Origin of the sequence: Martelella mediterranea (assembly GCF_021021415.1) — a bacterium.
GTDB lineage: Bacteria > Pseudomonadota > Alphaproteobacteria > Rhizobiales > Rhizobiaceae > Martelella > Martelella mediterranea_C.
Window position 1 is genome coordinate 1 of record NZ_JAINWJ010000001.1, and the last position, 57,307, is coordinate 57,307.

50 protein-coding genes, 4 tRNA genes and 1 pseudogene (1 of these 55 cut by a window edge) are annotated in these 57,307 nt (G+C 62.5%); 14 read left to right on the plus strand and 41 right to left on the minus strand.

The annotated features are described in order from the left end of the window. Positions 1 to 132: 132 nt before the first annotated feature. The 5 genes from K7H91_RS00005 to K7H91_RS00025 all read right to left on the minus strand — a co-directional run bounded on the left by K7H91_RS00005 (position 133) and on the right by K7H91_RS00025 (position 6,294). Positions 133 to 3,045: a valine--tRNA ligase gene (locus tag K7H91_RS00005; RefSeq protein WP_230718000.1), complete on the minus strand. Its 2,913-nt coding sequence runs from the start codon at positions 3,043 to 3,045 to the stop codon at positions 133 to 135. A gap of 199 nt (positions 3,046 to 3,244) precedes the next feature. Next, positions 3,245 to 4,003: a PopZ family protein gene (locus tag K7H91_RS00010; RefSeq protein ID WP_230718002.1), complete on the minus strand. Its 759-nt coding sequence runs from the start codon at positions 4,001 to 4,003 to the stop codon at positions 3,245 to 3,247. Positions 4,004 to 4,148: 145 nt separating this feature from the next. Then, positions 4,149 to 4,817, minus strand: a complete 669-nt coding sequence (locus tag K7H91_RS00015; protein ID WP_026173686.1) for a protein-L-isoaspartate O-methyltransferase family protein — start codon at positions 4,815 to 4,817, stop codon at positions 4,149 to 4,151. Positions 4,818 to 5,024: 207 nt separating this feature from the next. Continuing rightward, positions 5,025 to 5,828, minus strand: a complete 804-nt coding sequence (locus K7H91_RS00020) for a hypothetical protein (RefSeq protein WP_230718004.1) — start codon at positions 5,826 to 5,828, stop codon at positions 5,025 to 5,027. A gap of 392 nt (positions 5,829 to 6,220) precedes the next feature. Further along, a tRNA-Cys gene (locus tag K7H91_RS00025) sits at positions 6,221 to 6,294 on the minus strand. A 274-nt stretch (positions 6,295 to 6,568) separates the two neighbouring features. Here K7H91_RS00025 and K7H91_RS00030 point away from each other — a divergent pair. The 3 genes from K7H91_RS00030 to K7H91_RS00040 all read left to right on the plus strand — a co-directional run bounded on the left by K7H91_RS00030 (position 6,569) and on the right by K7H91_RS00040 (position 9,435). Next, positions 6,569 to 8,488: a mechanosensitive ion channel family protein gene (locus K7H91_RS00030; RefSeq protein ID WP_230718005.1), complete on the plus strand. Its 1,920-nt coding sequence runs from the start codon at positions 6,569 to 6,571 to the stop codon at positions 8,486 to 8,488. A gap of 42 nt (positions 8,489 to 8,530) precedes the next feature. Further along, positions 8,531 to 9,199, plus strand: coding sequence for a hypothetical protein (locus K7H91_RS00035; RefSeq protein WP_230718007.1), 669 nt, complete (start codon positions 8,531 to 8,533; stop codon positions 9,197 to 9,199). Between the two features lie 161 nt (positions 9,200 to 9,360). Beyond that, positions 9,361 to 9,435, plus strand: a tRNA-Asn gene (locus K7H91_RS00040). Positions 9,436 to 9,721: 286 nt separating this feature from the next. On the opposite strand, the gene K7H91_RS00045 is transcribed toward K7H91_RS00040, so the two are convergent. The 8 genes from K7H91_RS00045 to pcsA all read right to left on the minus strand — a co-directional run bounded on the left by K7H91_RS00045 (position 9,722) and on the right by pcsA (position 17,620). Then, a tRNA-Lys gene (locus K7H91_RS00045) sits at positions 9,722 to 9,797 on the minus strand. Positions 9,798 to 9,943: 146 nt separating this feature from the next. After that, positions 9,944 to 10,852 carry a PhzF family phenazine biosynthesis protein gene (locus K7H91_RS00050; protein WP_230718009.1) on the minus strand — a complete coding sequence of 303 codons (909 nt, stop codon included), beginning with the start codon at positions 10,850 to 10,852 and terminating at the stop codon, positions 9,944 to 9,946. 7 nt (positions 10,853 to 10,859) lie between these two features. Further along, positions 10,860 to 11,606: an NUDIX hydrolase gene (locus tag K7H91_RS00055; protein ID WP_230718011.1), complete on the minus strand. Its 747-nt coding sequence runs from the start codon at positions 11,604 to 11,606 to the stop codon at positions 10,860 to 10,862. A gap of 407 nt (positions 11,607 to 12,013) precedes the next feature. Continuing rightward, entirely contained in the window at positions 12,014 to 13,090 is a 1,077-nt protein-coding gene (locus tag K7H91_RS00060) for a BMP family ABC transporter substrate-binding protein (protein ID WP_230718013.1), read from the minus strand. A 40-nt stretch (positions 13,091 to 13,130) separates the two neighbouring features. Continuing rightward, positions 13,131 to 14,048 (minus strand): ABC transporter permease, encoded by a 918-nt coding sequence (locus tag K7H91_RS00065; protein ID WP_230718015.1) that lies wholly within the window; start codon positions 14,046 to 14,048, stop codon positions 13,131 to 13,133. Continuing rightward, complete coding sequence (locus tag K7H91_RS00070) at positions 14,045 to 15,157, minus strand: ABC transporter permease (protein ID WP_230718017.1); 1,113 nt, start codon at positions 15,155 to 15,157, stop codon at positions 14,045 to 14,047. The genes K7H91_RS00065 and K7H91_RS00070 overlap by 4 nt, the downstream gene beginning before the upstream one ends. Continuing rightward, positions 15,147 to 16,709, minus strand: coding sequence for an ABC transporter ATP-binding protein (locus K7H91_RS00075; RefSeq protein WP_230718019.1), 1,563 nt, complete (start codon positions 16,707 to 16,709; stop codon positions 15,147 to 15,149). Before K7H91_RS00075 ends, K7H91_RS00070 begins: the two co-directional genes overlap by 11 nt. 161 nt (positions 16,710 to 16,870) lie before the next feature. After that, entirely contained in the window at positions 16,871 to 17,620 is a 750-nt protein-coding gene (gene pcsA, locus K7H91_RS00080; RefSeq protein ID WP_230718021.1) for a phosphatidylcholine synthase, read from the minus strand. A gap of 193 nt (positions 17,621 to 17,813) precedes the next feature. On the opposite strand from pcsA, the gene K7H91_RS00085 reads away from it, so the two are divergent. Then, positions 17,814 to 18,998 (plus strand): UbiH/UbiF family hydroxylase, encoded by a 1,185-nt coding sequence (locus tag K7H91_RS00085; protein ID WP_230718024.1) that lies wholly within the window; start codon positions 17,814 to 17,816, stop codon positions 18,996 to 18,998. Between the two features lie 51 nt (positions 18,999 to 19,049). Here K7H91_RS00085 and K7H91_RS00090 read toward each other — a convergent pair whose 3' ends face one another. Further along, positions 19,050 to 19,994 carry an AEC family transporter gene (locus tag K7H91_RS00090; RefSeq protein ID WP_230718026.1) on the minus strand — a complete coding sequence of 315 codons (945 nt, stop codon included), beginning with the start codon at positions 19,992 to 19,994 and terminating at the stop codon, positions 19,050 to 19,052. Between the two features lie 24 nt (positions 19,995 to 20,018). Beyond that, positions 20,019 to 20,762, minus strand: a complete 744-nt coding sequence (locus K7H91_RS00095) for a cytochrome c biogenesis CcdA family protein (protein WP_230718027.1) — start codon at positions 20,760 to 20,762, stop codon at positions 20,019 to 20,021. Between the two features lie 239 nt (positions 20,763 to 21,001). Here K7H91_RS00095 and K7H91_RS00100 point away from each other — a divergent pair. The 3 genes from K7H91_RS00100 to lexA all read left to right on the plus strand — a co-directional run bounded on the left by K7H91_RS00100 (position 21,002) and on the right by lexA (position 22,793). Then, positions 21,002 to 21,077: transfer RNA gene (locus K7H91_RS00100), tRNA-Lys, on the plus strand. Positions 21,078 to 21,164: 87 nt separating this feature from the next. Further along, positions 21,165 to 21,938 (plus strand): YrhK family protein, encoded by a 774-nt coding sequence (locus K7H91_RS00105; RefSeq protein ID WP_230718029.1) that lies wholly within the window; start codon positions 21,165 to 21,167, stop codon positions 21,936 to 21,938. Positions 21,939 to 22,085: 147 nt separating this feature from the next. Continuing rightward, entirely contained in the window at positions 22,086 to 22,793 is a 708-nt protein-coding gene (lexA, locus tag K7H91_RS00110) for a transcriptional repressor LexA (RefSeq protein WP_230718032.1), read from the plus strand. Here lexA and K7H91_RS00115 read toward each other — a convergent pair. After that, a complete protein-coding gene (locus tag K7H91_RS00115) occupies positions 22,747 to 25,347 on the minus strand; it encodes a ComEC/Rec2 family competence protein (RefSeq protein ID WP_230718034.1) in 2,601 nt (866 codons plus the stop codon). The two genes, lexA and K7H91_RS00115, sit on opposite strands and share 47 nt — an antisense overlap. A gap of 241 nt (positions 25,348 to 25,588) precedes the next feature. On the opposite strand from K7H91_RS00115, the gene gltA reads away from it, so the two are divergent. Beyond that, complete coding sequence (gltA, locus tag K7H91_RS00120; RefSeq protein WP_230718036.1) at positions 25,589 to 26,875, plus strand: citrate synthase; 1,287 nt, start codon at positions 25,589 to 25,591, stop codon at positions 26,873 to 26,875. A gap of 83 nt (positions 26,876 to 26,958) precedes the next feature. Here gltA and lpxB read toward each other — a convergent pair whose 3' ends face one another. The 14 genes and pseudogenes from lpxB to K7H91_RS00190 form a co-directional block, all read right to left on the minus strand. Continuing rightward, a complete protein-coding gene (gene lpxB, locus K7H91_RS00125) occupies positions 26,959 to 28,113 on the minus strand; it encodes a lipid-A-disaccharide synthase (RefSeq protein ID WP_230718445.1) in 1,155 nt (384 codons plus the stop codon). A gap of 17 nt (positions 28,114 to 28,130) precedes the next feature. Further along, complete coding sequence (locus K7H91_RS00130; RefSeq protein ID WP_230718038.1) at positions 28,131 to 29,000, minus strand: LpxI family protein; 870 nt, start codon at positions 28,998 to 29,000, stop codon at positions 28,131 to 28,133. Beyond that, positions 28,997 to 29,827 (minus strand): acyl-ACP--UDP-N-acetylglucosamine O-acyltransferase, encoded by an 831-nt coding sequence (gene lpxA, locus K7H91_RS00135; protein WP_230718041.1) that lies wholly within the window; start codon positions 29,825 to 29,827, stop codon positions 28,997 to 28,999. Before lpxA ends, K7H91_RS00130 begins: the two co-directional genes overlap by 4 nt. Further along, the gene (fabZ, locus tag K7H91_RS00140) at positions 29,824 to 30,258 is read right to left on the minus strand and encodes a 3-hydroxyacyl-ACP dehydratase FabZ (protein ID WP_230718446.1); all 435 of its coding nucleotides are present in this window, start codon (positions 30,256 to 30,258) and stop codon (positions 29,824 to 29,826) included. Before fabZ ends, lpxA begins: the two co-directional genes overlap by 4 nt. Before the next feature lie 25 nt (positions 30,259 to 30,283). Beyond that, the gene (lpxD, locus tag K7H91_RS00145; protein WP_230718043.1) at positions 30,284 to 31,336 is read right to left on the minus strand and encodes a UDP-3-O-(3-hydroxymyristoyl)glucosamine N-acyltransferase; all 1,053 of its coding nucleotides are present in this window, start codon (positions 31,334 to 31,336) and stop codon (positions 30,284 to 30,286) included. 45 nt (positions 31,337 to 31,381) lie between these two features. Beyond that, positions 31,382 to 33,721 (minus strand): outer membrane protein assembly factor BamA, encoded by a 2,340-nt coding sequence (gene bamA, locus K7H91_RS00150; protein ID WP_230718045.1) that lies wholly within the window; start codon positions 33,719 to 33,721, stop codon positions 31,382 to 31,384. A gap of 328 nt (positions 33,722 to 34,049) precedes the next feature. Beyond that, a complete protein-coding gene (gene rseP, locus K7H91_RS00155; RefSeq protein WP_230718447.1) occupies positions 34,050 to 35,144 on the minus strand; it encodes an RIP metalloprotease RseP in 1,095 nt (364 codons plus the stop codon). Between the two features lie 32 nt (positions 35,145 to 35,176). Beyond that, a complete protein-coding gene (locus K7H91_RS00160; RefSeq protein ID WP_230718047.1) occupies positions 35,177 to 36,058 on the minus strand; it encodes a phosphatidate cytidylyltransferase in 882 nt (293 codons plus the stop codon). Continuing rightward, positions 36,058 to 36,807: pseudogene (locus tag K7H91_RS00165) on the minus strand (isoprenyl transferase); the annotation flags it as partial. The pseudogene K7H91_RS00165 and the gene K7H91_RS00160, both read right to left, overlap by 1 nt. Before the next feature lie 36 nt (positions 36,808 to 36,843). Then, a complete protein-coding gene (gene frr / locus K7H91_RS00170) occupies positions 36,844 to 37,404 on the minus strand; it encodes a ribosome recycling factor (RefSeq protein WP_230718050.1) in 561 nt (186 codons plus the stop codon). A gap of 45 nt (positions 37,405 to 37,449) precedes the next feature. Further along, a complete protein-coding gene (pyrH, locus tag K7H91_RS00175; protein WP_269065817.1) occupies positions 37,450 to 38,169 on the minus strand; it encodes a UMP kinase in 720 nt (239 codons plus the stop codon). Positions 38,170 to 38,288: 119 nt separating this feature from the next. Then, on the minus strand, positions 38,289 to 39,215 hold the full coding sequence (gene tsf / locus K7H91_RS00180; protein ID WP_230718053.1) for a translation elongation factor Ts: 927 nt from the start codon (positions 39,213 to 39,215) through the stop codon (positions 38,289 to 38,291). Positions 39,216 to 39,469: 254 nt separating this feature from the next. Next, entirely contained in the window at positions 39,470 to 40,279 is an 810-nt protein-coding gene (gene rpsB, locus K7H91_RS00185; RefSeq protein ID WP_230718055.1) for a 30S ribosomal protein S2, read from the minus strand. A gap of 210 nt (positions 40,280 to 40,489) precedes the next feature. Then, a complete protein-coding gene (locus K7H91_RS00190) occupies positions 40,490 to 41,302 on the minus strand; it encodes an EipB family protein (RefSeq protein WP_230718057.1) in 813 nt (270 codons plus the stop codon). 85 nt (positions 41,303 to 41,387) lie between these two features. Between K7H91_RS00190 and K7H91_RS00195 the strand changes: the two genes are divergently transcribed. From K7H91_RS00195 to K7H91_RS00215, 5 genes are all read left to right on the plus strand, one after another. Further along, positions 41,388 to 41,855, plus strand: a complete 468-nt coding sequence (locus tag K7H91_RS00195; protein WP_230718059.1) for a RidA family protein — start codon at positions 41,388 to 41,390, stop codon at positions 41,853 to 41,855. Then, positions 41,855 to 42,574 carry a glycerophosphodiester phosphodiesterase family protein gene (locus tag K7H91_RS00200; RefSeq protein WP_230718061.1) on the plus strand — a complete coding sequence of 240 codons (720 nt, stop codon included), beginning with the start codon at positions 41,855 to 41,857 and terminating at the stop codon, positions 42,572 to 42,574. Before K7H91_RS00195 ends, K7H91_RS00200 begins: the two co-directional genes overlap by 1 nt. Before the next feature lie 61 nt (positions 42,575 to 42,635). Next, positions 42,636 to 43,835 carry a GNAT family N-acetyltransferase gene (locus K7H91_RS00205; protein ID WP_230718063.1) on the plus strand — a complete coding sequence of 400 codons (1,200 nt, stop codon included), beginning with the start codon at positions 42,636 to 42,638 and terminating at the stop codon, positions 43,833 to 43,835. Between the two features lie 3 nt (positions 43,836 to 43,838). Continuing rightward, positions 43,839 to 44,270 carry an HIT family protein gene (locus K7H91_RS00210; RefSeq protein ID WP_230718065.1) on the plus strand — a complete coding sequence of 144 codons (432 nt, stop codon included), beginning with the start codon at positions 43,839 to 43,841 and terminating at the stop codon, positions 44,268 to 44,270. After that, positions 44,267 to 44,779 (plus strand): MgtC/SapB family protein, encoded by a 513-nt coding sequence (locus K7H91_RS00215; RefSeq protein ID WP_230718066.1) that lies wholly within the window; start codon positions 44,267 to 44,269, stop codon positions 44,777 to 44,779. The genes K7H91_RS00210 and K7H91_RS00215 overlap by 4 nt, the downstream gene beginning before the upstream one ends. A gap of 2 nt (positions 44,780 to 44,781) precedes the next feature. Here the strand turns inward: K7H91_RS00215 and K7H91_RS00220 are convergent, their stop codons facing one another. Then, positions 44,782 to 48,210, minus strand: coding sequence for an ATP-binding protein (locus tag K7H91_RS00220; RefSeq protein ID WP_230718068.1), 3,429 nt, complete (start codon positions 48,208 to 48,210; stop codon positions 44,782 to 44,784). Between the two features lie 3 nt (positions 48,211 to 48,213). After that, on the minus strand, positions 48,214 to 49,446 hold the full coding sequence (locus K7H91_RS00225) for a metallophosphoesterase family protein (protein WP_230718070.1): 1,233 nt from the start codon (positions 49,444 to 49,446) through the stop codon (positions 48,214 to 48,216). Positions 49,447 to 49,574: 128 nt separating this feature from the next. Between K7H91_RS00225 and K7H91_RS00230 the strand changes: the two genes are divergently transcribed. Beyond that, positions 49,575 to 50,561 (plus strand): aldo/keto reductase, encoded by a 987-nt coding sequence (locus tag K7H91_RS00230; RefSeq protein WP_230718072.1) that lies wholly within the window; start codon positions 49,575 to 49,577, stop codon positions 50,559 to 50,561. Between the two features lie 145 nt (positions 50,562 to 50,706). Here K7H91_RS00230 and K7H91_RS00235 read toward each other — a convergent pair whose 3' ends face one another. The 9 genes from K7H91_RS00235 to K7H91_RS00275 form a co-directional block, all read right to left on the minus strand. After that, positions 50,707 to 51,456, minus strand: coding sequence for an ATP12 family chaperone protein (locus K7H91_RS00235; protein WP_230718075.1), 750 nt, complete (start codon positions 51,454 to 51,456; stop codon positions 50,707 to 50,709). Beyond that, positions 51,453 to 52,118 carry an HAD-IA family hydrolase gene (locus K7H91_RS00240; protein WP_230718077.1) on the minus strand — a complete coding sequence of 222 codons (666 nt, stop codon included), beginning with the start codon at positions 52,116 to 52,118 and terminating at the stop codon, positions 51,453 to 51,455. Before K7H91_RS00240 ends, K7H91_RS00235 begins: the two co-directional genes overlap by 4 nt. A gap of 1 nt (position 52,119) precedes the next feature. Then, entirely contained in the window at positions 52,120 to 53,109 is a 990-nt protein-coding gene (locus tag K7H91_RS00245; RefSeq protein ID WP_230718079.1) for an RluA family pseudouridine synthase, read from the minus strand. A 61-nt stretch (positions 53,110 to 53,170) separates the two neighbouring features. Beyond that, complete coding sequence (gene crcB, locus K7H91_RS00250) at positions 53,171 to 53,548, minus strand: fluoride efflux transporter CrcB (protein WP_230718449.1); 378 nt, start codon at positions 53,546 to 53,548, stop codon at positions 53,171 to 53,173. 55 nt (positions 53,549 to 53,603) lie between these two features. Then, positions 53,604 to 54,578, minus strand: a complete 975-nt coding sequence (gene lipA / locus K7H91_RS00255) for a lipoyl synthase (RefSeq protein ID WP_230718081.1) — start codon at positions 54,576 to 54,578, stop codon at positions 53,604 to 53,606. Between the two features lie 139 nt (positions 54,579 to 54,717). After that, positions 54,718 to 54,969: a GlsB/YeaQ/YmgE family stress response membrane protein gene (locus tag K7H91_RS00260; protein ID WP_018063078.1), complete on the minus strand. Its 252-nt coding sequence runs from the start codon at positions 54,967 to 54,969 to the stop codon at positions 54,718 to 54,720. 71 nt (positions 54,970 to 55,040) lie between these two features. Continuing rightward, positions 55,041 to 56,486: a dihydrolipoyl dehydrogenase gene (gene lpdA, locus K7H91_RS00265; protein ID WP_230718083.1), complete on the minus strand. Its 1,446-nt coding sequence runs from the start codon at positions 56,484 to 56,486 to the stop codon at positions 55,041 to 55,043. A 66-nt stretch (positions 56,487 to 56,552) separates the two neighbouring features. Further along, the gene (locus K7H91_RS00270; RefSeq protein ID WP_230718085.1) at positions 56,553 to 56,789 is read right to left on the minus strand and encodes a YdcH family protein; all 237 of its coding nucleotides are present in this window, start codon (positions 56,787 to 56,789) and stop codon (positions 56,553 to 56,555) included. A gap of 76 nt (positions 56,790 to 56,865) precedes the next feature. After that, positions 56,866 to 57,307 carry the 3' portion of an SGNH/GDSL hydrolase family protein gene (locus K7H91_RS00275; RefSeq protein ID WP_230718087.1) on the minus strand. The gene runs 197 nt beyond the window's last position, so only the last 442 of its 639 coding nucleotides appear in the window; its start codon lies off the right edge, out of view; its stop codon occupies positions 56,866 to 56,868.

The window sequence follows — 57,307 nt, forward strand, 5'->3', positions numbered from 1 at the left end:
CAAGGATCAGAGACCAAACCATCAAACAGAGTTGATGACACCGAGTTTGAGGACACGTTTGTCAACAAACCGGGGCGGCGTCTGACAACAGCCGCCTTCGAGTTTCCGAACCAGCGTCGACCGCGCCTTGATTTATCCGGCTTCCGCCACCCGCGAGAGCGCCACGGAAAGCTGCTCACGCTGCTGCTTCAGTTCCTCGAAGCGTTCGCGCTCTGTGGCCACCACTTCCGGATCGGCATTGGCGACGAATTTCTCGTTGCCGAGCTTCTTCTGGCTGCGCTCGATATCGGCGTCGACCTTGCCGATCGCCTTGGTCAGCCGCGCGGTTTCGGCCGCCACATCGATAAGGCTGCCGAGCGGAATGCAGGCGGTGGCCTCGCCGATGATGACCTGGGCCGAGCCCTTCGGCGCGTCCTTCTCGAAATCGAGCGAGTCGATGCGGGCGAGCCGCTCCAGCGCCGGATAATGGCGGGCGGTGCGCTCGCGGGTCGTGGCGTTGGCGCCGACGAGGATCAGCGGCGCCTTGGCCGAAGGCGGCACGTTCACTTCCGCGCGCGCCGAGCGGATGCCGGAGATCAGATCGACAAGCCAGTTGATTTCGTCGGCCGCCTCTTCATCGCGGAAGCCCGGCTCGTGCCAGTCGGCGTGGCAGCACAGGCCCTCACCGCCGATATGGTTCCACAGCTCCTCGGTCATGAACGGCATGAACGGGTGCATCAGCTTGTAGGTTTCGGCCAGCACGAAGGCGACGCAATGCTGCGCCTCGGCCTTCGCGGCCTCGTCCTCGCCCATGAATACAGGCTTCAGGAGTTCCAGATACCAGTCGCAGAGCTCGTGCCAGACGAAGCGGTAGAGGGAATCGGCCGCCTCATTGAAACGGTAGTTCTCGATCGCCGTGGTGACGTCCTCGGTGGTCTTCGAAAGCTCGGTCAGGATCCAGCGATTGATGGTCTGGGTGGCGCCGGACGGGCGGAACGAGCCGTCGAGCTTCATGCCGTTCATCTCGGCAAAGCGCGTGGCGTTCCAGAGCTTGGTGCCGAAATTGCGATAGCCGGCAATGCGGCTCTCGTCGAGCTTCACGTCCCTGCCCTGCGCGGCCATGATCGCCAGCGTGAACCGCAACGCGTCGGCGCCATATTCCTCGATCAGGTTCAGCGGATCGATGACGTTGCCCTTCGACTTCGACATCTTCTGACCGTTCTTGTCGCGCACCAGCGCATGGACATAGACGGTGTGGAATGGCTCGACCGGATTGCCGTCCTCATCCTTCATGAAGTGCAGCCCGGCCATCATCATGCGGGCGACCCAGAAGAAGATGATATCGAAGCCGGTAACGAGCACGCTGGTAGGGTAATAGCGGGCGAGTTCGTCCGTCTCTTCCGGCCAGCCGAGCGTCGAGAACGGCCACAGCGCGGAGGAGAACCAGGTGTCGAGCACGTCCTCGTCGCGGGTCAGGATATTGCCGGGCTCGTAGTTTTCGAGCTGCTCCTCGACCCAGGCCTTCCACGGCCCCTCATGGGCGATGTAGTGCTGGATCGCGGCGTCGAGCGCCTCTTCCTCGGTCTTTTCGACGAAGACCTGCCCATCTGGGCCGTACCAGGCCGGGATCTGGTGGCCCCACCAGAGCTGGCGCGAAATGCACCACGGCTCGATGTTCTCCATCCAGTCGAAATAGGTCTTTTCCCAGTTCTTCGGCACGAAATTGGTGCGGCCCTCGCGCACTGATTCAATCGCCGGCTTTGCAAGTTCCTTGGCGTCGGCAAACCACTGATCGGTCAACATCGGCTCGATGACGACGCCCGAACGGTCGCCAAAGGGCTGCATGATCTTCTTGTTCTCGACGAAGGGGATATCATTGCCCTCCTCGTCCTTCACGGTCACCGCAAGCCCCTCGGCATTGATCGCGTCAACGATGCGCTTGCGGGCGGCATAGCGGTCAAGGCCGCGATATTCGTCGGGCACGAGGTTGATGTCGTCGACCTCGTTTTCACCCGGCAACTCGCCGGATTTCGCGATCTTCATCGCCTGCTCGGCGCAGACGGCATAGGGCTCGCCGTCATCGCGCAGCGCGGCTTTTGTGTCCATCAGCCGGTAGAGCGGAATGTGGTTTCGGCGGGCGACCTGATAGTCGTTGAAATCGTGCGCACCGGTGATCTTGACCGCGCCGGAGCCGAAATCCTTGTCCGGATATTCGTCGGTGATGATCGGGATCAGACGTCGATGTTCTTTCGGCCCAACCGGAATTTCGCAGAATTTACCGATAATTGGCGCATAGCGCTCATCTGTTGGATGAACGGCGACGGCGCCATCGCCGAGCATGGTTTCCGGACGGGTGGTCGCGATCGAGATGTAATCGCGCTCCTCCTCGAGGATGACATTGCCGTCCGCGTCCTTCTCGACATAGGTATAGGTCTCGCCGCCGGCAAGCGGGTATTTGAAATGCCACATATGGCCATCGACTTCGCGGTTCTCGACCTCGAGGTCGGAAATCGCGGTTTCGAATTCCGGATCCCAGTTGACCAGCCGCTTGCCGCGATAGATCAGGCCGTGCTTGTAGAGCGAAACAAAGACCTCGCGAACGGCCTCGGAAAGCCCCTCATCCATGGTGAAGCGCTCGCGCGACCAGTCACAGGAGGCGCCGAGGCGCTTGAGCTGATTGATGATCTGGCCGCCGGACTCTTCCTTCCATTCCCAGACCTTGCCGATGAAGGCGTCGCGGCCCATCTCGCGGCGACCGGGAAGCTGACGTTCCATGAGCTGCCGTTCGACCACCATCTGGGTGGCGATACCGGCATGGTCCATGCCGGGCTGCCAGAGCGTGTCCTTGCCGCGCATCCGCTCGAAGCGGATCATGATGTCCTGCAGCGTGTTGTTGAGCGCGTGGCCCATATGGAGCGAGCCGGTCACGTTCGGCGGCGGGATCACGATCGAGAAGCTCTCCCTGCCCGGCTTTGCGTTGGCTCCGGCGCGGAAGGCATCGGCCTGTTCCCACCGGGTGGCAATCCTGGGTTCGACGCTTTTCGCGTCATACGTCTTCTCAAGCATGTCTTCGCCAATTCCTGCTGATACCAAAACCGGGCGAAACACATATAGCGCGCCTGCGTCCGGATTAAACGGCGGCGGGTTGCCGCGGCTTTCGCGGCGGCCCTTCGCGGCCTGTCGTTGTTATGCGCTTGACTTCAGGCCTGTCAACAACAAAGCCGCCCCGGAGGGGACGGCTTGGATAGGTCGAACCTGCGTATTCTCAGCGCTTTGCGTTGCGCATCCGCTCGATTTCCTTGCCGACCATCTCCTCGACGATCGACGGCATGTGCTCCTCGATCCAGTCGCGGAGCAGCGGACGCAGTTCCGAAATCACGATTTCCTCGATCTTGCGCGCGCCCTCGCGATCAAGGGCGTCGGAAAGCGCATGCAGCGCATTGCCGATCCGCTGTTCGGAGCCGGATGAGAGCAGGTGATCCTGGCCCTCCTCCATGCGTGGCGAACGGTCGGCATCGTCTGCGCGCGGAGCGCTTGCGGGCTCATGAGCCCCGCCGGTCGCCTCCCGCACCTGGCGCGCAACCTCGCCGATCGTGCCGGGATAAACCGCATCGCGCTCCAGCGGGTGCGGCCGGGCCGCCGCAGGTTGCTGCGCTTCATGCGCCTGCTGCGTCACCGGCTCCTGTTTTGCCTCGAATGGCTGTTCGACTTCCTCGCCAGGCGCGGCTTCCGCCTCGTTCGACGGCTGGGAATCATCATCAAAGGTGAAGGCGGGACGGCGGGAGACGAAGGAATTGTCGCCAAAGGGCTCGGGATCCTGTTCGACAGGAGACGCGTCGCCGGCATCATGATCGCGCTGGCGATAGGCCTCGGGCGCGCGGTAGCGCTCCTCCCTCGGCGCGGCAGCGTTGTCACGCGCAGCGCGCGGAGAACGCCCGACATCGTCGCCGCTGTCGATGATACGGCGAATCGAAGCGAGAATTTCTTCCATCGAGGGCTCTTGCTGCAATTTCGGCTGCGCCATTACAAACCTTCCCGCGCGTTAACGTCCCAAGCGTCGAATCATCGACAACGATACGCCAGCTCCGGCCGCATGAAGACCGAAACCGTCATATTTTCAGTGCTATACACAGAATTTTCGGGACACGTCCGATAGAACTTACAAATCTCTAGAATTCGAAGGCCTTCGCCCGCGCGAAGCCAGGAAGCGGCTTGACGGCGGCATTGAAGGAGGAGAGCGACGAAAACACATCGCCGTCGCGATGATAGATGGTTGCCCGGGCGGCATAGCCCGTGCCCTCGACGCAGACGAGCCGGCCGCCATCGCGCAACTGGTTCAGCAGCGCCTCCGGAACGACCTCGACGGCGCCATTGAGGAAGATCGCGTCATAGGGCGCCTCGGAAGGATACCCTTCCGGCAGGACGCCGCTGACCACGACCGCGTTGTCATAGCCGAGTTCGAGGAATTTCGCGCTCGCGCTCTCAACCAGTTCCTCATCGCTGTCGATGCCGACGACCGACTGGGCGAGCAGCGAAAGAATGGCCGCGGCATAGCCATCGCCCGCGCCGACCACCAGCACAACATCCTTCTTGGAGAGTTCGAGAAGCTGGACGAGCTTCGCAAGCGGCGACGGCTCCATCATGTAGCGGGCGGGGCCGGCTTCATTGGCGGGCTTTACCTGAATGTCCTCGTCGATATAGGCGAGCGACCTGGATTGCGGCGGCAGAAAAGCTTCCCGCGGAACGGCAAGAAAGGCCTCGAGCACGGGATAGGCTGTCACATCGGTCGGCCGGATCTGGTTTTCCACCATCTTCCGGCGCGCCGTCTCGAAATTCATCATGGCCAACAACCTCGCAAACAATCAGCGTTCAGCGCCGTCCCGACGCACGAGTTGTTTTCATAGATGCGCTGCCGCCTCCATGCAAGATGGTAGAGCCGTTCGCGCGAAATTGCCGCAAAAAAGAAGGCGCGCGAGGCTGCGCCTGCTCACCCGGGACATGACGAAGGGGCCGGCGCGAACGCCGGCCCCGATGGCATTTCAAGATCAGCGATAACGGTTGACCAGAATGCAGAGCCGCTGCAGGCCGGCTTCATAATTGTCCGGCGTGCGCATCACGGCCTGGCACTGTTTACGCACGGTCTGCTGCTCGCCGCTGCTCAGATCGTCGAAGGCGATGACGAGGCGCTGGTCGTTGCGATTGTCGGGCATCGATCCGCCGCCCGATCCATCACCGCCGGCCGTGCCGCCGCCGCCGCCATTGCCGCCGCCGTTTCCGCCGCCATTATTGCCACCGCCATTGTTGCCGCTTCCTCCGCCGAGGCCGATATCCACGTCCGCGCCGGTGCCATCATCACCGCCAATGCCGACATCGACATCAGCATTCGCGCCACTGTCGCCGCCGATCGTGGCGGAAGCCGAGGCCCCTATTCCGCTGCTGCCGCCAACATCGGCGGATGCGTCGGCATTCACGCCGCTGGAGCCGCCGACGCTTGCGCCCGCATCTACGCTTGCGGCCTGACCACCGCCAACATCGGCCGACGCTCCGGCATCAACGCCGCCGGAACCGCCGACGCTCGCGCCCGCATCTGCGCTTGCGGCCTGACCACCGCCAACACCGGCAGACGCACCGGCATTCACGCCGTCCGAGCCGCCGACGCTTGCGTCAACGCCCGCGCCGATGCCGCCGGAGGGATCGGTGTCGGTATTGATGCCGACACTTATCCCGTTCTCGCCGCCGATATTCAGAGACTGCGCATTGGCAGGGCTGGCACCATACAATGTAACGGCGAGCGACCCTGCGCAAAAAGCGCTCGCCAGAAGTGTAGATTTACTGCGACAGGCAAACATGTCGTCCTCCTTCTGGAGCCCTCTCTGTGGAAGGACTCCCCCTGTTCAAACAACCTTATGTTTGCGGCTCGTCTGTTCGATCCGCGTAACTTTTAAACGGGACCTTGATCAAAAAGGTTCCTCTTCCGTGAAGAATCTCCTCGGCGAACGGGTCAGGATATTTAGTTTTCGATCGAAAATAACAGAATATCCGCACCCCATACTTTGAAGAAAAAGAAGTTATTCGGGACATAAAAACGCGTAGACATGCCGCAGGCAAGTCATTCAAACAAAAGCATGGTAGCGATACCATGCGACCGCCAACGCGCATCGTCATGAAGATCATGAACATGACCGCGCAGGCTCTGGCGAGGCTGCCACCACGGCGTTGAAATTTTACAGAAAAGGGAGAGTGGAGGCCTCGGCCGGAATCGAACCGGCGTGCAAGGATTTGCAGTCCTCTGCGTAACCACTCCGCCACGAGGCCAAACATTGTCGATCGAAGGGTTGGCGCGGATTTAGAATGATTTATTTTGATTTGCAATAGCGCTGCCCGGTGCGACCTCATTTTATTTCACGAAGAGGCACCGGCCGCACGCTGGCGCATCGGGACAGATTATCGCCGGCCCCGACGGGCGCCCTGTCGACGCCAATGCCGGCAAAAAGCGGTTCCGCAGGCTTAAAAGGCTGCGCGAATCGGTTAGTGTCACGAAGTCCGGCGTCGTGATCGACTTGCCGCGTCGTCGCAATGGAGGGGACCAATGCCGACCATCTTGAATTCCGTCAGATTTTTTGCGGCGTGGTGCGTTTTCGCCCTTTTGACGGCTGCATGTCTTCAGCTCCCGCCCGCCGCCGCCCAAGTGCCCGACGACGAAAAAACCTCCACCGAGCTGGTGCAGGAAATTTTCCAGGATGCCCAGGGAAATGCCGGCCTGAAGGCGCGTTACGAGCGACTGGTAACCAACCCGATATCGCCGCCCGACACCCGCAGCCCTCGGGCGACACTCGAAAGTTTCCTTGTGATCATGCAGACGGCCAGCGAACTCTGGCTTGAGGTGCGCGACAGCTATTTTGACGGCGACACCTTCTTCATGACCAAAGCCCAGCGCGATCAGCTCGTTCTGGTGCAGTCGCTTCTGGAGAAGGCGGCGCGGACATTCGATCTCTCCGCGATACCGGCCGCTTCGCGACAGCGCGCAAGCATAGAGACGGTGCTGCAGCTTCAGGAGATATTCGACCGGATCTATCTGCCGCCGGTGGAAGAAATACCGGGCCTTGCCGCCGGCGCGTTCGCGTTGTCGGATTCGGACGCAGAAGCGCTGCCGGCAAAATGGATCATTCCCGGCACCAGCCTGACCATCGAACGACAACGGGAAGGCCCACGGGAGGGCGAATACCTTTTCACCCAGAGCACGATCAACCAGATCGACGACGACTACGACGAGGTCAAGGCCCTGCCGATGATCGCCGACCTCGGCGAAGACCTCTACCAGTATTACATCTATACGCCGGGCAGTCTGGTTGCGCCGCGCTGGTATGAGCTCATTCTCGATGGACCCTACTGGCTGCGCTATGAATTCGGCAACCAGGCCTACTGGCAATGGATCGGGTTGGCGCTCATCGCCGTCGTTTCGGTGGTCGCGCTGGTCTGGTTCAGCCGCTGGAATGCGCGACGCGCCGTGCCGCTGGATCCCGCCAGGCGGCAGCTGCGTCGCGTCGTCACGCCCTTGCTGATCATCGCGGCGGCAAACCTCATCCGCTTCCTGATCGAGGAGCAGATCAACATCACCGGCGACCTGCTCTATGTCACCACCACCGCCCTGAGCGCCCTGATATGGACGGCCACGGCCTGGTTCACCTATCAGCTTCTGCAGACGCTCTATATGTGGACCATCCGCAATCCCGCCGTCAGCAATGCCTCGCTTGATGCCAGCCTGCTGCGCACCGGCTTCCAGGTTATGTCGTTCATCGTGGCGATCATCGTGCTCGGCTATGGCGCGACCCAGATCGGCATTCCGATCTACGGCGTCGTCGCCGGTCTCGGCGTCGGCGGTCTGGCGATCGCGCTCGCGGCCCAGCCGACGCTTGAAAACTTCATCAGCGGCGTGCTGCTTTACGCCGACCGGATCGTGCGGGTCGGCGACTTTTTCCAGTTCGACGATACCGCCGGCACGGTGGAGGAAATCGGCATCCGTTCGACCCGCATCCGCGCGCTCGACCGCACCCTCATCATCGTCGCCAATGCCGATCTGGTGAAGCGCAAGATCACCAATTACAGCCGACGCGACGTCTTCCTGTTCCGCCACAAGATCGGCCTCAGATACGAAACCGGCGCCGACACGCTGCACAAGATCATGGAGGATATCCGGACGCTGCTCGCATCCCATGAAAGCGTGCTCGAATCACCCAGGCGGGTCCGGCTCGTGGAATATGGCGATTCGGCCGTGCTGATCGATATCTACGCCAATATTTCGGCTTCCGACATCAACGTCTTCCTGGAGGTGCAGGAGCAATTGCTGCTTTCGATTCGCGACATCGTCGAACGCCACGGTTCGGGTTTCGCCTATCCCACCTCCACCGTCTATCTTGCACAGGGCGATTACAAGGAACCCAAGCCAATCGCAGACGTTGCGACAAAAGAGAACGCCGGCGAGGCGCCGAAGGACGACGACGGGACCTAGCTTTAGAAAAGCGAATGGGCCCCGATAGCCGCGGAGGTTGAAATGTGGGGCTGGGTCAACGAAAACGCAGGCGCGATCAGCGCGGTCGCGAGCGTCGCCACGCTTTTTATCTGGGCGATCTATCTACAGTTGATTTTCAGCGGATTCCGCGAAGGCCGGCGCGCCAAGATCCTGATCAATCGCGGCGGCAGCCCGACGCTCGACGGCCATTGCCTTGTTGCCAATATGAGCGCGAAGGCCGTCTTCATCGACGCCGTCCTGCTCGATTTCGCCGTGAAGACCGAGACAGGCCGCGAGCATTTCAGCTATTCGCTCAGCAACCTCACCTTCGACGAGAACAATGCATCCGATCCGCGCGCCAAACTGTTCCAGGGCCCGCTGGCCGCGTCCGAGCATCTCGACCTTGGCACATTCCGCGCATTGATCGAAAAAATGTCGCCGCCGGATTTCGACCGCTTCGAGACCATTGAAAACATCAATATCACCATCGTGGCGACCTATACCTCGGAGGACCGACCGGTAGCAGCCGAACGGGTTTTCGATATTGTCGGCGAACGCGACGAGCTTGTCGTGTCCCCGCGCCGCTATGCCGCATCGCAGTTGCGCAGCCAGCGCCAGCGCCGCCGGATCGAAAGACTGATGCGCGACCTGCACCAATCCGAGCGTGGCGATGGTCGCAACAAAACAAGCGGCGTCGAGGCGCAGTCCTGACCTCTCTCGGCGGTCCGATCGGGTCCGCATCCCGACCGAGCGAAACGGAACGCGCGAGGGTCATAAACTTCTTTGCTTTTTTTGTCGAAAAGGGCTTGGCAAATCGCCTCACCATTTGTATTAACCCGCTCACACCGCAGCGCCTCATACGGCGCTAATGTTCCCTGGTAGCTCAGCGGTAGAGCACTCGACTGTTAATCGATAGGTCGTCGGTTCGAATCCGACCCGGGGAGCCACTTCTTCCAAAGTTGATCTGCAGCCTCAGGGCTTTCGCAAGTCCGGGGCTATTTGCTTCGTGTCTGCGCTCGGTTTCTCATCCAAGATAAGTTTGATGAAACGGCGGCGCATTGGCGTGACCTAACATGTCGCGCCTCTTTGCAGACGAAAACTACTCGTGCCAAAACGATAGGTCACCGCCACGCTGCCCGGGTATCCGCAGCAGGTAAGCTGGAAAGCGTTTCTGCGATTCACGAGGAAAAACCGTTCTCGAGAACCGAAAAATATCCATGTCGGAGAACGAAATGGTGGGTGATGTAGGTCTCGAACCTACGACCCGCTGATTAAGAGTCAGCTGCTCTACCAACTGAGCTAATCACCCACGAGAACGGCGCGTTTACGTCGTTGGAGGCGCATATAACGGGGATTCGGGGGCTTGTCCAGCACTGCAAGTGAAATTTTCGGCTTTTCGTGAGCGGCCAAGGACTTATCGGTGGGAAATGGTCGCTCGAGGCTGTCAGGGCGGCCCTACAGCAGCGTGCCGCGCGCGACACGGACCGCCTGCCCGCCGATACGCGCGGCGGTGATTTCACCGGCCGCTCCGGTCTCCAGATTGAGTCGGATATAGGACGGACGGCCCATTTCCACGCCCTGCTCGATGACGAAGGTGTGAGACCCCTCGCCCGGCGCATCGAAATGCTGGATCGCGCCCGAAAAGGCCGCGGCCGCGGAGCCGGTCGCCGGGTCCTCCTCGATCGTTTCGGCGGCGAACATGCGCACATGGAACTGCGCGTCATGGCGCACCCCGCCCCTGGTATAGGGGTAGGCCCACACCGGCAGGCCATCGACGAGCGGCGCGAAGGACAGCCACTGGCGCTGATCGAATTCGATCTTTTCCGCCACAGAAAGATTGCGCAGCGGGATCATGGCGAAGGGAACGCCGGCCGACCAGATCGTCGGCACGTGATTCTCGAAGCCGATTTCGGACGGCGAAATACCGAGCGCATCGGCAAGCTTCTCGCGCGCGATGACCTCGTCAGACCGGCGCGAGTGTTTCGGCAGGTCGAACTCGGCGAAGCTCGCGGCCCCCGGCTTGAGCTTCACGGCGCAACGCACCGGGCCGATCTTTTCAGCCAGAACCGTGACCATATCGACATCCGCATCCTCGCCATGCTGGCGCTCGGCAAGCGCGATCGACGCGCCCACAGTCGGGTGGCCGGCAAAAGGCAGTTCCCCGCCGGGCGTGAAAATGCGGGCCGCGGCCGAGTGCGAAACATGCTCCGGCGCGCTGAGGAAGATCGTCTCCGACAGGTTGAACTCGATGGCGATCGTCTGCATCTCGTCGTCGCTCAGCGCGTCGGCGCCGAACACCACGGCAAGCGGATTGCCCTTGTAGCGCTCCGCCGTGAACACATCATAGATCACATAATCCAGCATGGTGTCGTCACCTCCTCAGTCCGCCGTCGAAAAACAGTTCAAGCACTGGCAACATCGAATAGGCGTAGTCGAACGCGTCGCGGTTTTCACGCGTGATCGCCAGAACCGCGTCGATCTCCTGCTCGTCGTCGTGGCGCATATGCTCTCGCACATTGGCCATAAGATCATCGGCGTCAAGCGTCGCATGGAAAAACCGGTAGAACATGACAGCCTGGCGGAAATGCGCACAGTAGTAGCCCGGCCGGGCTTCAAGGCCATCAAGCCGGATACCGGTTTCCTCCGCCGCCTCGCGCGCCATGTTGGCATCGATATCGATGCGGCCGTTAACGATGTCGGCGGGTTCGAGCGAACCGGACGCGCAATAGACCTTGCCGGCATTGGCGGTGGTGGGGCTCATGCGGATCGCGATGATCGCGCCATCGGCCGAGATGATCACCGGCATGGCGAAGGAATGGAAGGTCGGCGGGGGCGGCTCCTGCCGCCGCCACCAGAGATGATAGGCGTAGGGAACGATCTGGCCGGTGGCCGTCACCCCGCCATCTTCAAGGCGCACCTCGTTCAGGGTAATCAGCCGGCCATTGAACAGATGCGGATTGGCCGCAACCTCGCGCTCCCAGTTTTCCTGCACCTGACTGTCGAAACGGGAAATGCCGGCTGGATCGTCCGCCTCCACCCGGATATCGATCGAGCGCACCGGAAAGGCGCGGCCCTCGACCGGCCAGTTGTCGGGGATCAGGGAGTTGAAAGTCTGCATTGGTCTCCAGAGCATTATGCCGACGTGCGGGCTGAATAGCCGCGCAAATCAGTGTCATTCAGACGGGCAGGCTAAGGGGCAAAGGCGGGATTGGGAAGCGTGTATCGCGCTATTTTGCATCAAGATGCGGTACGCGGGCTGGACGCGCCCGAGGCTTAACAAGAAAAAGCCCAGCGTCGAAAAACGCCGGGCCCAGACTGCTGATAAACCAGCAGACGCGCGGGCTGTTGCCTTCATCTGCCTCCCCACAGGTGCCTCCCCACAGGGGTCATGCTCGGACTTGATCCGAGCATCCATTCTGCTTGAGCCTTTGAACAGAAAGACTGCTTAAAAGCCCACGTCATGGGGCCCTGGATCCTCGGGTCAAGCCCGAGGATGACGCGGAGTGTGGGGACAGCAACGGGTCCTTATTCCGACTTCGGCAGCGAGCCTTCCACGCCTTCGACCAGAACATTGAGGCCGAGCAGCGTGCCGTCGTCGGCGACTTCGCCCTCGGCGAGGAACGGCGTGCCATCCTGCAGGGTAACCGGGCCGGTGAAGGGCTTGAGTTCGCCGGAAATGATTTTCGCTTCAGTCTCTTCGGCGAGTTTTTTCACGTCGTCCGGCATGTTGGTGTAGGGCGCCATCGTCAGGATGCCGTCCTTCAGACCATCCCAGCTCTGCTCGGATTCCCAGGTTCCGTTCTGAACGGCTTCAACGCGCTTGATGTAGTAAGGCGCCCAGGTGTCCAGGATAGAGGTAAGCTGGGTTTCCGGGCCGGCCTCGATCATGTCGGAGGCCTGACCGAACGCCTTGATGCCGCGTTCGGCGGCGATCTGCATCGGCGCGGTGGTATCGGTATGCTGGGCGAGAACGTCGACGCCCTGGTCGATCAGCGCCTTGGCGGCATCGGCCTCGCGGCCGGGATCGAACCAGGTATTGGCCCAGACCACCTTGGTCTTGAAATCAGGATTGACCGACTGCGCGCCGAGCTGGAAGGCATCGATGCCCATGACCACTTCCGGGATCGGGAACGAGCCGATATAGCCGCCGATGCCGGATTCGGAGATCGAGCCGGCGATCACGCCCGAGATATAGCGGCCTTCATAGAAGCGCGAGTTGTAGGTCGCGACGTTGTCGGCGGTCTTGTAGCCGGTGGCGTGCTCGAACTTCACATCCGGATATTTGGCGGCGACCTTCAGCGTCGGCTCCATGAAGCCGAAGGAGGTGGTGAAGACGATGGTGCAGCCGGAGCGCGCCATGCGCTCGATCGCGCGCTCGGCATCCGGGCCTTCCGGCACGTTTTCGATATAGGCGGTTTCGATGTCGAGCGTATCCTCGAGCTCCTGCCGCGCGATGTCATGGGCCTGGGTCCAGCCGCCATCGGTTGCCGAGCCGACATAGACGAAGCAGGCCTTGACGTCTTCCTGGGCGCTGGCGCCGGTTGCATAAAGCCCGGCGATAATCGCCGCCGAGGCGGCCAGTGCGAAGTTCAGCGTTTTCATCGTTCACCTCATTTGGTTTGAAGGGTTCAGTCTAATTCGCCTAGCGATCCGGGACAAAGGATTTCCCGAGCGAAGCGGGCGTATTGATGAGCGTCATCCTCCGGTTCTGGGAGATGATGACGAGCACGACGACGGTGACCACATAGGGCAGCGCCGAGAGGAATTGCGACGGAACGGCGATGCCGAAGGCCTGGGCGTGAAGCTGGCCGATCGTGACCGCGCCGAACAGGTAGCCGCCAACCAGCACGCCCCAGGGACGCCACGAGGCGAAGACCACCAGCGCAAGCGCGATCCAGCCGCGCCCGGCCGCCATGTTCTCCGACCATTGCGGGGTATAGACCAGCGAAAGCTGCGCGCCGGCAAGGCCGGCGCAGGCGCCGCCGAACATCACCGCGAGATAGCGGATGCCGATGACATTGATGCCGAGTGCGTGGGCGGAACCGTGATTGTCGCCGACCGAGCGCAGCACCAGTCCGCGCCGGGTCTTGAACAGGAACCAGGAAACGCCGGCCACGATCGCGATCGAGAGATAAAAGAAGATATCCTGGTCGAACAGCAGCGGCCCGATGACGGGAATGTCGGACAGGACCGGTATATCGAGCGACGGCATTTTGACGCCCGGTTTGCCGACGAGGCCCTCGCCGATCATCGCCGAAAGCCCCTGCCCCAGGATCGTCAGCGCGAGGCCCGTCGCCACCTGGTTGGCCACCAGCGTCAGCGTCAGGAAGCCGAACAGCAGCGAGAACACCGCGCCCGTGATCATCCCGGCCATCATGCCGATCCAGGGCGAGCCGGTGGCATGCGCCGCGGTGAACGCGCCGACCGCGCCCATCACCATCATGCCTTCGACGCCGAGATTAAGCACGCCGGCGCGCTCGCACACCAGTTCGCCGATTGCCGCCAGAACCAGCGGCGTCGAGGCCGTGATGATCGTGAGCAGAATGGCTTCGACAATCATGACGCTTTCTCCTCAACAGGCCGGCCGGGCGGCGCTTCGGACGATTTGCCTGCGAAAATCACGCGCACCTTGTAAAGGATCAGCGTGTCGCAGGAGAGCACGAAGAACAGCAGCATGCCCTGGAACACGCGCGTGACCTTATCGGAGACGCCCATGGTGAACTGCACCCCTTCGCCGCCGATATAGGTCAGCGCCAGAACCAGACCCGCGACGATCGCGCCGAGCGGATTGAGACGGCCGAGAAAAGCGACGATGATCGCGGTGAAGCCATAGCCCGGCGAGATCTGCGGCTGGAGATAGCCGAGCGCGCCGGAAATCTCGCTGATGCCGGCAAGCCCTGCCAGACCGCCGGACAAAAGGAAACAGAACCACACCATGCGCCGCGAGGAAAAGCCCGCGAACCGGCCCGCGCGCTGCGACTGGCCGATGACGTTGACCTCGAAACCCTTCAGCGTGAACCGCATCATGAACCACACTGCAAGCGCTGCCAGAATGGCCAGCGCAAAGCCGTAATGTGCGCGGCCGGAAGCCATCATTTCCGGCAGCATCGCCGCGTCGACGAAGTCGCGCGTCTGCGGGAAATTATAGCCCTCGGGATTGCGCCACGCCCCGCGCACCAGCCAGTCGAGGAAAAGCTGGGCGACATAGACCAGCATCAGCGAGGTCAGGATTTCATTGGTGTTGAAATAGTTCTTCAAAAGCGCGGGGATACCGGCATAGAGCGCGCCGCCGGCAATGCCCATCAACAGCATGATCGGCAACAGCAGCGGCGACGACCACTGGTAGAAATAGACCGGCACGATCGAACCGACGATCGCGCCGACCGTGAACTGACCCTCGGCGCCGATATTCCAGATATTCGAGCGGTAGCAGACCGACAGGCCGACCGCGATCATGATCAGGGGGGCGGCCTTGATCATCAGCTCATGCAGCGACCAGACATCGAACAGCGGCCAGATGAAGAACTGGTAGAGCGCCTCCAGCGGATCCTTGCCGAGCGCCAGAAACATGATCGCCCCGAACACCACGGTCAGCGCAAACGCGATGATCGGCGACAGCAACGAAAACAGCCGCGAGGCGCCAGGGCGTTTTTCAAGTTCAATGCGCATCGGCCGCCTCCTCGCCATGGACGCCGCCCATCAGCAGGCCGATCTTCTCCAGCGTCATCGTCTCCGACGGATAGCTGTCGGACAGCCGGCCCTCGGAAATCACGGCGATGCGGGTGGCGATCTCGAAAATCTCGTCGAGATCCTGCGAGATCACCAGCACGGCCGAACCGGCGCGGGCGAGATCGACCAGCGACTGGCGGATATGGGCGGCAGCGCCCGCATCCACGCCCCACGTCGGCTGATTGACGATGATGACCTTGGGCTTGCGATCGAGCTCGCGGCCGACGATGAACTTCTGCAGATTACCGCCGGAAAGCGAGCCGGCTGTCGGATCCTCGCCACTCTTGCGCACATCCATGAATTTGGAAATATCGCCGGTGCGCGCCCGCGCCACCGCGCGGCGGATCATCTTCAGCGGACCGCCCGCCAGAAACGTGCCGGCCTCCGCCTCGTTGCGGGCGAGCACGAGATTTTCAGAAAGCGGCAGGCTGGTGACGGCGGCGTGGCCGTGGCGCTCCTCCGGCACGAAGGCTGCGCCGAGCGCCCGGCGGAAATTGATGCCCTTCGAGCCGACAGGCTTGCCATCGATCAGAACGCTTTGCCCGTCGGCCACCGGGTATTCGCCCGAGAGCGCGTCGAACAGTTCCGACTGGCCGTTGCCGGCAACGCCCGCGATCGCCAGCACCTCGCCGGCCTTGACCTCGAGATAGATATCCTTCAGCGCGGTTGCGAACGGGGTACGCGATGGCGCATTCAGGCCCTTGGCCTCAAGCAGCACCCGGCCCGTCGTCATGGCCTCGGGCCGCTTGATCTCGGAGACCTCGCCGCCCACCATCATCCGCGCCAGAGACGCCGCCGTTTCCTCGCGTGGCGTGCAGGCGCCGGTCACCTTGCCGTGGCGCAGCACCGTGGCCTTGTCGCAGATCCGCTGCACCTCCTCCAGCCGGTGGGAGATATAGAGCACCGAGCGGCCCTCGGCTCTGAGCTTGTTCAGTGTTTCGAACAGCCGGTCGGCCTCCTGCGGCGTCAGTACCGAGGTCGGCTCGTCCAGGATGATGAGGCTGGGGTTCTGCAGCAGAGCCCGCACGATCTCGATGCGCTGGCGCTCGCCGACCGACAGATCGGCCACATGGGCGCGCGGGTCGAGCGGCAGGCCGTATTCCACCGAAAGCCGGCGCGATTCGTCGGAAATCTCGGCCAGCGAAATGCCGGGATCGAGCGAGAGCGCGATGTTTTCCGCCACCGTCAGCGCCTCGAACAGCGAGAAATGCTGGAAAACCATGCCGATGCCGAGCTTGCGCGCATGGGCCGGCGCTTCGATGCGCACCGGCTCCCCCTGCCAGATGATCTGCCCCGCCGACGGTTCCAGCACGCCGAACAGCATTTTCACCAGAGTGGATTTGCCCGCGCCGTTTTCCCCAAGCAGGGCGTGGATTTCACCCCTGGCGATTTCGAGGTCGATCCCGTCGCAAGCGGCGAATGTGCCGAAATACTTCGTGAGACCGGAAACCGCCAGCAGCGGTTGACACGCCGGTTTCTTTACTTCGTCCAAACCGCCCTCCGGCCGCCGGCACTGCACCCGGACGCTACATGCGCGCCCTGCCCGCCATGGATTGACTAAAAATTAGGACTTCCCCTGCCCTGCGTATAAATGAAGCACAAACCCCGGTCGATGCGCAACGGTTTTGGCCGCTCCGCAAACAGATTCTTCGTTCAGAATTCGGCGCGCGTTTCCGCGGCCCGCGCGCCCAGCTTGGGCAGGAACTGCAATACCGCGCCGATGACATAAAGATAGATGCCGCTGGCGACGAACAGCGCCTCGATCAGTTTCGGCGCGTCGAAGGACGCAATCAGCGCATAGAAACCGGTCGCGCACCAGATGCCGAAGACGGTCAGGTTGAGCGGCCTCAGGCGTTTGACGCGGACGGGATGCAGGAACTGCACGGGCGCGAAGGTGAGCCCCACCGACAAAAGCACGATCGCCATCGCCACGAGCGAGGACGGCTGAATGACGAAAAACGAGAACACCACCATGTTCCAGACCACCGGAAAGCCCGAGAAGAAGTTCTCGCCGGTCTTCATGCCGCTGTCGGCATAATAGATCGCGCTGGAAACCACGATCAGCGCGGCGGCAACGAAGGACAGCGGCTCCCCGATCATGTGCGACTGATAGAGCGCAAAGGCCGGAAGCAGGACATAGGTGACATAGTCGATGATGTTGTCGAGCATGACGCCGGACCAGCTCGGCAGCACTTCGGAAACCCTCAGGCGACGCGCGATCGGCCCGTCAATGCCATCGACGAGCAGCGCCAGCCCGAGCCACCAGAACATCGACACGAATCGCCCCTCGGCGGCGGCAACGACCCCGAGAAAGGCCAGGAACGAGCCCGAGGCCGTCAGGATATGGACGGAAAACGCCCGGATTTCCGCATATGGCACTTTTCGCTGACTGAACAATCCCATTCGATATCCGTTTGCTGCGTCGTGCGTTGCCGGCCTGTTCCGCCGGACGATCCGGCATGCCTACCGAATTTCAGTCCAGAATGCACCAGATCGATGCGTCCTGCGAAAAAAATCTTGGCTTTCCAGAATTTTTCGCAGCAGAAACAGCCTTGCCGCATTATATCGGTATCACAACAAATGACGAGGCTCGATTATGTCGGAGCATGAAATTGCAGTGATCGGCGGTGGACCCGCCGGTATGATTACGGCCCTGTCGCTGGCGCGTGCGGGACGCAATGTCGCCCTGGTGGCGCCCGCCCAAAGCGGCGGCGACCACCGCACCACCGCGCTCATGGACCACTCCATCGCCTTCATCAACCGGCTGGGCCTGTGGAAGGATATCAAGCCCGGGGCGGCCCCGCTCAAGACCATGCGGATTATCGATGGCACCGGCCGCCTGTTGCGCGCGCCCACCGTCAGCTTCCGCTCCGCCGAGATCGATCTGGAGGCCTTCGGCTACAATATTCCGAACACGGTGCTGGTCGAAAAGCTTTCGCAAGCCGTCGAGAACGAGGCTAACATCACCCAGTTCCGCGAGGCCGCAAGCGATATTGAAATCGGCAAGGAGGCGGTCGCGATCACGCTTTCCTCAGGCCAAAGCCTCAGTTCCGAGCTGGTCGTCGGCGCCGACGGCCGCAGGTCCAAGGTACGCGAGAGCGCCGATATCGGCACCCGCCAATGGACCTACAAACAATCCGCCGTCGTCCTGAATTTCGAACACGCCCTGCCGCACGGCGATATCTCGACCGAATTCCACACCCGCAGCGGCCCCTTCACCCAGGTTCCGCTGCCGGAAGCCAACCGTTCCAGTCTCGTCTGGGTCATGGCGACGGCCGATGCGGAGGCCATGGTTGACCGCCCGCCGGAGGAGATTGCCGCGGCGATCGAGGAGCGCATGCAGTTCCTGCTGGGCGCGGTGAAAATCGATGGCCCGGTGCAGAAATGGCCGCTCTCCTCATTGGTTGCAAATCGTTTCGGCAAGGGCCGAATGGCGCTTGTCGGCGAGGCCGCGCACGCCTTTCCGCCGATCGGCGCCCAAGGGCTGAACCTCAGCCTGCGCGATATTATGCGGCTTTCCCGGATGCTCGACGGCATTGACGGCTCAACCATCTCGTCACGCACCGGCGAGCGTTACGATTTTCTGCGCAAGTCCGATGTCTGGAGCCGGACGGCGAGCGTGGACCTTCTGAACCGCTCGCTGCTGGCCGATTTCCTGCCGGCTCAGCTTGCGCGCTCGGCCGGGCTCTACGTGCTCTCTGCCGTGCCGCCGCTGCGCCAGTTTGCCATGCGTGAGGGCGTACAGCCGATGCGCGGCATCAAGGCGCTGTTTGCGGGATAACGTCAGAAAACCGGCGTAAGATATTGTTATAGATGCGTTTAGACGCCGAATCTAAAACGGAATCGCATTGGCGCCGATCAACGCCAGCAACACGCCAAGCGTCGCCACCGAGGCGACCGTCGAGATCAGGATTGTCGCCGAGGCGCGCTCATACCAGATGCCGTACTGGCGGGCGATAACGAAGACGTTGGTCGCCGTCGGAAGCGCGGCCAGCAGCACCGCCGCCTTGACCCAGAGCGGGTCGAACCCGCCATGGACCATCATGAACAGATAGACCATGAGCGGGTGGAGGATGAGCTTTGCCGGCACAATATAGTTGATTTCCGCCGGCACCCGCCTGACCGGCCTCAGCGCCAGCGTGACGCCCATGGCAAACAGGGCGCAGGGCGCTGCCGCCTGGGCAAGGTAGTCCACCAGCCGGTTGAAGGCCTGCGGCACGGCAAACCCCGACGCAGAGACAGCAAAGCCCAGCGCCGTCGCCACCAGAAACGGATGAAGCAAGGCCCGCAACAGAATAAGGCGGGCCAGCGAACGTCCTCCTCCGCCGCCGGCCGTCGCCATCACCGTCGGCGCGACAATGAAATGCAGCGCGTTTTCGAAACAGATGATCAGCGCCACCGGAACGGCGGCCTCCTCCCCCAGCGCCAGCAGCGCAAGCCCCGGCCCCATATAGCCGATATTGCCATAGCTGCCGGCAAAGGCCTGGATCGTGGTTTCCCGCACCCCGTTCTTCTTCCACAGATAGCCGATGGCGAACAGCAACAGAAAGACGCTGTAGGTCGCGGCAAGATCGATCGACACGAAATCGAGCCGCGTCAGTTGCTCGAACGGCGTGCGTGACACCAGCTTGAAGAACAGCGCCGGAAGTGCTGCATAGATGATGAAGATATTGAGCCAGGCGGTGCCTTCCTCCGGATGGCGAAAGATCTTCGCCGCGCCGAAGCCGATGACGATCAGCCCGAAAAACGGGAAAAGCAGCGCAAGAATATCGGCCATGGCTCCGGTCGCTCCGTCTCGGCACTATCCGATACGCGAGAGCACCGGAAAGGTCTGCTGAAACCAGATCGCCATATCGGCAATAAAGCCGAAAAGAAAGGCGACGCCGGTGAGAATCAGCAGCACGCCCATGATTTTCTCGACAGCGCCCAGATGTTTGCGAAACCGCGTCAGAAACCGCATGAAGGCGCCGGAGAAATAGGCCGCGATCCAGAACGGAACGGCAAGGCCCAGCGAATAGACCGCCAGCAGCACCGCGCCGTTCGAAACCGTCGCCTTGGTGGCGGCCACGGCGAGGATCGCGCCCAGCACCGGCCCGATGCAGGGCGTCCAGCCGAAGGCGAAGGCGAGCCCCATGATATAGGCGCCCGTGACGCTTGCCGGCTTGCCGCCGCCGTGAAACCGCGCCTCGCGCGCAAGAATCGGTATCCGAAGCACGCCCAGGAAATGCAGCCCCATCAGAATGATGATGACGCCCCCGACCTTGCTCAGAATGTCCATATATTGGCGCAGCAACTGCCCGATGGTGGACGCGCCAGCGCCAAGCGCCACAAAGATCGTCGCGAAGCCGAGCGTGAAGAAGAAGGCCGGCAGCAGCACCGCCCACTGGCTCGCCGGTTTCGCTTCGCCGCCGCCCTTCAACTGGTCGACCGAAATCCCCGCCATGTAACAGAGATAGGGCGGCACCAGCGGCAGCACGCAGGGCGAGAGAAAGGACAGCGCGCCGGCCAGAAGCGCGCTCAGAAGGGAAATATCGCCGATCGACAAGAAACCTGCTCCAACACCTTACAAAACGGGCGCGGGCAACGCCCGAAACCCATGCTCGCGACCGCGCAAATGCCCGCGGAACGCGTCCGCGGGTCTTAAACCAGATGGCCGGTCAAATCCAATCACCTTTCCGCGCGCCGAAAACCGCCGTATTATCGCTTTCGCGGCGAGATTCCGGGTTGACCTTGGATAAGACCCTTTCTATGTTCCGCCCACTTTCAGCCGGGCATCCGGCTTGGGAGAGCGTAGCTCAGCCGGTAGAGCAACTGACTTTTAATCAGTAGGTCCAGGGTTCGAACCCCTGCGCTCTCACCACATTCGTTTTTCAACCGGTTTTGATTTTCCTTCCCCGCTTCTTTAAAACGCGGCCGAGCGCCAAGCGTATCAATCTCGGGGGACCGCATGCCGCATATGTTCGTCAATCGACCGCGTCTTCACGATGTGATTGCCGATACGCCGGCGGAGCGAAAGAATTTCCGGTGGGAGACGATCAATGCGATCGCCTATCAGGCCGGCGGGCTGATCTTCATCCTCGGCAGCATCTGCTTCTTCCCCGCGCTTTCGGCCTATGCCGACCTTGGCGCCTGGATCTTCTTTTTCGGCTCGCTGATCTATCTGCTCGTGACCGGGCACGACCTGATCGAGGTTTTCGTCTATGCCAGGCAGCGCAAGGACCCGGAAACGGTGTGGGACAGGCTGGAAGCCTGGGCGGCGTGGACCTATGTCTTTGGAACTGTGCTGTTCGTCGTCGGCAGCATTTTCTTCCTGTCGTCCGTCGATCTCCCCAAGGCTGGCGCTTGGTGCTTCATCGTCGGCAGCGTCTTGTTCGTGGCCGGCGCGGTGATCAACGTCATCCAGATTGTCCAGGCCGACGATCTCGTCACCCTGCAGATGATGAACCTGACGGCCCTGACCTTCGTGGTCGGCTCCACGCTCTTTGCCGTCGCCTCCATCCCCTATCTCTGGACGCTTGCCAGCGAGCGCGACGAAACCCTGCTCGACGGATTTCTGGCCTGGCAATATCTGGTCGGCAGCGTCCTGTTCTTCATCGGCGGACTGTTCAACTACCGGCGCGCCTATCGCGTGGTCGCCACCGCGCTGGGAAAACCGACCTCCTATGCGCTCCACCCGCTGAAGCCGCTGGCGCCGCGCAGGAAGAAACGCTGGGAAAAGTGAGCCTGACCCGCCGGTGCGTCGATTCGTCTCCCGACCCGCATCGGCGGCGCGAAACCCCTTGATTGCCGGGGCTCGGCCGGACTTGCGGAACACATTGAGAACATGTATATTCGTTCTGGATTTGTTTCGAAGGGCCAGGGGCAGGAAATGCTGACACGCAAACAACAGGAATTGCTGTATTTCATTCATGAACGGATGAAAGAGACCGGTATTCCGCCATCCTTCGACGAAATGAAGGAGGCGCTGGACCTCGCGTCGAAATCCGGCATTCACCGGCTGATCACCGCGCTGGAGGAACGCGGCTTCATCCGCCGGCTCCCCAACCGCGCCCGCGCGCTCGAAATCCTGCGCATGCCGGACAGCGCGATCGGCCAGCAGCCACGGCGCGGCTTTTCGCCAAGCGTGATCGAGGGTTCTCTCGGCAAGAAACAGGAAGAGCCGAAGGCGCCTGCCAGCGCCAATGACAGCGGCTCGGCGGGCATTCCGGTCATGGGCCGGATCGCCGCCGGCGTGCCGATCTCCGCGATCCAGGAAAACACCCATCAGATCACCGTGCCGGCGGAAATGCTGGGCGCGGGCGAACATTACGCGCTCGAGGTGCAGGGCGATTCGATGATCGAGGCCGGGATTTTCGACGGCGATACCGTGATCATCCGCAACATCTCCACCGCCTCGCCCGGCGATATCGTCGTGGCGCTCGTCAATGACGAGGAAGCGACGCTGAAGCGGTTTCGCCGCAAGGGCGCCTCGATCGCGCTGGAAGCGGCCAACCCCGCTTACGAGACCCGAATCTTTTCGGCGAACCAGGTCAAGGTTCAGGGCAAACTGGTCGGCCTGATTCGCCGTTACCACTGAAGGTGAGCGTCTGCGGAACCGAGATGACCGGCATGTATTCGCCGGAACGCCAGTCATAGAGCCGGTGCCTGTTCCATGGGCGGGTCAGTGCTCTGACCGATGTGCTGACTGAGATCGTCATCGGGCCGCAGGGCGGTCTGGCTGGCGGGGACAGTTGCACCTTCGCATCCGCGATGCCTCCCGACAACGGATTGGCGTTGCCTGCATGCTGAGCGGTTTCCCCGCTTCTGCCCGGCTTCGCGACCGAGCGCCGTATGTCGCCGTCGTTCATATTTCGACCGTCCGCCGTCGGCAGCGTGAATTGAAAGGCGCCGTGCTGGCGGCGCATCTTCGGCGTGACGAGGTATGCGCCGGAACGGCAGGTCTGGAAACCGGGACGGTAACGGCTGACGACGATATCGGCATTGTCGCAGGCAAGGCCGGCAAAAGCCGGCCGGTCGACCGTCATGATCCTGAGGCCCATCGAGGTCGCATAGCACCATGCATCCTTCTTGCAGCGGAAGATGCCGGGCATCCGGCCGGCTTCGGTGATCGTTTCACTGAGCGCCCGCGCGGCGCTCGCCATATCCGTTGCTTCCAGCCGCGCGAAACGATCTTCCTCATCGAGCACCAGTGCGCCTTCCTCAACAGGCGGCAGCGTCTCCGCGAGCGTGAGCGCCGTTTCCCATTGCTCGAACACGAAGGATGGCGGCCGCTTGGTGGTGAGCGCCGCGACATCGCCGGTGACGATCCCCACGAGATCGCCGTCGCCAGCCACCAGGATTTGCGGCGGCGGAGGCTCGCGCGGCCATGAGATCAGCGCGAAGGAAAGCGCTATCGGGATCACACCGAAGAAACGCAGACGCGTGCGCAACAACACGAGCGGCAGGAAGCCGGCGAGAAACAGCAGCAGAAACCCCTCCGGCGCGCGACCTGTGGTGAACGCGCCGCCGAGGCCATTGACCCATGTCGCCGCCTGCATCACCCAGTCGAGCCCCCAGCCCATGACGATCAGAAACGGCGCATGAAGATTAAGCGGCATCGCAATGAGCGAAAGCAACCCCGCCGGCATGACGACGAAGGTGACCACCGGCATGGCCAAGAGATTTCCCAGCAATCCATAGCCCGCGATGCGCGAGAAATGATGGATGGCGAACGGCGTCGTCGACAATCCGCCGATCAGCGCGGTGAGCACGATGCCGGAGGCTGCGATCCAGAGCCAGCGGAGCGGTCCCCGGCTTTCGCGAAACCCCTCTGCGGGCCGGCGCTGCCATGCGCCATAGCCCGCGATCAGCGCCAGCGTGGCGGCAAAGGACATCTGCATGCCCGGCCCCACCACTTCGGCCGGCGTCACGATCAGGATCACGAGCGCGGCCAGCGCCACATTGCGCAGGCTGATCGCCGGCCGGTCGAAAATCGCCGCCGCCAGCATCACCGCCAGCATGATGAAGGCCCGTTCGGCGGAGACCTGCATGCCCGAGATTAGCAGATAGAACAGCGCCGCCGCGATCGCCGCCGCCGCTGCGATCTTCTTCGTCGAAACCGCCTCGGCGGCGCGCGGCGACAGCGCCAGCAACAGCCTGAGGCTGGAGAAGAAGATGCCGGCGGCCAGCGCCATGTGCAGGCCGGAAATGGCAATGATATGGGCAAGGCCGGCGTTGCGCAGCGCATCGAGCATGTCGTCGCTCAGCGCCCGGCGCTCGCCAGTGATGATCGCATTGGCAAAAGCAGCGGTGTCACCCTCAAGCACGCCCCGGATGTGCCCGGCAATGCCATCGCGTATCCGCTCGATCGCAAAACCCGCCCGCGCGCTGACGCCCGACGCGGCCGCAAGGCCGGCATCACTCGGCGGCCCGTAGAAAAAGCCCACCGCGCCGATGCCGTCGAAATAGGAGAGGAACCCGAAATCAACCAGGCCGGGCATGACGGGCGCGGAAGGCGGCAGCAGTCGCCCAAGCCCCTGGATAGCATGGCCGATACCGACAGGCGGCAAATTGCCGCGGGCGACAAGCGTGACGCGTTCGGGCGGACGATGGATCACGGGGTCGTCCGTCGCCGTCACCCGCACAACATAGCGCCAGCCGGTTTCCGTCGGCTCGCGGCTTTCGACCACGCCGGTGATATGGGTGGTCACGGGCGAATCGAGCATAACCGTGGCCCGCCGCGCCGTCTCCAGCGCCGCAAGCAGCGCGCCGCACAGGAACAGCGCGATGCAGGCGCTGGCAACGGGCAGCAAGCCTCTGCGGTTTCGCAGCACCACAGCAGCAAGCACCGCCATGCCGCAATAGATGCCAAGGCCCAGCGCAGACGGGCTCTCGTCGAGCGAAAACCACCAGCCTATTCCTGCTGCCAGCGCCACCGGCACCATGAGAAACGGCCGGCCGAAAGCCTGCTCCTCCCGCCACAAGGCGGCAATATCGAACCGCCCTGCCCGGCCCGCGTCGCGCCCGTCAAAACCGGCCTCGCGCTCGCCTTGCGGTTGGCGCCTTCTGAAGGGCGCGCGAAGCCGGTCGGCTCCGGCGCGCAGGCCCGCCGCCTTGTCTATCTCGCTTGTGCCTGCCCCGCTCCCAGTCATCCGCAATCGCCGCCCTACAACTTTTACATGTTGTGGCCAATGCTAATCGATTGCAATGCAAGCGCTGGCGGCAGAAGCAAAATTTTCCTTTTCTAAACCCCGTAAAACTTGCTAAACGCAGATATTACTCATCACCCGCCGCGCGGCTTCGTCGGCTTGGCAACACCTTGCCAATCCTATAGCTAATGAAAATCCCGATTGGCTTCGACAGCGTATTCGCGCCGGAAATTTGGAGGATAGGATGACGGAAACTGGAAAACTGCAACTCGACGGCAAGGAACTCGAGCTGTCCGTGGAAGAGGGCACATTCGGCCCGAAAGTCCTCGACATCGCTTCGCTCTACAAGCAGTCGGGCATGTTCACCTACGATCCGGGTTTCACCTCGACAGCCTCGTGCAAATCCAAGATCACCTATATCGACGGTGACAACGGCATTCTGCTGCACCGCGGCTACCCGATCGATCAGCTCGCCGAAAACGCCGACTTCCTCGAAGTCTGCTATCTGCTTTTGTTCGGCGAACTGCCGACGGCCACGCAGAAGAAGGATTTCGATTTCCGTGTGACCCATCACACGATGATCCACGATCAACTCACGAGGCTCTTTACCGGTTTCCGCCGTGATGCCCATCCCATGGCCATCATCTGCGGCGCCGTTGGAGCCATGTCTGCCTTCTACCACGACTCGATCGACATCTCCGATCCCTACAAGCGCGAGATCGCCAGCATCCGGATGATCGCCAAGATCCCGACGATCGCGGCTATGGCCTATAAATACCACGTCGGCGAGCCCTTCGTGTATCCGCGCAACGACCTCGGCTACGCCGCCAATTTCCTGCATATGTGCTTCGCCACGCCGTGCGAGGAATACAAGGTCAATCCGATCCTTTCGCGCGCGCTCGACCGCATCTTTATCCTGCACGCCGATCACGAGCAAAACGCCTCGACCTCGACCGTGCGGCTTGCCGGTTCCTCGGGCGCCAACCCGTTCGCCTGCATCGCGGCCGGCATCGCGTGCCTGTGGGGTCCGGCTCATGGCGGCGCCAACGAGGCGGCGCTCAACATGCTGCAGGAGATCGGCTCGGTCGATCGCATCCCGGAATATATCAACCGCGCCAAGGATCGCGACGATCCCTTCCGCCTGATGGGCTTCGGACACCGCGTCTACAAGAACTACGATCCGCGCGCCAAGATCATGCAGACGACCTGCCATGAAGTTCTCAAGGAGCTCGGCATCAAGGACGATCCGCTGCTGGACGTCGCGATGGAACTGGAAAGGATCGCGCTGACGGATGAGTACTTCATCGAGAAGAAGCTCTATCCGAATATCGACTTCTATTCCGGTATCACGCTGAAGGCGCTCGGCTTCCCCACCACCATGTTCACCGTACTGTTCGCGCTGGCGCGCACCGTCGGCTGGATCGCGCAATGGGCGGAAATGATCGAGGATCCGGAACAGCGCATCGGCCGTCCGCGCCAGCTTTACACCGGCGCCCCCGAACGCGATTTCGTGGACATCTCCAAGCGCTGATTTCCAGCGTGTTCGAATGCGAAAGGCCGGTCCAGCGACCGGCCTTTTTTGTATCGTGTGGGGAACAACTGCCGCCGGGCGGCCTACTTCACAGCGCCCTTTTCCGCCAGCACATCGAGAACGATGGCCGCGGCGCGCTCGCCGGGCGGGATGTCGGTTTGCATCAGCGCGATAACGCGCTCGAAGCCTTCCATCATGCCGCGCCGCTGGAAACTGTCCTTTGTCAGAAGCTCCATCCAGCGCGCCAGCGCGCCGGCGCGGATCGTGTCGTTGAAATATTCCGGCACCAGCGGCGCATCGGCGATCAGGTTCGGCAGCGATGCCGACCAGACGGTGATCTTGTTCAGCATGAAACGGCCGATGAAATCCGCCTTGTAGGCGGAGACGGCGGGAATGCCCGAAAGCGCCAGTTCCAGCACCACGGTGCCCGAGGCGGCGACCGCGGCATCGGCCATGGCAAAGGCCTCCCACTTGGCCTCCTCGCCGACGAAGAGTTCCGGCTGTACAGGCCAGTCGGCGATTGCCGCGCGCACCTGCTGCTCCCTGCGCGTCACCGTCGGCAGGATAATGCGGCACCCGTCATTGCGTGCCGCGAACGTCGCCGCGACATCGCGGAACACCGGCGCGAGCGCATTGATCTCGGATTTGCGCGAACCCGGCAGCAGCATGATGGTCGGCTTCGACTGCGACCGTTCAAGCCGGTTCTGACGGCGGGCCGCAAGCACGCCCGGTTCCTCGGTCAGCCGATGGCCGACAAAGGTGGTCGGCGGCCCGCCGAGCCGCTCCATCGCCGCTGGTTCAAAGGGCAGGACCGCCAGCACGTGATCGACATAGGCGAGCATCTCGCGCGCGCGATATTCCTTCCACGCCCACACGCTGGGGCAGACATAATCGACGATCGGGATATCCGGTGCTGCGGCGCGGACGCGCCTTGCCACGCGGTGGGTAAAATCCGGGCTGTCGATGATGACGATGATATCCGGTTTCGCCGCGATCAGCGCATCGGCGGTCTGGCGGATGCGGCGCAGCAAGTGCGGCAGGCGGGCGATCACCTGGGTAAATCCCATGATCGACAATTCGCTGTAGTCAAACAGCGAAACCAGTCCCTCGCCGGCAAGGCCGTCGCCGCCGACGCCGACAAGTTCCACCGGCCCGCCATGCGCCATCTTGAGCGCGGCGACGAGGTTCGCGCCCAGTAGGTCGCCAGAAACCTCGCCGGCCACAATCCCGATTTTCAAAGCCACATCCCGCTCCCTTATGATCGAAGGTCAGGCTCCAGCCCGTAGACGAACAGACCGGCTGCGTCGGCCGCCCGCAGCGTCTCTTCACGCTCGAGCAGCAGCGACCGCCCGGCCTCCACCGCAATGCCGGAGAGCCCCGCTGCTGCCGCCAATCGCACCGTATTGGCGCCGATCGATGGCAGGTCGGCGCGCAGATCCTGCTGCGGCTTGCACACTTTCACCAGCACGCCGCGACGCCGGGCGCTGATGCGACCCGACTGGCGCAACGCCGCCACGCGCTGCAGCATCTGGTCCGTACCCTCCGCGCCTTCCAGCGCCACCACCCGCCCGCCGACGCTGACGGCGCCCTGCCCGATATCCATCGCGCCGATCGTGCGCGCGGCATAAACGGCCGCTTCGATGTCGCCTTGCGCCTCGCGATCCGGCGCGTGCCGGCCGAGCGCGCCGGCCTCCGCCAGCAGATCGCCCGCGATCGACTGTGCGGCCACCACCTCGAAGCCGTGCTTCTCGAACAGCGCAATCACCATGCGCAAGACCTTGTCATCCCCGCCGCTGCGCAGTTTGGCAAGGATTGCGGGAATGGAAGCGAGCACGGAAAGCGTGGGGCGCAGACTCAAAAGCTCGGGCCGGCTGTTAACCCCGCCGGACAGCACGATCTTGTCGATTCCGCGTTTGCGCAGCGCCATCACCACCGGCCGGAACCCGCCCAGTTCGGCTTCGATATGCTCGAAACCCGACCAATCGTTTCCGCCCTCGCCGCGCAACTGTACGATGAAGGGCTGATGGCCGGCCTCGCGCGCCGCCTTCGCCACATAAAAGGGCAAAAGCCCGTTACCCGCGATGATCGCAATCGGTTCCTTTTCGGAAACCGCCGCCGAATTCACGCCGTGCCCTTGCGCCGCCTGGAACCCGGCGTCGTCAGCGAGCGCTCGGCATCGCGTTCGAGGATGAAACGCAGCATTTCGTCGACTGCATCGCTTTTGCCGCCGAATTCCGCGCGCGCTGACTCGGCGTTTTCCAGGATCAGGCCCGAGGAGAAGATCGTCTTGTAGGCCTTGCGGACCAGATGGATCTCATCGCGCTCGATACCCGCGCGCTGCATGCCGACCACATTGAGCCCGCCCATCATCGCTGGATTGTCGACGATCATCGCATAGGGAATGACATCGTTGACCACGCCGGCGAGCCCGCCGACAAAGGCCTGCCGCCCGATCTGGACGAACTGGTGGATCGCGGCGCCGCCGCTGAGGATAACCTTGTCGTGCACCACGACGTGGCCGCCGATCATGACATTGTTCGACAGAATGACGTCGTTGCCGATCCGGCAATCATGACCAATATGGGAATTGGCAAGGAACAGATTGTTGTCGCCGATAATCGTGATGCCGCCGCCGTGGGAAGAGCCGGTATTGATCGTGACGCCCTCGCGGAAGATGCAATTCCGGCCGATCTCAAGCCGCGTCTCGCTGGCATCGTGGCGCACGCTCTGCGGTGCACCGCCGATCACGGCCATCGGAAACACCTGGCAGCCGGGGCCAAGCCGGGTCATGCCCTCGACGCTGGCGTGATGCATCACGACGACGCCATCGCCAAGCACCGCATTCGGGCCGACATAGGACAGGGGTCCTATGATGGCGTTTTCACCGATAACGGCCCCGTCCTCCACGACCGCTTTCGGGTCGATCCGGGCGGAGCTGGCAATTCTGGTCATTCTTCATCCTTGCGCACCATCATGGCGCCGATATCAGCTTCCGCGACGAGCTGTCCGTCGACCGTCGCCTCGCAGTGAAATTTCCACACCCGACGCCGCTGCTTCTGCTTGACGACCTTGTAGCGCACCTGATCGCCCGGCACCACCGGCTTGCGGAAGCGCGCATTGTCAATGGTCATGAAGTAGACCAGATTGTCGACCTCATCGGCCTTACGCGCACAGATCGCGCCCGCCGTCTGGGCCATGCCCTCGACAATAAGCACGCCGGGCATGATTGGCATGGACGGAAAATGTCCGGTGAAATGCGGCTCGTTCGCGGTCACGTTCTTGACGCCGACTGCGCTGTCGTCGCCGTCGATCTCGATAATCCTGTCAACCAGCAGAAACGGATAGCGATGCGGCAGGAACTTCATGATCTCCAGAAGCTCCATATGTTCCAAAGTCTCAGTCACAGCCTCATTCACCTTGCTCATCTCCCCCTGTCTGAGCCCGTCTGCTCAGTTCCGCAAGTTCGCGCAGATACAGTTTCATAGGACGCGCCGGAATACCACCGACGCGCGATCCGGGCTCGATCGACGACAGAACGCCGCTTCTGGCGGCAATCTGTACGCCGCTGCCGATCTCGAGATGGCCATTGACGCCGGCCTGCCCGCCAATCATGACTCCGTCGCCGATCTTGACGCTGCCGGCGATCCCCACCTGGCTGACAATACCGCAATGACGGCCGATCTGCACATTATGGCCGATCTGAACCAGGTTATCGATCTTGGTCCCCTCGCCGATCACGGTATCGTCCATCGCGCCCCGGTCGATCGTGGTATTGGCGCCGATCTCGACATCGTCCTGGATGATCACCCGCCCGACCTGCGGCAGCTTGACCATGCCCGTCGGGCTGCCGGCATAGCCGAAGCCATCCTGTCCGATCCTGGCGCCGGTATGGATGATGACATTGTTGCCGATAAGCGCGTTGGTGACACAGACATGCGCGCCGATCGTCACATTGCGCCCGATCTTTACGTCCGCCCCGATCACCGCGCCGCTCAGGATTCGGGTCCCCGCGCCGATTTCCGCGCGCGCCCCGATCACGGCGAATGGCGACACCTCGACGCCCGCTTCGAGCGCGGCCGTGACGTCCACCGACGCCTGCGGAGAAATCTCGCCCTCACCCACAAGCGACTGCGGCCGCATCGCCGCCGGATACAGCAGCGCCGAAGCGCGGGCAAAGGCAAGCTGCGCATTGTCGGATACAAGCGCCGTCAGCCCATCCGGCAGCAACGCGGTCAACGCTTGGGGGCAGATGATCGCGGCCGCCCGGCAGGTTTTCAGATAATCCGCCGAACTTCTCGATTGTATATAGCAGATGTCATTCGGTCCGGCGCGGGAGATCGGCGCGACTGATTCTACCAGACGATCACTCGCCGTGGCTTGTGACAGAAAAGCGCCGATACGGCCGGCAAGCTCACCCAGAGGGATCGCCTGCCGTGCGCCGAAAAACTGGTTCTGATCCATGTCCGTTCTCCAGAACAGTTAAGCTTTGAGTTCTGGAAACAGATATCAGAACGTGTTGGCGATACCGAAACGGAAACGCTGGGTTTCGTCGAAATCTTCCTTGGCGAACGGAACCGCATAATCGAACCGCAGGTCGCCGAAGGGCGAATTCCAGATCAGACCAACACCCGCCGAAGCGCGGATCGAGAAATCAGTGCCCTCGATCTGAGTCCCGGTGACTTCCACGGCGTTACCCCAGGCCGACCCGGCGTCAACATAGGCCGCACCGCGAAGATTGATATCCTCCGGAATGCCCGGCAGCGGGAAGTTGGTCTCTGCCGAAAGCGTGGCGTAGTACTGTGAACCGAGCGCGTCATTGGTACCCACGGTGCGCGGACCAATACCGTTCTGCTTGAAGCCGCGGATCTGCTGGCCGCCGATCGTGAACTGGTCGAAGACGTTCAGATTATCATCGAACGGCGTGACGAAACCGCCGCGCGCCGTCAGCGAGCCGATGATATCGGCCTGATCGGAGATCATCTGATACCAGCGTACCTTGCCGTCCAGCTTGTAGTAATGCGAATCGCCACCAAGACCGGCAAATGTGTTGTTCAGCGCCGCCAGAACGCCCTCACGCGGAAGCTGTCGGTTATCGACCGACGAGAAGTTGAAGGACTGCTGCAGCGACGACACCACCCACGGGCTGCCGTTGATCAGATCCTGATAAACCTGCGAAACATTGTTCAGGTTCTGCCAATCGCCCTGACCATCATATTCGAACTGCTGGTATGAATATTTCACCGTCGAATAGAGGTTGTCGGTGAGCGGCGCGGTCAGGCGGATAGCGCCCGCCGTTTCAGCGTAATTGTAGTATTCCTGGGTCGAGGACGACGCGCGATAGAGATCGAAACCGGCAGCCAGTCGATAGCCCAGGAAGAAGGGCTCGGTGAAGCTGAAGTTGTAGATCTGCGAGTCGTCATCGCCGAGACCGGCGGAGGCGCGGATATACTGGCCGCGACCGAGGAAGTTGCGTTCCTCGACCGAAAGCTCCAGAACCAGCGAATCGCCTTCGGCGTCATAACCGGCGCCGATCGAGAACGAGCCGGTGGGCTCATCCACGACATCGACCTGAAGAACCACACGGTCAGGCGCGCTGCCCGGCAGCGTCTTGATCTCGACCGAGCTGAAATAGCCCAGCGCCTCGAGCCGGCGCTTGGTGCGCGCGATCATCTCGCGGTTATAGGCATCGCCCTCGGCCAGATCGAACTCGCGGCGGATGACATAGTCGCGGGTGCGGGTATTGCCGACGATATCGATCCGTTCGATATAGGCCTTCATGCCCTGATCGATCTCGTAGTTCACCGAATAGGTATCATTCGTGAAGCTGCGGTCGCCACGCGGATTGACCTGCGCGAAGGGATAGCCCTGCGAGGATACCGAGGCGGCAATCGATTCCGACGTCTTCTGGATGTCGTCGGCGTCGTAAATCTTGCCGGTCCTGGTCTTGATATCGCCCTTCAGGTTCGAGATGTCGACGCCCTCGACCGTGGTCTCGACGCCGATATCCCCGAACTTGTAGCGATCGCCCTCGGAGATATTGAAGGTGATCGAATAGGAATTGTCGGTCTCGTCATAGACGACATCAGTCGACAGAAGACGATAGTCCGGGAAACCGTGATTATTGTAGAACTCGCGCAGCAGCTTCTCGTCCTGACGAAGCTTGTCGGGATTGTAGATATCCTTGCGCGTCAGGAACGACAGCGGCGTCGAGCGCTTGGTCAGGATGACCGAGGCGAGGCGCGAGTCGCCGAAGGTGTTATTACCTTCGAAATTGATCTTCCGCGTCTTGGTGCGACCGCCTTCATCGATGACGAAGGCAACGTTGATGCGGTTATCCTGAACGGTCGCCGTCTGGATCGTGACCTCGACATCGGAACGACCGATGGAGGCGTAGGCGTCCTTGATGTTCTGAATGTCAACCTGCGCCTGAGCCTGGTTATACGGACCGAGCGAATGAAGCTGCACAACGCCTTCGAGCTTCTTGTCGGAGACCTTGCGATTGCCGTTGAACACGACCTGGTTGATGAGCTGGTTTTCCGTGACGTTCACGACCAGCGTCGAGCCGGAAACCGAAATCTTGACGTCGGAAAAATAGCCGGAGCTGTAGAGATTGCGGATCGACTGATTGATGTCGGCGTCGGTGAAGCTCTGGCCGGGCTTGATCGTCAGTTTGGACTTGATCGCATCGGAGCCGGCCTGACCGGTTCCGTTGACGGTGATGTTCCTGACGACGGCGGCATATGCGTCTGCAGGCACAGCAACGGCGGCAACGACCCCCCCGGAAACGGCGACTGCAAACGAAAGCGCCGCACCTGAAACTGTGTTCAAAAATCTTGAACCGGCCATGCTACTATCTACCCTTTATAATCGCTCGGTATAAGCGGTTTTCGGCAACGTGGTCTAAAGTTCTAAAGACTTCGCGTCCCCACGCAATAGAAAGCCGCCCCTCAGACGCAACTTCCGCCCCGAGCGTGACCAAATCGCCACGTTCTTTTGCGTTTATGGTAAACCGAACGCTACGGAATACGTAAACAGCACGACGGAGATGCTCCCTCAGGGGTTTCCTATCATCTCCAACGCCAAAGGCAAGGCCACATTTGCACAAGAAACCGTTTGCAGCAAGATGAGAGCGCGCGGACGGTTAACCAAATAGTGTCAAGGGGTTAAAATCCGGCTACCCCATCCGCCCGATCGTGTCGTTCCAGGTGGCGAACACCATCAGCGCCAGCACCAGGAAAAGACCGATGCGGAAGGCGAATTCCTGCACGCGCGCCGAAAGCGGCCGCCCCCGCACGGCCTCGATGGCGTAGAACATCAGATGCCCGCCATCGAGCATGGGAACCGGCAGCAGATTGAACAGACCGACCGAAACCGAAAGAATTGCAGCAAAATTAGCAAATGCGACAATACCAAGCGAGGCCATCTGGCCCGCCATCGTCGCCACCCGGACCGGGCCGCCGATCTGATCGGCCTTCATCCGGCCGGCGAAGACATTGGCGATATAGTCGTAAGTACTGACGACGATGTGCCAGCTCTGCAGCGCACCCTGGCCGATGGCGGCAACCGGGCCATAGCGCTCGACACGGAAATTACCCGAATCGCGTGTACCGACGACGCCGATACGACCGAGCTCCATTTCATTGCCGAATCGGTCCTCGGTCTCCACCCGCTCCGGCACCACAGTCAGGTCGACAGGCGCGCCGTTGCGCTCCACCGTCAGCACCACCGGCACGCCCGGGCGCACGCTGATATAGCGCACCACGGCATCGAAGGTGTCGATTGGCTGGCCGTCGAGCGCCGCCATGATGTCGCCGGGCTGGACGCCCGCCGCCGCGGCGGGGCTGTCGGGCGTGACCTCGCCCACAACAGGATCGGAAACCGCGCGGCCATAGACCATGAAGATCACGGCGAAGATCGCAATCGCCAAGAGGAAGTTTGCGATCGGCCCCGCCGCCACCGTGGCGGCGCGCTTCCAGAGCGCCGCCCCGTTCAGCGTGCGGGCGCGCTCCTCTTCCGGCAGCGTTTCCAGGCCCTTGAAGTCCGGGCGGCTTGCGACATCCTCGTCGCCGTAAAACCGCACATAGCCGCCGAGCGGAATGGCGCACAGCTTCCAGCGCGTGCCGTGGCGATCCGTCCGTCCGACGATCTCCGGTCCGAAGCCGATCGAGAAGGCCAGAATGCGGATGCCGCACCAGCGCCCGACCAGGTAGTGTCCGAGTTCGTGAAAGAACACGAGAAAGGAAATCGCCACGATAAAGGCGACGATCATTCCGGGGGCATTGGTAAACGCGAACTGCAAGGTCAGGCTCCATTCATCGGAGCGGCCAGACCGCTCCAGTTCATCAGCATGTCGCCCGCAAAACCCTCATGGCCGGCAAGCGCCACCAGAACGACGACAACATACATCGCAAATGCCGCGGCGACGAGCCCGTCCACGCGATCCATCACGCCGCCATGACCGGGAATCAAATGGCTGGAATCCTTGGCCCCGCAGCGCCGCTTCAGCGCCGATTCGAACAGGTCGCCGACCTGGCTGCAAACGGACAGGAAAAGCGCGAGAAGACCGATCGCGATCGAGGGGGAACCGCCATAGCTCCAGCACAGCGCAAAGGCCGCCGCGACGGCGAAGACTGCCCCGCCAATTGCGCCCGACCACGTCTTGCCCGGCGATATCGACGGCGCAAGCTTGGGGCCGCCGAGGGCGCGGCCCACGAAATAGGCCATGATATCGGTGCTCCAGACGACGGCGAACAGGAACAGGATTGCGAAAAGTCCCGCCTCCCCGCCATTTCTCAGGGCAGCAAGCGCGATCATGCTGCCCGCGGCATAGATCACCGAACCCGCAAACCAGAACGGCATGGCCGCGCGGCGCCCGAGGAACCAGAATGCCGCCGCGCCGAAACAGGCGAGCGCCAGCGCCAGCCCGAAAAACTCGAGAAAGACGAGGATGGCAACGGCGATCATCACCGCGATGCCGCCAAGCACCGGCGTGCTCCACCGGCCGATCGAACGATTAACCTGACCGTCGCGCGCCCGGCTCATCTCCAGCCATTCATAAAAAACCAAGAATCCGATCGCGACCGCAAGCAGGTTGAAGAGACCGCCGCCCGCCCAGGTGATCAGCAGAACCACCACCGCCAGAACGGCTCCCGAAACGATGCGCAACCTCAGTTCCTGGGTCATCAGGTATCCGTCAATGCCGCCTCCGGCGCGGAAAGCGCGCCGAAGCGTCTGTTCCTCCGGGCATATTCCGAAAGCGCTTCGAAAAACATCTCCCGGCTGAAATCCGGCCAGTTACATGGCAGGAACACCAGTTCCGAATAGGCCGTCTGCCAGAGCAGGAAGTTGGAAAGCCGCTGTTCCCCGCTGGTGCGGATAACGAGGTCGGGATCCGGCAGGCCGGCGGTGTCGAGATGCTCGCCGATGGCGGCCTCATCGATATCATCCGGGTCGAGCCTGCCCTCCGCTACATCTCGCGCGAGCGCGCGCGCCGCGCCGGCAATCTCGGCACGCGAACCGTAATTGACGGCGACGACCACATGCAGCCCGGTATTGTTGCGGGTCCGCTCCTCGGCGACCTCGAGGGCCTTCAATATCTTTGCCGACAGGCCGCTGCGCTCTCCGATCATCTGGAAACGCATGTTCTGGCGATGGTAATTGTCGAGCTCGCGATGGATGAAGGTCGCAATGAGCTCCATGATGCCATCGACCTCATCGGCGGGCCGCTTCCAGTTTTCGGAAGAGAAGGCGAACAGCGTCAGATAACCGATCCCGCTTTCGCGCGCCGCATCCACCGTGCGGCGAACGGCCTCAACACCCTTGCGATGGCCGAACAGCCGCCCGAGCCCGCGCCCGAGTGCCCAGCGTCCATTGCCATCCATGATGATTGCGACATGGCGCGGAATGGCTGGGTCTATAATTTTGTTCATAAGGGCGACCGAGTCTTCTTTAAAAGAATAGAGTGGTAACTAAACCTGCATGATTTCTTTTTCTTTGTCTGCGAGCAAGTCATCAATTCTGGAAATTGACTCATCGGTCAATTTTTGAACGTCCTCGGAAAGCGACCGGCTGTCGTCCTGGCTGATGTCCCCATCCTTTTCCGCCTTCTTCAATCCGTCCATGCCATCCCGACGCACATGACGGATCGCCACCCGCGCCTTTTCGGCATATTCATGTGCAACCTTGACCAGAGAACGGCGACGCTCCTCGTTGAGTTCCGGAAGCGGAATTCTGAGCGTCTGGCCGTCCATGATCGGGTTCAGGCCAAGATGGGATTCCCGGATCGCGCGGTCAACAGCGCCCGCCATCGACTTGTCCCAGACATTGACCGAGAGCATGCGCGGCTCCGGCACGGTGATGTTGGCAACCTGGTTGAGCGGCACTTTCGAGCCATAGGCTTCAACCTGCACCGGATCGAGAATATTGGCCGAGGCCCGCCCGGTTCGAAGCGAAGTGATGTCGCCGATATAGGCGTTGATCGCGCCTTCCATGCGGCGCTTCAGGTCGTTCAGGTCGGTTGGATCGCTCATCATCTGTCTCCCGTCACGCATGTGCCCAAAGCGGGCAAGACGTGATCATTCTTCTGTTACGATTGTCTTGCGGCCGCCGCCGGCCATGATCTGGCCGAAGCCGCCGCGCTCGTGAATCGAAAAAACGATAATCGGTATGTAGTTTTCACGGGCAACCGCCACCGCGGCAACATCCATCACCTGCAGCCCGCGTTCAAGCACCTGCTGATGGGTCAGGGCGTCGAAACGGATGGCGTTCGGATCCTTCTTCGGGTCGGCGGAATAGATGCCGTCGACCTGCGTGCCCTTGAAGATCGCCTCCGCGCCGATTTCCGCCGCGCGAAGCGCCGCCGCGGAATCGGTGGTGAAGAACGGATTGCCGGTGCCGCCGGCGAAGATCACCACCCTGCCCGCTTCCATATGGCTGCGGGTGGCGCGCTGGGAAAACGACTGACAGATTTCCGGCATCGCGATCGCCGAGAGAACCACAGTGTCGACCTGCATCTTGCGCAGCGAGGTGGCGAGCGCCAGCGCGTTGATGACCGTGCCCAGCATGCCCATGTGGTCGCCGGTAACGCGTTCGCCGCCCTTGGAGGCCACGGCCACGCCCCGAAAAATATTGCCGCCGCCGACGACAATGCCGATCTCAACGCCCATGGAGCGAACCTGGGCAATATCAGAAGCGATGCGGTCTGCGACGTTGACATCGATGCCGAAGCCCTGGTCGCCCATCAGCGCCTCACCGGAAACCTTCAGCAAAACACGGTTGAAAATCGGTTTCGTCAACGCCGCAAACTCCCTTACAAAGCAATGCCATCCCGATACACGAAGGGCGCCGCAATGTCACGCGGCGCCCCCGGGATTTCAACGGCTGATCCTAAAATGAACCAGACGGACGGAAGGGCTCAGCCCTTGGCCGTGGCGGCAACTTCCGCCGCGAAGTCGGATTCTTCCTTCTCGACGCCTTCGCCAAGCGCCAGACGGGCGATGGCGACAACCTTGATCGGCGCGCCGGCGTCCTTTTCCGCTTCCTTGACGGCCTGTTCGACGGTCAGGTCAGGGTTGATGACGAACTGCTGGGACAGCAGCGCCACTTCCTGGAAGAACTTGCGCATGCGGCCTTCCACCATCTTTTCGGCGATGGCGGCGGGCTTGCCGGATTCCTTGGCCTGCTCCAGGAACACCGAACGTTCGCGATCGGCGATTTCGGCGTCAACTTCTTCCGGGCGTACGGCGAGCGGGTTGGTCGCGGCGACGTGCATGGCGACCTGGCGGCCGATCGCGTTCAGCGCATCCTTGTCGCCGTCCGATTCGAGCGCGACCAGAACGCCGAGCTTGCCGAGGCCATCGCCGACGGCATTGTGCATATAGGTCGCGACAACGCCCTTGCCGACCGAAAGCTTGATCGCGCGGCGAAGCGTCATGTTCTCGCCGATCGTGCCGATCGCATCCTTGATCGTGTCGGCAACGGACTTGCCGGACTTCGGATAGGTCGCGGCGGCAATGGCGTCAACGGAACCGTCGGTGCCAAGCGCCACGTCGGCGATGCCAGAGACGAGCTGCTGGAAGGCTTCGTTGCGGGCAACGAAGTCGGTCTCGGAGTTGACCTCGACGACGACGGCTTCCGCATCGCCGGCGGCGATGCCGATCAGGCCTTCTGCGGCCGTGCGGCCGGACTTCTTATCAGCCTTGGAGATACCCTTGGCGCGCAGCCAGTCGATGGCGGCTTCCATGTCGCCGCCGGTTTCGGCGAGCGCCTTCTTGCAATCCATCATGCCTGCGCCGCTCTTTTCGCGCAGTTCCTTCACCATTGCTGCCGTAATCGTGCTCATAACTTGCCTCTCGTCCATTCGCTGGGCGGCGCTGTCGGGCGCGCCGATCGGGAGTGTACCCGTGTCTGTGACAGGGTGATGAAACTCATCCCCTGACGGCCAGGCCGTTTTCGCGGCTGGCGCGATGAAAATATGCATCGGGCGGCCGATTTTGAAGGCCGCCTCCCATTCCTGAAACCCAATGGCGGCGCCGGTAACGCCGCCATCTTCAGGTCCTGTCGCGCATCAGGCGTTCGGGCCTGATGCTGGCCGCCTTACTCGGCGGGCTTTTCGCCGGTCGCTTCCTCGGCAGCGGCTTCCTCGGCAGGCGCCTCTTCAAGCGCCGGCTCGGCTGGTGCTTCAGCGGCAGCGCCGAGATCAACGCCCGAAGCGCCCTGCTGACGGGCGATGCCGTCGATGGCGGCGCGCGAGATCAGATCGCAGTAAAGCGCGATGGCGCGCGATGCGTCGTCATTGCCGGGGATCGGGTAGTCGACTTCATCCGGATCGCAGTTCGAATCGACGATCGCGACAACCGGAATGCCGAGACGCTTGGCTTCCTCGATCGCGATCTTTTCCTTGTTGGTGTCGATGATCACGATCAGGTCCGGCACGCCGCCCATGTCGCGGATACCGCCAAGGGCGCGGTCGAGCTTTTCACGCTCGCGGTCGAGGTTCAGGCGCTCTTTCTTGGTAAAGCCCTGCGCTTCGTTGGCGAGGATTTCGTCGAGTTTGCGCAGGCGCTGGATCGAGTTCGAAATCGTGCGCCAGTTGGTCAGCATGCCGCCGAGCCAGCGCGAATTGACGTAGTACTGCGCCGAACGCTGGGCGCTGTCGGCAACGATTTCCGAAGCCTGACGCTTGGTGCCGACCATCAGAACGCGGCCGTTGCGGGCGACGGTGTCGGACACGACTTGAAGGGCGCGCTGCAGCATCGGCACGGTCTGTGCGAGGTCGATGATGTGGATGTTGTTACGGTCGCCAAAGATGTAGGGCTTCATCTTCGGGTTCCAGCGGTGGGTCTGGTGACCAAAATGGACGCCTGCCTCAAGCAGCTGGCGCATGGTAAAGTCGGGCAATGCCATTGCCTTGTCTCCTTTTCCGGTTGAACCTCCGCAGACCTGAGAACGGACGAAAACCCGTCCGGCACCGGCGGAGCGCACCGGATTTCTCCCGGAACACCCCATGGCCTGCGTGTGGAATACGGGCGCGATAGCCTGTTTTGAAATGGAATGCAAGTGCCGCGGCAATTTGCGCCCGGAAGACAGCGGTCTCGGAGCCCTGCCGTGCGGCGCTCAGCGTTGCGAGGCGGCCGTCGTCGGCAGGCCTTCGCAAGCGGCGGGGTCAAGCATTTCGAGTTTGTCGAGGTGACCGGCCATCTTGAAGTTGCCGAAATCCATCAGCAGGTCGCGGCTGACGCCGTTTTCCGCCAGCAGCATGGAGACGGTATAATCCGGCGTCTGGTCGCCATCATGCGTCGCGATCGGAAAATAGGCGGTGGTGACCGGCCACTGGTCGGGCCCGCTGCCGACGCCCTTCTCGCGATCGCCGATCAGCGTGACCGCGCGCATCACCTCCTCGCCCGAGCCATCGAAGGAGGCTGCTTCGTAAACATGCTTGCCGGCGGCAGCCGCATCCAGAACATTGGCGAGATATTCCGTCGGGAACTGCGCCTTGCCGATATCGAAGGGGTTCTGGTCGCCAAGCTTTACCGCAATCTTGTGATCGGCGGCGCGGTTGGCTTCGCCGGCGGTCTCCGATTGCAGGTTGTAATCGGCAAACATCTTGCTGGAAAAGCTGAACGCACCCTTTTCCAGGTCCTCGAAGGATGAGGATGTCTGGTCGGTGACCATGGCACCATGCTCGCGCGCGATATCGGTCACCATCCGCATTTCGGTGACATAACCCTCGCAGGGCGCGCCGGTGAAGGAATAGACGAAACGGCCGTGCAGCCCCTCGATGCCGGACTGGCCGGACGCCCAGGCGAGCGTCAGGTCATAGACCGCGCGGTGGGGTTCGAGCGTCACCCCGGGTTGCGGCGGCATGCCGGCCGCAGCCGTCATTGCGAAGGTGGAGCAGAAAATTCCTGTAACGGCCAGTGTCCGCATCGACATTCCCCTTGGCTTTGAACACCGATGGTATAGAAAAGTCCCCGCTCTGCCAATCATCATCCCACCCTATCTGGAGCAGAAAATGTCCGACGCCATCGAGAACAGGCTCAAGGCACTGTCGATCGCCCTGCCGGAGGCCGCCGCACCCGCCGCCAATTACGTGCCCTACGTCATTTCCGGAAACCTGCTCTATATATCCGGGCAGTTGCCGACCGAGGCCGGCCGAATGGTCGCCGCCGGTCATCTCGGCGCGAATGTATCGCTGGAGGATGGGCAGAAGGCGGCGCGCGCCTGCGCGATCAATATCATCGCCCAGGCGAAAGCGGCGCTTGGCGGCGATCTCGGCCGGGTGACCCGTATCCTGCGCATCAACGGCTTCGTCGCCTCCACGCCGGATTTCACCGAGCAGCACCTCGTCATCAACGGCGCGTCCGACCTTCTGGCCGAGGTCTTCGGCGAGGCCGGCAAGCACAGCCGCGCGGCCGTCGGCATGGCCGCGCTGCCGCTGGGCGCGGCGGTCGAGATCGACGCCATTCTGGAAATCGCCTGATGCCCGCCTGGCTGACCGCAAATCCGATTGCCCATCGCGGCTATCACGACATGAACCGCGCGATCTGGGAAAACACCCTGCCCGCCTTCCGGCGCGCAATCGACGCCGGTTTCGCGATCGAATGCGATATCCACCTTTCCGCCGATGGCGTGCCGCTGGTGTTTCACGATGACGATTTGCAACGGCTTTGCGGCCGCGACGGCGCGATCGAAGACCTCACGGCCGCAGAGACGAAGACCATCGCCGTCGGAGGGACCGAGGCGACGATCCCGACGCTTGCCGATCTCCTCGATGCCTGTGGCGGAAAAGTGCCGCTGGTGATCGAGCTGAAGGCGAGCCGCGCCGACCCGGCCGCCTTTGCCGAGGCCACGCTTGCCGCGCTCTCCGGCTATGACGGCCCGGTCGCGCTGATGAGCTTCGATGCCGCCCTCCTCTCAGCCCTCAAACAAGCCGGTGCGGCACAGCCGCTCGGTTTGACAGCCGAGGGCAAAAGCGAGGAAGCCCTGGCGGCCCATCGGAAAGCCTTTGCGATTGGCCTTGATTTCGTCTCCTATTATTACGATCATCTACCCAACGCATTCGTTGCCGGGCTTCGGGCGAAGAGCGTGCCGGTGATCACCTGGACCGTGCGCGACGAAGACGCCCGCAGACGCACGTTTCTGAACGCCGACCAGATGACCTTCGAAGGTTTCGACCCGCGCCAGAGCGAGCCGCTCTGAACAGACCGGATTTGAGACCGGGCAGGACAGACAGTTTCAAGACCGCATTCCGAGAGATTTCTTGAGCGAAAACCTGCAAATCCGCATCGAAAACAGCTTCGCGAATATCGATCGCGCGGCCTGGGACAGCCTTGCCGCGACCACGCCCTCGCTCACCGGCGACGGGTTCTACAGCCCGTTCCTGTCGCACGCATTCCTGTCGGCGCTGGAGGAATCGGGCTCTGCCACGGCCGAAACCGGCTGGCTCGGCCATCACCTTCTGCTGGAGGCCGGGGATGGCCGCCTGATCGGCGCGGTGCCCTGCTACCTGAAGAACCACAGCCAGGGCGAATATGTCTTCGATCATGGCTGGGCCGATGCCTTCGAGCGCGCCGGCGGGCGCTATTATCCGAAGCTCCAGGCCTCGCTCCCGTTCACGCCGGCCACCGCGCCGCATCTTCTGGTGCGCGACGGCTATGATCACGCGACCGTCGCCAAGGTGCTGGCCGAGGGGCTGCAGGCCGTCAATGATCGGCTGGGCGTCTCCTCCACCCACGTCACCTTCGTGCCGGAAGACGAGATCGGCATATTCGAACAGACAGGCTACCTGCATCGCACCGACCAGCAGTTCCACTTCCTCAATCCGGGCTATGACAGCTACAACGCCTTCCTCGACACGCTCGCCTCGCGCAAGCGCAAGGCGCTGAAGAAGGAGCGCCGCACCGCGCTCGAAGCCGGGATCGAGATCGACTGGCTGACCGGCTCCGACCTGACCGAGGAGATCTGGGACCAGTTCTACACCTTCTACATGGATACCGGCAGCCGCAAATGGGGCCGGCCCTACCTGACGCGGGACTTCTATTCGCTGATCGGCGAGCGCATGGCGAAGGACGTGCTGCTGGTGATGGCGAAGCGCGAGGGCCGCTATATCGCCGGCGCGATCAATTTCATCGGCTCCGACGCGCTCTATGGCCGCCACTGGGGCTGCATCGAGGATCATCGCTTCCTGCATTTCGAGGTCTGCTACCACCAGGCGATCGACTATGCGATTGCCCACGGCCTGAAGCGTGTGGAAGCCGGTGCTCAGGGCGAGCACAAGCTGGCGCGCGGATACCTCCCTGTCACGACCCATTCCGCGCACTATATCGCCCATGAGGGGCTGAGGCGCGCCGTTGCCGATTTCCTCAAGCATGAGCGCGAGGACGTCGCCCGTTTCAATGATATTCTCGTCGACCACGGACCCTACAAGAAAGCCGGCGGCGAAAGCATCGAGGAGGACTGACCCATGGCCGAGTACGACAACGACAATATCTTCGCCAAGCTGCTGCGCGGCGAAATCCCCTCCATCCGTCTTTACGAGGACGAACACGCGGTGGCGATCATGGATGTGATGCCGCAGGCGCCGGGCCATGTCCTGGTGATCCCCCGCGCGCCGTCACGCAACCTGCTCGACGCCGACCCGGATGTGCTCGCGAAAACCATCCCCGTGGTCCAGAAGCTTGCCCGCGCCGTCAAGGCGGCCTTCGACGCCGATGGCGTCTTCGTCGGCCAGTTCAACGAGGCGGCCGCGGGCCAGACCGTCTATCACCTGCATTTCCACGTCGTTCCGCGCCATGAAGGCGTCGAGATGAAGCGCCATACCGACGGCATGGAAGACATGGAGGTGCTGAAGGCCAATGCGGAAAAAATCCTGTCCGCCCTGAAGGCGTCGCCATGACGCAATTTCTGGCCGAAGAGTTCCAAAACGCCTTTTCCGCCGATCACATCATCATGTTCGTCCGGCTGATCGGCGCTGCGATCTTCGGCGGGCTGATCGGCTTCGAGCGCGAGATCCATCGCCATCCGGCGGGGCTCAGAACCCATATTCTGGTCAGCATGGCGGCGGCCCTGTTCGTGCTCGTCGCCATCGAGGTGCCGGAGATCATGCGCAGCGACCGCGACGTGCTGCGCGTCGATCCGACCCGCGTGGTGCAATCGATCACCGAGGGCGTGGCCTTCCTCGCCGCCGGCATCGTGTTTTTTCAAAAGGGCACGGTGAAGGGGCTGACGACCGGAGCCGGGCTCTGGTTTTCCGGCGCGATCGGGCTGACGATCGGGCTTGGTCTCTGGAGCCTCGGCATATTCGCCTCGATGCTGGGACTTGTCGTCCTGTTCCTTCTCAGGCGCTTGGAAATCAACACAAATATTAGTAAACGCAAGAGCTTGTCCGATGATGCTGAGGAATAGGTTCAGCTTCGTTCGAGCATTATGATGTCCGCCGCCTCGCCCAACTCCCTGCGGGCGATCTCCACCATGCTCGACTCGTGGGTAAAGAGGATGGTCTGCAGCCCATCAAGGCCGGCAAGCGCCTTGAGGCCGGCCGCGCTGCGGGCATCGTCGAAGGTCTGGAAGATATCGTCGACGATCAGCGGCGCGGGCTCGTTGCGGCTGGCGTAATCCTCCAGAAAGGCAAGTCGGAGCGCGAGATAGAGCTGGTCGCGGGTGCCGTCGCTCAACCCCTCGACCCGGATTTCATCGCCGCCGGCGCGCACGGCTGACAGCACCAGCGCATCATGCTCGCCGTATGCCTGTGACAGGCCCTCGAAGCCGTCGCGTGTCAGCGTGCGGAAATGCCGTCCCGCCGCCGCAAGTATCGGATCGGACCGGCTTTCCCGGTAGCGCTCCAGCGCGCCATCCAGCAGCCGCCCGGCCAGCTTCAGCACTACCCATTGGCGGGCCAGCGCCTGCGCCTCCGCTTCGGCTGCGGCGCGATCGAAGGCGGCGGTCTCGCTTCCCGGCCCGGTCTCCAGCGCCTGCTTGCGGTGACGCAGCGCCATGCGCCGCTCGCGCAGCGCCTCGATCTCGGCCGCATCCTCCCCGGCATCGGCCTTCAGATGCGCGAGCTCCTGACGGCAATCGACCTCGTCCAGCGTTTCGGCGAGCGTCCGGATCTCCTCCACCGAGGCCCCGTCGCTGATCCCCGAAAAACGCTGCCGCGCTTCGGCCAGCGCCTGACGCGATGCCGCCCGCTGCCGCAACCGCGCCGAAAGACCGTTAATCGCGACGCCCTCCGGCAAGGTGGCGGCGATGGCTGCCATCCGGCCGTCGATCTCTTCCCGCTCGCCCGTGTCGGTCGCAAGCTCAATGCGAAGCCGCTCGGCGCTTTCCTTAAGCGTTGCCCGCTGCGCCGCGCGCGTTGCATGATCGGCCGCGCGTTCGGCAAGTTCGTGGACGAATCGCGAAGCCGGTTCGCCCGCCATATCCGCCGCCGCGGCTTCCGCCAGTTGCAGAGCGGCGGCGTCGAACGCGGCGACGCGCTTGCCGTCGGCCTCTGCCTCCTGCACCAGCCGCGTCCGGTCCGCGAAAAGCGATGGCAGGTCCGCCCAAAACGCCAGCGCCGCCTCCGCGCCGGCCAGGCCGGTTTCGCCCGGCAGGCCGACACTTTCGAGACTCGCGGCAAAACGCTCGCCCAAGGCTTTCTCCCCGACCCGCAACCGATCAAGCTGCTCCGCGCCCTTTTCGACTGCCTGCCGCGCTGCCTTGAGCGCGCCCGCATGCTCCCGCGCCTCCGTCCAGCGCTCGCCAAGGCGGTCGAGCGCGGAACCGACATCGCGCGCAAGCGCGGCGAGCGGCAGTGCCGCATCCGTGCCGAGATCGTTCGCGAGCCGCTCCAGCGTCTCCCGCAGCGCCGCGTTGTTGCGGTCAAGGACCGCTTTCCTGTCTTTCAGCGCATAGAGCGCGGTCCGCGCCTCGAGCAGCGCTTCCAACCGCCGCCGCCATTCGATCATCGCCCCGGGGGCCACGGGCGTAAAATCGAGCCCTGCAAAAAGCGCCTCGAAATCCGCCTGCGTTTTCTGCAGCGACAGAAGCGCGGCTTCGCGTTTTTCCGCGCCCTGCTGCTTTTGGGCGATCTCCCGGTCCAGCCGGCGCTGATTATCGGCATGGCGGGCCACCCGCTCGGCATCGTCGAGCGCGTCGTCGGCAAGATCGTCGGCGGCGCGCAAGGCATCGCGATAGGCGCTATCCTCTCCGTCGAGCGTCTCGAACAACCGGTCGCGCTCCGCCCGCGCCGCATCGATCGCCGCCCGCGTCGGAACCGGCCCGGCCTCGCGATCCTCGGCGAGCAATCCTTCCAGGCGCGCGCATTCCTCCTCGGCCTTCGCCAACGCGCTGTCGCACGCGGCCAGCGCCGATTCTGCCGATGCGATATCGTCGCACGCGGTCTTCAGCGCGGCCTCGGCAGGAAGATCGCCTGCCCGCAGGCCAAGAATATCATTCACCGCGGGACGCAGGCCGGCCGCCTGCTCCAACAGCACGCGCTCCTTGCCGGCGATCTCCGTTTCAAGCGTTTCCGCCTCTTTGATACCGGCGAGATCGTCGCGCAGCGCCTCATAGTTTTTGCGCAGCGGCGCGGGATCGCGCAGATGGGTCTCGCCATGCTGCTGTTCCAGCCGCGCCAGTGTTTCGCGATTTTCCGAAAGGGCGTTTTCGGCCGAACGGATGGCGCGGCCCTGCTCTTTCGACTGCTCCACAATCGCTTGAAACTCGGATCGCAACAGACTGTTTGGAAAACTCTTTTCCATATTTTCAAGAGAGTCAAATCCAAGCTGAACGGCAGCGCTCCGCAACCGCGCCTCGACATCGCGCAGTTCGTGCCGCCGGCGCGGCAGGCTCTCCAGCGCCTGTTCGTAAAGCCCGCTTTCGCGCTGCAGCCAGGCGATTTCGGCACGGCGCGCCAGAAGCGCATCGTCGACGACAAGCGCTTCCAGTTCCCGCTGTCCGACCGCCTGCCGCGTCTCCTTGGCCTCGATCTGTTCAACGAGCCGAGCGCGGCGGACCTCAAGCTCACCAAGCTCCTCACCGATACGGTCCTCGATCGCCTCGATATCGGCGAATTCGGCCAGCGCCGCGCTGTGCCCGTCGATCTCGCCAAGCAGGCCGCGCAGCCGCTGCAGCCGCTCAAGCTCGCCGATCCGCCGCGCCCGCTGCAATTGCCGCTCCTCGACTTTGGCAAAATCCTGCCCGATCTCGCGTTCTTCCTTCATGAGCGCGGTCCAGTCGCTGGCATTGAGTTGGCTGTCGCGCTCGGCCTTGCGGGCTTCGTCATAGCGCTCCAGCGCCTGATAGAAGCTGCGGGTCTGCGACTTGCGGGGCGCGTAGATGCCGTCGGCCTCCGCTGCCAGCGCCTCGCTCGCCGCTCGCAACCCGGTCAGGCCGGAGGCTGCGGAAAACAGCATCTGGCCGATCTCCCCGCCATCGGCCAGCATCTCGTCCGCCCCTGCCCTGAGTCTGACCGAATCGAGCCCGAAGGCGCGCTCGAACACCGCCCGGTCGAGGCTGCCGACAAAGCCGGCGAGCGCGTCATCGTTCAGTGCGGCTTCGGTTTCGGCATCGAGCAGCGTATTGCTGCGGCCCTTGCGCCGGCGAAAGGCGAGTTCGGTTCCGCCATGCGCGCGGAGCCTCGCGCCGAGGCGCAGGTCGCGCGCGGGATGCAGGAAATCATAGCCGACATTGCGGTCGGGAAATCCGAACAAAAGGTCGGAGAAGGCGGCGAGCGCGGAGGATTTGCCGGCCTCGTTCGGGCCATAGACGATATGAAGCGCGGCGTCGGGCCGGAATGCGATGGTCCGGTCGGTGAAATGGCCGTAGCGGATGAGATCGAGCGACAGGAAACGCATGCCTCAACCCTCCAGCCGCGCGCCGAGAATGGCGCGGGCTTCCGCCAGAAGGTCGGCACGCGACGCCGAAAAGGCTTCATCTCTGGCGCCGACGCCGCCGGGCAGCTTCACCGCGATCTCGTTTATCAGCGCCTCGATTTCGGCGTCGATCGCGTCGTCACCGGCCAGCGCCTCAATCATAGCCTCGATATCGAGGTCACTATCCGGCAGAAGTCTGCGGGAGGTCATCGGCGCTTCAAGCGCGATAACCAGTTTCTCAAGCCACAGATCGGCGTGCACCCGCTGGCAGGCGGCCTGGAGGTCGTCGTGCCATTCGCCATGGGCCGCGCGCATCCTGTGCGCATCGCCATGGCGGCCTTCAAGCGTCAGACGCAGCGCCACGGGCCGCGCGTTGGCCGCTTCCGCAAGCGCTGCCAGCGTCGCCTCCACCGCCTGCAGGACATCGCTTTCCTTCATGTCGGGCGCAATTGCCACGGAAACGGCCTCGAACCGGGCGCGGTCGAGAATGATGCGTTCATAGCGCGGCCTGCCGTCCTCGACCGTCACCAGCACCGCGCCCTTGTCGCCGGTTTCGCGGATATTGCGCCCCTGGAGATTGCCTGGATAGAGCGTCAGCGGATCGGCGGACACTTCCTCGAAGGCGTGGACATGGCCGAGCGCCCAGTAATCATAGCCGCGCGAGGCAAGGTCCGCCGGCGTGCATGGCGCGTAGACGGCATGCGGCGGCCGGCCCGACAGCGAGGTGTGCAACACGCCGATGTTGAAATGGCCCGGTACCGCCGGCGGATAGGCAAGCGCCAGATTGTCGCCCGCCACGCGATCGGCAAAGCCCTGGCCGTGGAGCGCCACTTTCAGCCTGTCAATGGTGAAGGTCTCGGGCTGGCGCGTCGAGAATTCTTTGACGCCGTCCGGCATCGCGATCGTGCGGGTGACGATGCTTTCGGCATCATGATTGCCGCGTAGGAAATAGACCGGGATTTCAGCGCGCGAAAGCCGCGCGATCTCGCGGTTGAAGAACAGGCCGACGCTGTTGTCGCGCCAGGCCCCGTCATAGACATCGCCGGCGATCACCATGAAATCCACCGCGCTCTCGATCGCGCAATCGATCAGCGCCGTGAAGGCTTCGCGGCCGGCGGCGGCAAAGCGCTCGGCAATCTGCCGGTCCTTGAGCGCAAGCCCCGAGAGCGGGCTCCCAAGATGCAGGTCGGCGGCGTGGATAAAACGGAAACCGGTCAAACTTGCCTCATTTGTCTTCTTGTCTCGAAGGGGTAAAAGAGTTCGCGACGACACTTCAACCCCAAAGCGCCGGCGTCGCGCTTTATCCCACCCGCATTTTCGCGGGCTGACCATCACCGGAGGACATCATGCACTATCACAATTTCGGCCGCACCGGGCGACCCGTTTCCAATATCGGCTTCGGCGCCTGGCAGATCGGCGGAAGCTGGGGCTCGGTCAGCGAGGAGGATGGCCGCGCCGCGCTGCACGCCGCCCTCGATTCGGGCATCAACTTCGTCGATACGGCCGATGTCTATGGCGACGGCCGCTCCGAAAAGATCATCGCCGATGTGCTCGCCGATCGCGGCGGCCAGAAGCCGTTCGTCGCCACCAAGGCCGGCCGCAGGCTGAACCCGCATACCGCCGATGGCTACAATCTTGAGAATCTGGAAGCCTTCGTCGACCGCAGCCTGAAGAACCTCAGGATGGAGCGGCTCGACCTCGTGCAACTCCACTGCCCGCCGACCGAGGCGTTTTATCGTCCGGAGGTGTTCGAGGCGCTCGACGCGCTGAAGGCCAAGGGCAAGATCGCCAATTACGGCGTCAGCGTCGAAAAGGTCGAGGAGGCGCTGAAGGCGATCGAGTTTCGGGGCGTCGCCAGCGTCCAGATCATCTACAATATCTTCCGCCAGCGCCCGGCCTCGCTGTTCTTCCCGGAAGCCAAGCGGAAAAACATCGCCGTCATCATTCGGGTGCCGCTGGCAAGCGGGCTTTTGTCGGGCAAGATCACCCGCGATACCGTTTTCGACAAAGAAGATCACCGTAATTTCAACCGCAAGGGTGACGCCTTCGATGTCGGAGAAACCTTTGCCGGCGTGCCGTTCGAGATCGCGCTCGACGCTGTCGACGAAGTCCGCAAGCACGTGCCGCGCGGCACCGGCATGGCCGCCTTCGCGCTGCGCTGGATCCTGATGAACGAGGCGGTCACCGTCGCCATTCCCGGCGCGCGCAACGCCGAACAGGCCAAGGCAAACGCCTCCGCCTCCGACCTGCCGGTGATCGGCGCCGATGTGATGGCGGCGATGGAGGAAATCTACCGCACCCGCATCGCGCCGCATGTGCATCAGCGCTGGTAGGGAGCCTGTTCTCCTGCTCGGCCGGCGTGACGGTCGAGCAGGAGCCGATGGCGTGATTTCATGAACGCTTCAGCCCGATCCGGGAAGTGTCAGGCATGTCTCAAGGCCGCACAGCGGGCCCGAGCGTGACCGAAAGCTCAGCTCGCTACCCCAGCGCCACGAACAAATCATGCGCGGCCTTCATGTCCTCGAAGCGTTTCGCGCGGCGGGCGGCGGCTTCGGCGTCCTCACCCCAGTGTTCGATGGTCCAGTCCTCTTCCAGATTGGCGAGCGCCCAGGCCTCGTCCAGCGTCAGGCGGCGGCGGGCCAGCGCGAGGGTGACAAGGGCCGAGCCGGTGAGCGTCGTCATGACGTGGAGACTTCCAAGCGCGAAAGGTGCGCGGTGACGGTCGATCTCGCTCCTGAAAGCCGCAATGCTTTCAGTTGGTTGCTCGGAAAACATAATACCTTCCACGAGCACGAAGCGCGCGCCGAATTCCTCCGCCATCCAGTCGAGAACCGGGTCCCAGCGCTCCGCCTGCCGAGCCACAAGCTCCTCGGGGCTTTCTGCGCGGTAGAACAGCATGTCATTGCCGGCATAGGCGAGGATTTCCTCGAACACAGCATCGGCGTTTTGCATCACGCCATCGATCACGGTATTGGCAAGCCGCGTGACCGGCATTTTCGCCGGATCGATCACCTTTTCCTGCGCCTGCCATTCGGCGCGCACCATTTCGGCGGCAGCCGCGGTCGGCAAGATCAGCGGATTGCGGCCGGGTGACTTCACGCCGCGGCCATCGAGTTTGATCGCAAACCCCTCGCCTTCCTGCTCGACTGTGGCGTTCTGATAGAATTTCTTCGGCAGTTCGGCCCGCATCAGTTCCTGCGAGCGGCGGATCGGATCGGTCTCGGTCATTGGACGGTCTTCAGCACGAGTTTCAATATATCATCCGGGTTTTCGGCAATCGCGGAGGCGCCCGAGGTGGTCAGGTCCGTGGTTGCGCCATACCCCCAGGATACGCCGATCGCATCGGCGCCGGCGGAGCGAGACATCTGCATGTCATAGACGGAATCGCCGATCACAACGGTTTCGGCCGGCTCGATGCCGGTCTCGACGCAGCATTCCAGCACCATCGCCGGGTGCGGCTTGGAGGGGCAGTCATCGGCGGTGCGCGACACCACGAACTTGCTGGCATAGCCATGCAGATCGAGCATGTGATCGAGCCCACGCCGCGATTTTCCGGTCACGGCGCCGATCAGGAGATCATCCTGCAGGAAAAGGTGCTCCAGCATCGGAGCGACGCCATCGAACAGCCGCTCCTGCAAGGCCGGATCGGCGCGCACCACGGCAAACAGCGAGCGGTAATAGGCCATCATCTCGCGGCATTCCTCGTCCGGTCCCTCGCGACCGAGCAGCAGCGAGATCGATGTATCGAGCGTCAGACCAACGGTCGCGCGGGTCTTCTCGATGGCCGGAACGGGGTAGCCGAAACGGGTGAACGTGCGCGCCATCGATTCCTGGATGATGGCGATCGTATCCACCAGGGTGCCATCGCAGTCGAACAATACAAGTCTCATGTCATTCCTTGTCGAGATCCTCGCGGTCGGCGTCGAAGCCGAGCAGGTTCCAGCTCTGCACCATGTGCGGGGGCAGCGGCGCGGTGACCCTCAGCCGTCCGCCATCAGGATGGGGCACATCGATGTGGCGGGCATGAAGGTGAAGCCGCTTCTGAATGCCGCCCGGAAACTCCCAGTTGGGATCGTCATCGAAATATTTCGGATCGCCGATGATCGGGTGACCGATATGATGGGCGTGGACGCGCAGCTGATGGGTGCGCCCGGTATAGGGCTCCATTTCCAGCCAGGCGAGCGTATGGGCCGCCGTATCGACCACGCGGTAGAAGGAAACCGCATGATCGGCATCCGCCTCGCCATGCTTCGCGATCCGCATGCGGTCGCCATCGGGCGTCTGTTCCTTCACCAGCCAGGTCGATATCTTGTCCTCGCGCTGGCGCGGCACGCCCTTGACCAGCGACCAGTAGGTCTTCTTGGTCGTGCGGTGGCGAAAGGCTTCCGTCAGCGACTGCGCGGCGCGGCGCGAGCGGGCAATCACCAGCACGCCGGAGGTGTCTCGATCAAGGCGGTGCACGAGGCGCGGCTTTTCGCCCTTCCTGTTGGTCCAGGCCTCCAGCATCTTGTCGATATGGCGCACCACGCCGGAGCCGCCCTGCACCGCTAGGCCGGCGGGCTTGTTGAGCACGAACACCCGTTCATCCTCATGCAGCAGCATGCGTGAGAGAAGCTCGCCATCCGGGGAATGCTTCAGGTCCCTGCCCGGTATCGGGCCGGATTTCTTCGGGTCGACATTCATCGGCGGAATGCGGATCATCTGGCCAGGCTCGACCCGGGTATCGGCTTTCACCCGCCCGCCGTCGACGCGTATCTGCCCGGAGCGCAGCAGCTTTTGCAGCGCGCCGAAGCCGAGGCCCGGATAATGCTGCTTGAACCAACGGTCGAGGCGCATGCCCGCCTCGTCGTGATCCACCTTGATATGTTCGATGCCTGCCATGCGGTACGCCCTTGTTCTCAGGAGAAGGCTTCTATCGCATGATCGCGTGGAATGAAACGGGCTAAAATACCAACCGCCCGATGGCAAGCCCAGCCCACACTGCGCCCAGCCCGATCGCCACGCTGCCGATGACATAGGCTATGGCCGGCAGCACGTCGCCGCGCTCGATCATGTTCATGGCGTCGAGCGAGAACGAGGAGAAGGTGGTGAAGCCGCCCAGAAAGCCGATCACGATGAACATCCGCGCCTCGGCGGATTCGTTCAGCACCCGCGCCACAGCCTCCACCAGCAATCCGATGAGCAGCGAGCCGATGATATTGACCGCCAGCGTGCCCCAAGGGAAAGTGATGGCGCCCATACGCGTCGCCAGAACGCCGACAAAATGACGACCGACGGAGCCGAGCGCGCCGCCGGCGGCCACGATAAGTGCATGTTGCAGGAATGTTGGCAAAGATCTGCTCCGTTATTGTCGCGGGACGGATCGGATTCTCGGACTACTCAGCCGCCACCATGGCAAGCTTCTTCGCGCGGTTCTCGCGCAGCCGGGCGAAATCCTCGCCGGCGTGATGCGAGGAACGCGTCAGCGGGCTCGCGGATACCATCAGGAAGCCCTTGGTATAGGCGACCGTCTCGTAGGACTTGAACTCGTCCGGCGTCACGAAATTCACCACGCGGTGATGCTTGCGGGTCGGCTGCAGATACTGGCCGATGGTCAGGAAATCGACATCGGCGGTTCTGAGATCGTCCATGAGCTGGAGCACTTCATTGCGCTCCTCGCCGAGACCGACCATGATGCCGGACTTGGTGAACATGTTCGGATCGAGTTCCTTGACCCGCTGCAATAGCCGGATCGAGTGGAAGTAACGCGCGCCGGGGCGAACCGTCAGATAGTTCGACGGCACGGTTTCAAGATTATGATTGAAGACGTCGGGCCTGGCGGCCACCACGCGCTCCAGCGCGCCGGGCTTGCGCAGGAAATCCGGCGTCAGTACCTCGATGGTGGTCGCCGGCGAGGCCGCGCGGATGGCGTGGATCACCTTCTCGAAATGCTCCGCGCCGCCATCGGCCAGATCGTCGCGGTCGACCGAGGTGATCACGACATGCATCAGCCCCATCTGGGCGACGGCCTTGCCGATATTTTCCGGCTCGTTCGGATCGAGCGCGCCGGGTTTGCCGGTCGCGACATTGCAGAAGGCGCAGGCGCGGGTGCAAATCTCGCCCATGATCATGAACGAGGCGTGTTTCTTGTCCCAGCACTCGCCGATATTCGGACAACCGGCTTCCTCGCAGACCGTGACGAGCTTGTTGTCCTTCACGATGCCGCGGGTTTCCTGATAGCCGCGCGAGACCGGCGCCTTGACGCGGATCCAGTCCGGCTTGCGCAGCACTTCGGTATCGGGCCTGTGGGCCTTTTCGGGATGGCGCACGCGCTTTTGTGCGTCACTTGTCGTATCGAGAAGCGTAACCATCTGTTCGTCCTTCAGCGCCGCCGGGCCTCTCCGGCCCGGGCGGCCTCGTTTTCCGTTAGACCGGAACCGCGTTTCGCGGCTCCGGTCTATCTTGTTCTCATGGCAGTTTCGCGGACGTTGCGTCCAACAGCGAAATGCCTCAGCGCCGGATCATGCGTCCGACGAAAATCAGAATCACCGCGCCGATAAAACCGGCGATCAGATAGCCCAGCCATCCGCCAAGGGCGATGCCGAACACGCCCAGAATTGCGTTTGCAACAATGGCGCCGACAATGCCGAGGATGATGTTCATGAGAATGCCCATATTGGACTTCATGAACTTCTCGGCGAGCCATCCGGCGATACCGCCGATGATGATGGCGGCAATCCAGCCTACACCCTGTTCTTCCATGTAATGCGTCTCCCTTTTTGCTAGACGTCGAAGCAGGTCCTCTCGTTCCCGCTACCGATAACATAGAGGAATCATGCGTTAAGTACACGCCCATATGCGTCGAGCACGCTTTCCTTCATCATTTCCGAAAGCGTGGGATGCGGGAAGATCGTGTGCATCAGTTCTTCCTCGGTGGTCTCCAGGTTCATGGCGACCACGAAGCCCTCGATCAGTTCGGTCACTTCCGCGCCCACCATATGGGCGCCGAGCAGCTCGCCGGTGTTCTTGTCGAACACGGTCTTGACCATGCCCTGATCCTCGCCGAGCGCCACCGCCTTGCCGTTTGCGGCGAAGCTGAAGCGGCCAACGCGGACCTCATGGCCGGCTTCCTTGGCCTTGGCTTCGGTGAGGCCAATGGAAGCCACCTGCGGATTGCAGTAGGTGCAGCCGGGGACCTTGCGTTTGTCGAGCGGATGGACGTTCTTCTCGCCCGCGATCTTTTCGACGCAGATCACAGCCTCGTGCTCGGCCTTGTGGGCGAGCATCGGCGGGCCGGCGACATCGCCGATCGCGTAGATGCCCTCGACATTGGTCTTGCAATAGTCGTCGATGACGATGCAGCCGCGATCGGTCTTGATGCCGAGCTTTTCCAGCCCGATATTCTCGATATTGCCCTGCACGCCGACGGCCGAGATCATCCGGTCGGCGGTGATCTTCTCGACCTTGCCGTCCTTGGTCTCGACATGGGCGGTGATGTTGTCTCCGCCCTTTTCGACCTTCGCAACCTTGGCTTCAAGCATGATCTTGATACCGCGCTTTTCGAGCCGCTTCTGGGCGAATTTGGCGATCTCGTTATCCTCGACAGGCATGACCTGCTTCATCACCTCGACCACCGTCACCTCGACGCCGAGCGAGCGATAGAAGGAGGCGAATTCGATGCCGATCGCGCCCGAGCCCATCACCAGCAGCGATTTCGGCAGCTTGGCCGGCTTCAGCGCGTCAAAATAGGTCCAGATCAACTTGCCATCGGGCTCGATGCCGGGCAGCGCGCGCGGCCGTGCGCCGGTCGCGACGATGATGTGCTTGGCGTTGTAGGTGCCCGGACCCTTGGCGCCCTTCGGCGTCGGCGCCTGCGGCTCGACCACTTTCTTCTTGACCTCGGAGACGGTCACCTCGCCGGGCTTCGACAGCGTCGCCTCGCCCCAGATGATGTCGACCTTGTTCTTCTTCATCAGATAGATCACGCCGGCATTCATCCGCTCGGCAATGCCGCGCGAACGCTTGACGATCGCATCGAGATCGGCCTTGACCTGGCCGTCGATGACGAGCCCGTATTCCTTGGCGTGATTGGTGTTGTCGAGCACTTCGGCGGATCTGAGCAGCGCCTTGGTCGGGATGCAGCCCCAGTTGGAGCAGATGCCGGCCATGTGTTCGCGTTCGACGACCGCGGTTTTCAGGCCGAGCTGGGCGGCGCGGATGGCGGCGATATAGCCACCGGGGCCGGCGCCGATGACGAGGACATCGTAGGTCTCAGACACGGGTACATCTCCTTTAAGGGGAGCCGGGCAATAAACCGCCCGGCCCGCTTGCGGGATGCCGCCGCTCTATTGTTTCAGCATCCCGTAGATTTCGTCCTTCAGAACCATCCGGCGCTTGCGCATCTCTTCCATGTGCAGGTCATCGGTCGGTTCGATGTTTTCCTCCGCGCGGTGGATCGCGCGGTTTACCTCATGATAGTCGTCGAAGAGCTTGGCAAAATGCGCATCCTCGACCTTCAATTCGTGAATCCGGTCGGCGAATTCCGGGAATTCATCGGCCAGTTCGTGCGGGGTGTTCGACATGGATATCTCCTCTGTTGTGGTTGATATCCACCCTATCCGCGCTTCGTGTCCACTCCTTGATATTAATCAAAAAAAATCACAGGCCGAGCATCATCCTGACGATCGGTTCGAGACCGCGGCCGATGGCGTGGGTATTTTCCGCATCGAGATGGACGCCGTCCACCGGGCTTGCGCGCGAAACCGAGGCCGCATCATAGAAACCGCAGCCCAACTCATCGGCCAGTTCGCTGTAGAAGGTCGAGAGCATCTGCGATTGCTCGACCACGCCCTTCAGGAACCCCATGCCGGTATCGTTGGCGGTAGGTACCGCATGCGGCGGCGCAACCACCAGGATATCCGGCGCGGCATGATCGAAGGGATAGGGATGCGCCCTTACGATCTCGATCAGCCGCTTCATGCCGTTTCGCGCCGCCAACGCCCCGCCGCCGGTCCACGGCTTCAGGTCGTTGGTGCCGAGCATGATGATGACCAGATCGAGCGGCGTGTGGCTGGCAAGCAGCGTGGGCAGAACCCGCGCG

What these genes read in the sequence shown, in the direction of transcription:
- K7H91_RS00085 (WP_230718024.1), top strand. Translation starts at nt 17,814, where the DNA reads ATGTCGGAGCATGAAATTGCAGTGATCGGCGGTGGACCCGCCGGTATG.
- K7H91_RS00260 (WP_018063078.1), bottom strand. Translation starts at nt 54,969, where the DNA reads ATGGAAGAACAGGGTGTAGGCTGGATTGCCGCCATCATCATCGGCGGT.
- rseP (WP_230718447.1), bottom strand. Translation starts at nt 35,144, where the DNA reads ATGATCGTCGCCTTTATCGTGGCGATTTCCTTTCTCGTGTTCTTTCAC.
- K7H91_RS00160 (WP_230718047.1), bottom strand. Translation starts at nt 36,058, where the DNA reads ATGACCCAGGAACTGAGGTTGCGCATCGTTTCGGGAGCCGTTCTGGCG.
- bamA (WP_230718045.1), bottom strand. Translation starts at nt 33,721, where the DNA reads ATGGCCGGTTCAAGATTTTTGAACACAGTTTCAGGTGCGGCGCTTTCG.
- lpxD (WP_230718043.1), bottom strand. Translation starts at nt 31,336, where the DNA reads ATGGATCAGAACCAGTTTTTCGGCGCACGGCAGGCGATCCCTCTGGGT.
- pcsA (WP_230718021.1), bottom strand. Translation starts at nt 17,620, where the DNA reads ATGGGATTGTTCAGTCAGCGAAAAGTGCCATATGCGGAAATCCGGGCG.
- K7H91_RS00005 (WP_230718000.1), bottom strand. Translation starts at nt 3,045, where the DNA reads ATGCTTGAGAAGACGTATGACGCGAAAAGCGTCGAACCCAGGATTGCC.
- fabZ (WP_230718446.1), bottom strand. Translation starts at nt 30,258, where the DNA reads ATGGAGCTTCTGGAGATCATGAAGTTCCTGCCGCATCGCTATCCGTTT.
- K7H91_RS00010 (WP_230718002.1), bottom strand. Translation starts at nt 4,003, where the DNA reads ATGGCGCAGCCGAAATTGCAGCAAGAGCCCTCGATGGAAGAAATTCTC.
- K7H91_RS00240 (WP_230718077.1), bottom strand. Translation starts at nt 52,118, where the DNA reads ATGAGACTTGTATTGTTCGACTGCGATGGCACCCTGGTGGATACGATC.
- K7H91_RS00020 (WP_230718004.1), bottom strand. Translation starts at nt 5,828, where the DNA reads ATGTTTGCCTGTCGCAGTAAATCTACACTTCTGGCGAGCGCTTTTTGC.
- K7H91_RS00220 (WP_230718068.1), bottom strand. Translation starts at nt 48,210, where the DNA reads ATGCGTTTCCTGTCGCTCGATCTCATCCGCTACGGCCATTTCACCGAC.
- K7H91_RS00200 (WP_230718061.1), top strand. Translation starts at nt 41,855, where the DNA reads ATGCCCGCCTGGCTGACCGCAAATCCGATTGCCCATCGCGGCTATCAC.
- K7H91_RS00210 (WP_230718065.1), top strand. Translation starts at nt 43,839, where the DNA reads ATGGCCGAGTACGACAACGACAATATCTTCGCCAAGCTGCTGCGCGGC.
- K7H91_RS00105 (WP_230718029.1), top strand. Translation starts at nt 21,165, where the DNA reads ATGCCGCATATGTTCGTCAATCGACCGCGTCTTCACGATGTGATTGCC.
- K7H91_RS00055 (WP_230718011.1), bottom strand. Translation starts at nt 11,606, where the DNA reads ATGCAGACTTTCAACTCCCTGATCCCCGACAACTGGCCGGTCGAGGGC.
- K7H91_RS00190 (WP_230718057.1), bottom strand. Translation starts at nt 41,302, where the DNA reads ATGCGGACACTGGCCGTTACAGGAATTTTCTGCTCCACCTTCGCAATG.
- K7H91_RS00070 (WP_230718017.1), bottom strand. Translation starts at nt 15,157, where the DNA reads ATGCGCATTGAACTTGAAAAACGCCCTGGCGCCTCGCGGCTGTTTTCG.
- K7H91_RS00215 (WP_230718066.1), top strand. Translation starts at nt 44,267, where the DNA reads ATGACGCAATTTCTGGCCGAAGAGTTCCAAAACGCCTTTTCCGCCGAT.
- tsf (WP_230718053.1), bottom strand. Translation starts at nt 39,215, where the DNA reads ATGAGCACGATTACGGCAGCAATGGTGAAGGAACTGCGCGAAAAGAGC.
- K7H91_RS00030 (WP_230718005.1), top strand. Translation starts at nt 6,569, where the DNA reads ATGCCGACCATCTTGAATTCCGTCAGATTTTTTGCGGCGTGGTGCGTT.
- lpxA (WP_230718041.1), bottom strand. Translation starts at nt 29,827, where the DNA reads ATGACCAGAATTGCCAGCTCCGCCCGGATCGACCCGAAAGCGGTCGTG.
- K7H91_RS00235 (WP_230718075.1), bottom strand. Translation starts at nt 51,456, where the DNA reads ATGACCGAGACCGATCCGATCCGCCGCTCGCAGGAACTGATGCGGGCC.
- frr (WP_230718050.1), bottom strand. Translation starts at nt 37,404, where the DNA reads ATGAGCGATCCAACCGACCTGAACGACCTGAAGCGCCGCATGGAAGGC.
- K7H91_RS00270 (WP_230718085.1), bottom strand. Translation starts at nt 56,789, where the DNA reads ATGTCGAACACCCCGCACGAACTGGCCGATGAATTCCCGGAATTCGCC.
- rpsB (WP_230718055.1), bottom strand. Translation starts at nt 40,279, where the DNA reads ATGGCATTGCCCGACTTTACCATGCGCCAGCTGCTTGAGGCAGGCGTC.
- lexA (WP_230718032.1), top strand. Translation starts at nt 22,086, where the DNA reads ATGCTGACACGCAAACAACAGGAATTGCTGTATTTCATTCATGAACGG.
- K7H91_RS00090 (WP_230718026.1), bottom strand. Translation starts at nt 19,994, where the DNA reads ATGGCCGATATTCTTGCGCTGCTTTTCCCGTTTTTCGGGCTGATCGTC.
- K7H91_RS00060 (WP_230718013.1), bottom strand. Translation starts at nt 13,090, where the DNA reads ATGAAAACGCTGAACTTCGCACTGGCCGCCTCGGCGGCGATTATCGCC.
- K7H91_RS00050 (WP_230718009.1), bottom strand. Translation starts at nt 10,852, where the DNA reads ATGCTGGATTATGTGATCTATGATGTGTTCACGGCGGAGCGCTACAAG.
- K7H91_RS00245 (WP_230718079.1), bottom strand. Translation starts at nt 53,109, where the DNA reads ATGGCAGGCATCGAACATATCAAGGTGGATCACGACGAGGCGGGCATG.
- K7H91_RS00115 (WP_230718034.1), bottom strand. Translation starts at nt 25,347, where the DNA reads ATGACTGGGAGCGGGGCAGGCACAAGCGAGATAGACAAGGCGGCGGGC.
- K7H91_RS00195 (WP_230718059.1), top strand. Translation starts at nt 41,388, where the DNA reads ATGTCCGACGCCATCGAGAACAGGCTCAAGGCACTGTCGATCGCCCTG.
- lipA (WP_230718081.1), bottom strand. Translation starts at nt 54,578, where the DNA reads ATGGTTACGCTTCTCGATACGACAAGTGACGCACAAAAGCGCGTGCGC.
- K7H91_RS00035 (WP_230718007.1), top strand. Translation starts at nt 8,531, where the DNA reads ATGTGGGGCTGGGTCAACGAAAACGCAGGCGCGATCAGCGCGGTCGCG.
- K7H91_RS00065 (WP_230718015.1), bottom strand. Translation starts at nt 14,048, where the DNA reads ATGATTGTCGAAGCCATTCTGCTCACGATCATCACGGCCTCGACGCCG.
- K7H91_RS00015 (WP_026173686.1), bottom strand. Translation starts at nt 4,817, where the DNA reads ATGAATTTCGAGACGGCGCGCCGGAAGATGGTGGAAAACCAGATCCGG.
- K7H91_RS00230 (WP_230718072.1), top strand. Translation starts at nt 49,575, where the DNA reads ATGCACTATCACAATTTCGGCCGCACCGGGCGACCCGTTTCCAATATC.
- gltA (WP_230718036.1), top strand. Translation starts at nt 25,589, where the DNA reads ATGACGGAAACTGGAAAACTGCAACTCGACGGCAAGGAACTCGAGCTG.